Raw genomic sequence first — 57,671 nt, forward strand, 5'->3', positions numbered from 1 at the left:
AGCCGGAAGTCGCCCATGCTGTCGTCACCGGCTTGCTCATCGGCGTCGAGCAGTGCCAGGTGCTCTGGCTGGAACCACTTGTTGAGCAGAAGGCGCAACGGCACCAGCATCGCGATGAACAAGGGGAACAAAATCCCCGCCGGGCTGCTCTTGAGGATCCACAACACCACCAGACAGAGAACCTGGACCAGGGTGAAGAGGTGGATGACCTTCCAAGGAACATGACGGACATAGTGGGTATTGGGATACAGGTTGCGGTCCGTCAACCACAGTTTCAACCGCTCATAGAAATCCGTCCCGTTGAGGGTGGCGAAACCCATGAACAGGAACAGGCCGAAAAGTACCTCGGTCGGAATTTGCTTGATCAGCGGCAACATGAAAAGCGAGGCCGCAATCAGAATATGGATGGCGAGCGGGGAGACTCGGTTTTCTCGGACCGCCACGATGCGCTCGGCGCCGGAATCATCGTCCTGTCGCTTGGTGTCCGCCAAACTCTTGACGTGGTTGAGGGAATGGACGGTGGCCGCGACAATCCAGGGCAAACCAAACACCGAACACACCGCGGTGATGACGCCGACGACAGCCAAGTCCAAGTGATAGCCGCCCCCTTTTCGGAGGGCATGAGAAGGGCTGTTGACCAGACGAGTCGTGATGTTCTGGTCGAGGAACAGCAGAACGGTGACCAAGATAGCCGGTCCCAGGCAGGCGAAAATCAGCCAGACGGGCACCGAGAACATGTCGATGAGCCAGGACCTGCCGGTGGTGGTCCCGAGGTGGTCGGGAATGGTCACGTCCGCCACCTTCACCTCCGGCAACGCCAAGGCGAACGTTGTCATCAACGCTATGGCGATGGTGGGCCCGAAGTCCGCGACGAATTCGCGGAACCTGCGCTGGACATACCTGGTTTGCAGGAAAGACTTGAAGGTGCGGGCCAACAGGAATGTTCCCAAGGCGAGCACCAAAGTCATCAGGGCGGTCGCATCGTTGCGCGGTGAGGCGGTGAATGGCGACACCACGGAACGCGCTGCTTCGACGATAAAGATGATGGCGATGAGGACGGCGAAGATCTCGTCGACGAAGCGGGTGAAGAACTTCATGAGCGCGCTGGCATCGGTCACCACGAGGACCAGAATGAGAACGCCCGACCAGACTCCTACCCATGCGTAGATTGGCAAAAAGGGAAGGTCGAAACGCTGGCACATCGTGTACAGCAGGCCGGTGAAAATCACGATGGGGCCGGTGCCGCCCAAAATGGTCAGAGGTTGTGCGGACAATAGCGCGAACAGGATTCCGCCGATCGCGGTTGCCACAATCATTTCCACGATGCCGATCTCACCGTGGGTCATGACGCTGGTGAGGCCGCCGAAGGCAATAGCATTTGCAAGGCAGGCGAAAAAGAGAAAACTCACCGACGCTACGACTTTCGAATGAAGCCCGTCCTTGAAGTCGCTGCCATAGAAAGGCAGCTTTCGCTGTACATCCGCCCAAAATCCTCCGCCCAATCGGCGGGTATAGGTCAGGAGGTCCATTTCGTGCGCTTGTGGGGCGCCCGACGCGCCGTTCCGATTGCCTGACACGGATTCACCCTTCCAGTCGAAAACACTCGACCCGTTCCGAGCCGAGTTGCCGACCAGACTTTCCGGCGCACCTATTGCCAACATGCAGTGCCGAGCTGGCAGAAAGCAACCCCAAACGGGGTGCTCAGCGGTGCTCATCGGATACTCATAGGCCACGCGGACCTCCCGAGTGGGCGAATCGCACGGCCTATCGTAAAGACCCATGGACCTCAGACGGCGCATACCCCTGCTGCGGTGGTCGGTGTGGCGAATGGCCACCGGGGCCCGCAACATCACCAGAACCGGACAGATCGGTGACGGGCGCGAAGCGGCGGTCGTCGACTACGTCCTGAAGAACGCGCGGGCCGGGGACGTCGACGACGTGCTGGCCACCATCGACAAGTTCGCCTATCAGAAGTCGATGTTGATCAACGTCGGAGACGAGAAAGGAGCCATCCTGGACGCCGCGGTGCGGCGGGCCGATCCGGCGGTGGCGTTGGAACTGGGCACCTACGTCGGCTACGGCGCACTACGCATTGCTCGCGCCGCGCCGAACGCCGAGGTGTACTCCGTGGAGCTTGCCGACGCGAACGCCGCCAATGCTCGCCGAATCTGGGCTCACGCCGGCGTGGCTGACCGCGTCACCTGTCTGGTCGGCACCATCTCTGACGGTGGCCGCACCCTGGATGCATTGGCCACTGACCACGAATTCAGTTCTGGTGCACTGGATTTCCTGTTCCTCGATCACGACAAAGACGCATACCTGGCCGACCTGAACAGCATCCTGGACCGTGGCTGGCTACACCGCGGGTCGATCGTTGTCGCCGACAACGTCCGGGTGCCAGGCGCGCCGAAGTATCGCGCGTATATGCGCGAACACGAGGGCAAGTCGTGGCGGACGGTCGAGCACAAAACCCATCTGGAATACCAGTCGCTGGTCTCGGACCTGGTGCTGGAATCCGAATACCTGGGTTAGGTTGCGCGAGCAGACGCAGAGTCGCACGTTTCGGCACGAAATAGTGCGATTCTGCGTCTGCTCGCGGTAGTTAGGTGGCGCGCGGGTGGGCTCCGGCCCACACTTCGCGCAACGCATGCACGGTCACCAGGGTGTAGATCTGCGTCGTTGTCACCGAGGCGTGGCCCAACAGTTCCTGCACCACGCGCACGTCGGCCCCACCCTCGAGCAGGTGCGTGGCAAAAGAATGCCGCAGCAGGTGTGGTGACACACCGGAGGTGATGCCGGCCCGCTCGGCGGCATCCTGCAGAACCTGCCAGGCGCTTTGGCGCGACAATCGGCCCCCGCGCGCGTTGAGGAAGATGGCCGGTGTGCCGCGACCGCGTCGGGCCAAATCCGGTCGGCCGCGCACCAGATAGGCATCCAGGGCCTGCACGGCGGGCCGCCCGATCGGGACCAGGCGTTGCTTGCCGCCCTTGCCGCGCAACAACACCGAGCGAGCATGGGTGTCGATGTCATCGACGTCGAGACCGACAGCTTCGGAGATCCGCGAACCCGTCGAGTACAACAACTCGAGCAGCGCCCGATTCCGCAGCGTCAGGGGGCCGTCGGACGCATCCTCGCCGCCTGCGGCTTCCAGCAGTGCCAACACCTGGTCGATGGTCAAACTCTTGGGCAATCGACGGCTCGGCGTCGGCGGACGCACCGCCCGTGCCACGTCCAGCTCGGTCAGCCCTTCGGCCGCGGCGAATCGGTGCAGCCCGCGTACCGCGATCAAAGCCCGCGCCGCCGACACCGCGGACAGCGCCGCTGCGCCGGACTCGGGGTCACCACGTCGCAGCGCCACCAAGAACTCGCTGACATCAGCTTCGCCTACCTTGGCCAAATCGTGAATCCCACGCTCCGCCAAGTGTTTCGAGTAACGGCGCAGGTCGCGGCGGTAGGAACTCAAAGTGTTTGCCGCAACGCCCCGCTCGATCGCCAGGTGGTCGAGATAACCCTGCAACTGCGCATCGAGTGTCAGGGCCGCAGTCACGACCCGGCCTTGCGCTTGGCGAATGCCGTCGGTCTGTCGACCCACGCAGTGTCGAACGAACGCGGCGACGCGATCCCGGCGGTAACCGCGTGTGCCGCCAGAATCCCGGCGATAGCAATGGAATTGACGATGTCTCCGCTCAACGCCCCGGCGACCGCCTCGTCCAGCGGAAACCATCGCATCGTCATATCGGCTTCTTCATCGTGCGCCTCGGGGCGACCAATGTCGGTAAGTCCGGTGGCCAGGTAAACCCGCACCGATTCGTCGCTGTAGCCCGGCGCGGTATTGACGTCCAGCAGCACCTCCCAGGTGCTTGCCTGCAGTCCGACCTCTTCCTCGAGTTCACGCACCGCTGTCAAGTGTGGTGCTTCGCCCGGGGCGTCGAGCAGTCCGGCAGGCAGTTCCCATATCCGGCGGCCATAGGTGTGCCGATACTGGTAGACCAAAGCGACTTCGTTGTCGTCGTTCATCGCCACTACTGCGACCGCGCCGTAGTGCTCGAGGACTTCGCGCCTTGCGACGTTGCCGCCCGGCATCCGCACCCCGTCCCGGCGCAGCGCGAAAATTGCGCCCTGGTAGAGGGTTTCAGACGAGACCGTCTCGAAATCGTGTTCAGCCACGGATGACGGGTTCAGGTAGCGACTGCCCGATCACTGAACCATTGCCATTGGGCGCGTGCTCGTCTGGAAACTCGGGCATCTCGACAGGCAACAGTTCACCGGCCTTGTAGTCGATGGCCGCCCTGACGAACGCGACGAACAGCGGATGCGGCCGGGTGGGGCGGCTCTTCAACTCGGGGTGAGCCTGGGTGCCGACGACGAACGGGTGCTGGTCGGCCGGGTACTCGACGAATTCGACGAGGTGCCCGTCGGGCGATGTGCCGGAGAAGCGCAGACCGCTCTCGGCGATCTTGTCCCGGTAGGCGTTGTTTACCTCGTAGCGGTGGCGGTGCCGTTCGGACACCTGGGTCGCTTGATATGCCTGGGCCACAATGGAATCCGACTCCAGTACGGCCGGGTATGCACCTAGCCGCATGGTGCCGCCCAGATCGGCCTCGCCGGCCACGATGTGCTCCTGATCGGCCATGGTGGAGATGACCGGATCCGGTGTGTCGGGCTCGAACTCCGCTGAGTTCGCCTCGGTGAGACCCACCGAACGAGCGGCTTCGATCACAATGCACTGCAAGCCGAGGCACAAGCCCAGCACCGGTAACCCACGCACCCGCGCGTGCCGAATGGCGCCGATCTTGCCTTCGATGCCGCGGATCCCGAAGCCACCGGGAATCAGCACCCCATGCACGTCGGCCAGGGCGGCCGCCGCGCCGCTGGGCGTCTCGCAGTCATCGGAAGCGACCCAATGGATTTCGACCTTGGCGCGATGCTTGAAGCCGCCGGCGCGCAGCGCCTCGCTGACCGACAGGTAGGCATCGGAAAGCTCGACATACTTGCCCACCAAGGCTATGCGCACGGTGTCGTGCGGCTCGTGCACCCGGCGCAGCAGGTCGTTCCATTGCGTCCAATCGACGTCGCGGAACGGCAGATTGAGCCGGCGCACCACGAACGCGTCGAGTTCCTCGCGATGCAGCACCTTGGGGATGTCGTAGATGGAGGGCGCGTCCGGTGTGGAGATGACGCCGTCGATGTCGACGTCACACATGAGCGCGATCTTGTTCTTCAGCGCTTCGGGGACGTCGCGGTCACAGCGCAGGATCAGCGCGTCCGGGCTGATACCGATGCTGCGCAACGCGGCGACCGAGTGCTGGGTCGGCTTGGTCTTGAGCTCTCCCGACGGCGCCAGGTACGGCACCAGCGACACATGCAAGAAGAAGACGTCCTCGCGGCCAAGGTAATGACGCACCTGGCGGGCGGCCTCCAAGAACGGTTGCGACTCGATGTCGCCGACAGTGCCGCCGATCTCGGTGATGACGACGTCGGGGCGGTGGCCGTCGGCGTCCGGCTCGGCCATCGCCAGAATGCGGCGCTTGATCTCGTCGGTGATGTGCGGAATCACCTGAACGGTGTCGCCGAGGTATTCGCCGCGGCGCTCCTTGGCGATCACCGTCGAATACACCTGTCCGGTAGTCACATTCGCCGATCCGGACAGATCGCGGTCGAGAAAGCGTTCGTAGTGGCCGACGTCGAGGTCGGTCTCGGCGCCGTCCTCAGTGACAAAGACCTCACCGTGCTGGAACGGGTTCATGGTGCCGGGATCGACATTGAGGTAAGGGTCGAGCTTTTGCATCGTGACATGCAATCCGCGGGCGGTCAGCAACTGTCCGAGGCTGCTGGCAGTTAAGCCCTTGCCGAGCGAAGAGGCGACACCACCGCTGACGAAGAGGTGCTTGGTGGCGGTGTGCGGATGCTTACGCAACTGGGCGACCTCCGTGAAGACGGGCAGGGCATGTGATTCTTTTCGCAGCTGGGCCTGCCGACCCACGGAAACCCACCCTAACATCCACGGCGCCCCGCCGCGCCGAACACGCCCTACTGAGGAACGGTCACTGATGTCGCGCCATGTCCGGTGCCGTAATGACCGGGATGGCCGCCGCCAACCAGGTCGTGCAGGGCCAGGGTCGCCGTGATCCGGCCCGGCTCGGCGTCGACGTCGTCAACGGTGCTGATCGCGGCGGCCATGGCTGCATCGGCGCGGGCCACGGCAACGGCGGCGCTACCGCCCGCCGACCCGTCCCGACCGGCCAAAACCGTTCCCGAACCGTGCGGCGCCAGGGCAGCGGCAAACCGTGCGACAGTGACTCCCTGATTCCCGGCGTCGGCGGGCAGTCCGCCGCCGGTCACCACGATGGCGGTGTTCGCCGGCGCGAGATGGGTGTTGGGCTGATAGGTGATGAAGCCGGTCTCCCGCAGGGCCGCCAGCACGGTGTCGCGTGCGGCGTCGTCCACCGGCGCCTGTTGGGGGTTGCTGTTGATCAGCAGGGTCAGTCCGAGCAAGTCGCCGGCCTGCGAACCCTGGTCGACCAACTTGGTGCTCAATTGCGAACCCGCGGGCAGGACTGAGGAGTTAACCACCGAGCGCAACTTCTCCCCCGAGTTGGCCTCCACGAATTCATGCGTCAGCGACACGGTTCCGGTGACCGAGCCGCCGGCCTGCCCCACGATCTTGGACACCGCCGCGACGTCGTCGTCTTTGGCGTCAGGCGTTCGGAACAGGACCACCGTCTTGCCGGCCAACGCGTCGTGCACGATGCGCCCGAGCACCTGGGCGTCGAAAGTATGTGCCGCGCTTAGCTTCTCGTTCAGCTGATTGCGTTGGTCATTGAGCGTGCTCACCTGGCTGGCCAGGTCACGCTTCTCGTTACGCAAACTCGACAGCACGGTGTCGGAGAAGAAGCCGGAACCCAGCACCACTCCGATGGCCAGCGCCAGGAAGACGGCGGCCAGCGAGATCGCATGTTGGCGTAACGAGATCATGAGGGCACGTCCTTATTTACGACACCAAGTTCTGGATCCAAAGGGTGAATTGGTTCCAGTAGTCGACGACCCAATGCAGCACCACGCCGTCGGTGCGCGATACCCAGAGCACGACGATGATGGCGATCAACATGGTCAGCGCCAACAGCGCGATGGCACCACCGGAGATGTGGTTGCGGTACAGCGTGGCGACGGCCTTCGCATCCACGAGTTTCTCCCCGACCCGCAACCTGGTCAGGAAGGTCGACGGATTGCTCTGCGACCGCGTCCGGTCGAAGAACGTCTCGATATTGGCGGTGTGGCCGGCGGTGACCAGCAGGGCGGCGCCATGATGGTCGGCTAGCAGCAGTGCGAGATCGGTAGCGGATCCCGCGGCGGGGAACGTCATCGCCCCGACGCCGAGGTCCTGTATCCGTTCCAGACCGGCAGCGTGGCCGTCGGCGTCGGCGGGCAGTACGACCTGGGCACCGCACTTGAGAACTTCGGCACTGATCTGGTCGGGGTCGCCGACGATGAGCTGCGGGCGGTAGCCAGCCTTGCGCAGTACATCGGCGCCCTGCCCGACACCGACAAGCACCGGTTGGTACTCCTTGATGAACGGCTTGAGGGACTTCAGGTCCTCGGCTGCGCTGAGCTCTTCGGAGACGATGACGACGTGGCGGCGGCGCATGTCGACGTCGATGTCGGGGATGCCGATGCCGTCGATCAGCAATGGGCTTTCACTGCGAATGAACTCAATTGTGTTGCCGGCGAAGGCTTCCAGATGAGCGGCCAGCCCGCTCTTGGCCTCGCGCATCAGGTCGGCGATGTCGTGGTCGGTGCGTTCGGTGCCGCGGATCAGCCGGCGATCGCCGGAGTACACGCCGCCTTCGTAGAGGCGGATCTTGGAGCCGTCCTTGACCTTCTTGAAGATCTCCGGCCCGGTTTCGTCGATCAGCGTCACGCCGTTGTTGACCAGTACCTCGGGGCCGAGGTTGGGGTAGCGCCCCGAGACGGACGGGGAGGCGTTGACGACGGCGGCGATGTCAGCTTCCACCAGCGCGTCGGCGGTGATGCGGTCCAAGTCCAAGATGTCGAGGACCACGATGTCGCCTGGACACACCCGGCGCAGCAGCCGGTCGATATTGCGGTCCACTCGAGCGGTGCCGATCAGACCGGGACGGACGGTGTTGCGAGATAGAAGCGCTGACATCTTCATGGGAGCCGATTCTGTCGGCGAAGAACGCTCGCGGCGGGGAGGCGCGCCGTAACATCTGCCCCAGAAGTTTAAAAGCGTCACAATTGTCACATTTGTATCGCCGGTCGGTTTCGGGGGTTTTAGGGCTGCACCCTGGAGCCCCGGCTGGGTGCGCGAAGGTGCACAGATGTACGGCCGTCGCGGCGTGTTCCCGTGCAGCAGTGCACGCTCGCGCAGAGCGCACAAGGCCAGAAGCAGAGCTAGGCGAGGTCTTGCTGGGCGGCGTCGAGAAGTTCGCGGGCATGGGCGCGGCCGCTGTCGGACTCCCCCAACCCGGCCAGCATCCGGGCCAGTTCGGCCACGCGGTCCTCGCTGTCCAGCCGGCGCACGCCGCTGGCTCCCTTGGGTCCCTGGCTATGCACAACCAGATGCACGTCGGCGTATGCCGCGACTTGGGGCAGATGCGTGACGACGATGACCTGGTGGGTGCGGGCCAGGCGGGCCAGCCGGCGGCCGATCTGCACCGCCGCCCAACCGCCCACCCCCGCGTCGACCTCGTCGAACACCATCGTGGTGCCGGCGGCAGACGCCGCCAACACGACCTCCAGCGCCAGCATCACCCGGGACAACTCCCCGCCCGACGCACTCTTGGCCAGCGGCAGCACCGACATACCGCGGTGGGCGGCGAAACCGAAGTCAACGGAGTCGATGCCGTCCGCACCCGCCCGAGCCGGCTCACCGCTGGGCAGGATCAGCGCCGCCGGGTCGTGGGGGTCGGCCGAATCGGTGCTGACGCCTATGGTGAAATCGGCGTCCGACATCGCCAGACCGGACAGCTCCGCGGTGACCTCTTTGGCCAGCTTCTTGGCTGCTTTGCGTCTGATCTTGCTGAGATCGATTGCCGCCTGGCCTAATTCGCGACCAAGGTCATCGACCCGACGCTCGAGTGCGGCAAGCCCCTCTTCGGAGACGTCGAGTTGAGCAAGCCGGTCGCGGGATTCCTGGGCCCATTGGAGTACGCCGTCGATGTCCGCGGCGTACTTGCGCGTCAGGGTCCGCAGTTGGGCCTGGCGGGCAAGTTTGGTGTCCAGCGCGCTGGCGTCGGTGGGCAGTCCGTCGAGATAGTCGCCTAGTTCTCCGACCGCGTCGACGACGACCGTGAGCGCACCGGCGATCTGGTCAGCCAGCGCCCGAAGCCTCGCGTCGGTTGCCGATTCCAACGCACCGCGGGCCTGCCCCATCGCTTCAGCGGCGCCGAGCCCGTCGTCGGAAGAACTGGACAACATCTCGCGGGCAGTCGCGGCGGCCTCCCGCAGCGTGTCCAGCTCGGAGAGCCGAACGATGTCGGCGACCAACTCGTCGTCTTCTGCGGGTTGCGGGTCGACGGCCTCGATCTCGTTGAGCGCGAACTTCAGCCGGTCAGCTTCTTGAGCAAGCTCACGGGTCCTGTTGCGGCGGTCGATCAGGTCACGCCGGGCCGAAAGCCATGCGTCACGCAGCTTTCGGTAGCGCTCCAACGCTGGGCCGGTGGCGGCGAAACGGTCCAGCGCGCCGCGCTGCTCATCAGGCCGCATCAACCGCAGCTGGTCGTTTTGCCCGTGCAGCGCCAACAACTGAGTGGTGAAGCCGCTCAACGACTTTGCCGGCACACTGCGGCCGCCCAAATAGGCCCGCGACGGCCCGTCGCGGTTGACGCTGCGCAAGGCGATCACGCTGCCGTCCTCGTCCCGCTCGGCACCGCAGGCGCTCAGCATCTCGTCGAGTTCGGCGGTGACCGCGTCGTCGACATCGGTTGTGCTGAAACGACCTTCGACGACGGCGCGCTCGGACCCGGACCGGACACGTGTCGCATCGGCGCGGGCGCCACCCAATAGGTGCAGCCCGGTGACGACCATGGTCTTGCCGGTGCCGGTCTCGCCGGTCAGCACCGTCAGCCCGCGATCGAACTCCGCGGTCGCAACGCTGATTGCCCCCAGCGATTCGATTCGGATCTCAGTCAGCATTAACGTCCGCGCCAACCCGCTACCGGCAGGCGGAACTTGGTCACCAGGCGGTCGGTGAACGGCGCACTGTCCAACCTGGCCCATTTGACCGGCGTGGCAGAACGAGTCACCTCGAGTCGACTGCCGGCCGGCACCAGCATGTCGCGACGCCCGTCGCAGAACACCAGGGCGTCGTGCCCTCCGGCCTCGATCTCGATCGCGATGACGGCGTCGGGACTGGTGACCATCGGCCGTCCGAACAAGGCGTGAGCGTTGTTGGGTACCACCAGGATTGCCTCCAGGTCGGGCCACAAAACCGGTCCGCCCGCGGAGAAGGCGTATGCGGTGGAGCCGGTGGGAGTGGACACCAGCACCCCGTCGCAGCCGAACGTCGACACCGGCCGGCCGTCGATCTCTACGACCACTCCCAGAACACCGAGCCTCGGGCCTTTCTCCAGACTTGCTTCGTTGAGCGCCCACCCCTGGTCGATGATCTCCCCGCCTTGACGCACCACGACATCGAGAGTCAACCGATCCTCGACGCGGTAGTCCTGGGCGACAACGTGTTCCAGTACCACATCGATGGCCTCGGCCTCGGCTTCGGCCAGGAATCCGATCCGGCCAAGGTTGACTCCCAGTACCGGAATGCTGGCGTTGCGCGCCAATTCGGCGGCGCGCAGGAAGGTACCGTCGCCGCCCAGCACCAACACCAGTTCGCAGCCGTCGGCGGCCATCGGATCAGCGTCGACAACCTCAATGTCCACACCCACGGCCCGCACGTCATGAGGGCCCAGCCGCATCGAGCCCTTGTCAACCGATTCCGCCGAGAGGGCACAGAGCGCAATCCCCTTGTCGCCCAGCACTTTTTCCACCCGCCTTGCGGTTTCGGCGGCCCGGTCTCGCGCGCCGTGGACCACCAGCAGGACGGTACGTTCTGTAGTCACTGCGGACCCTCCTGAACAGCGTGTTGCACCGCGTTGACAAGTTCGTCGCCGAGCAACGCGCGGTCGGTCTGGGCGCGCAGCCAGAGGAAGTATTCGACGTTGCCCGAGGGACCCGGCAGCGGGCTGGCCGTGACGCCGATGGTGTGCCAGCCCAGCGTCCCGGCACGCCGGGAAACGGCGAGCACCGAATTCATGCGCAGCACAGGATCCTGCACCACACCCCCGGGCCCGACGGCGCCCTTGCCCACCTCAAACTGCGGCTTCACCATGGGAACGATATCGGCGTCGGGACAAGCGCAGGCAACCAGCGCGGGCAACACCGTCGCCAACGAGATGAATGACAGGTCGGCCACCACCAGATTGACGGGACCGCCGACGGCCTCCGGCGACAGGTCGCGCACGTTGGTCCGCTCCACAACCGTCACGCGCGCGTCGCTGCGCAGCGACCACGCGAGCTGACCGTAGCCGACATCGGCGGCGACGACTTCGGTGGCGCCACGATCCAGTAGTACCTCGGTAAACCCGCCGGTCGAGGCACCGGCATCGAGGCAGCGGCGGCCCTCGACCGTGATCTGGAAGGCGTCCAACGCTCCGATGAGTTTGTGCGCCCCGCGAGAGACCCAGCTGCGTTCGCCGTCATCGGCGACAGTGATCGCCGCGGTGATGGCGACCGCGGTGGCTGGCTTTGCCGCGGGCAACCCGTCGATCCGCACCTTGCCGGCGCCGATCAGCTCGGCGGCCTGCTGCCGCGAACGCGCCAGGCCTCGCCGCACCAGCTCGGCGTCAACGCGGGCACGCCGCGGCATGCGCGCACTCAGCCCTTCTCCGCCGACTCCAGCGCCTGCAACAGCACGTCGTGCGCCTCCGAAAGGCGCCGGGCAATGTCCTCCAACTCGTCCAGCGACGGGCCGACGGTGGCGTCTGTCGTGTCAGGCAACTGGGCCAGCAGCGATTCGATTTCCGCGCGTATCTGATCAGGATCGATAGTCATTGCGCTCCTACGCTAGTAGGGACCAGCGCTCCAGCGCGTCCCGGGCCTGATCGTCACCGGCTTCGATGTTCACCGAGCCCGACGCATCCCAGACGGCGCTCGCCACCGCACGCACGATCGAAAGATCGTCGCCCTGTTCGTCACCGTTCACGGTGACCGTTGCCGTCTCGTCCCCGACGTCGACGCGCCAGCCCGGCTGCGGTCCCACCTTCAACACCTCACCATCCTGATGCAGCGACCGAAGGTCCTGACCAAGGTAAGTGGGCCGCTGGGCGGGTTCGGCGTATACCGCGTCGCGAGCGGAATTCACGCCAGTGAGCACCATCAGGCTGGGCAACTCCGCGGCGTTGGCGCCTTCGATGTCGGTGTCCAGGCGGTCACCGACCACCAGCGGTGCTCGAAAGTCGCCGCGTTCCACCGCATCCTTCATCAACTGTGGTCCCGGTTTACCCGCCACCTGGGGTTCGGATCCGGTGGCGGCACGCAATGCGGCGACCAGAGATCCGTTGCCGGGCAACAACCCTCGCTCGGTGGGCAGCGTGAAGTCGACGTTGGCCGCTACCCACAGCGCACCGGCCCGGATGGCCAGCGTGGCCTCGGCGAGTTCGGGCCAACCGACGGTCTTGGACAGCCCTTGGACGACGGCATCCGGCCCGTCGTCGAAGCAATGGACCGGTTTCAAACCGGCGGCGGTGATCTCGTCGGCCAGTGCGTCGGTGCCGACGATCAGCACTTTCGAACCGGGCTGCAGTTGCGCGGCGAGCAGGTGGGCGGCGCTTTGCGCGCTCGTGACGACATCGTCGCTGCCGGCGGTAAAACCGAGCTCCCGCAGATGTGCGGCGACGTCGTCGGCGCTACGCGAGGCGTTGTTGGTGACAAACAGTTTGCGGTAGTCGATTCCGTCTAACGACTCGACCGCCCCCTCGGTCGGACTGTGACCACGAAAGACCGTGCCATCCAAGTCGAGCAATAGACAGTCGTATTGTTGCGCAACGCTTTTCGTGTCAGCCAAGTTCGCCGACCCGGTCCTCGGCGTCGGTGACACCGTCCACATCGGCGGCCGCAGACCGCAAAAACCATTGCAGGGCTTCGTCGGTGCGTCCGAGCGTCAAAAGTGTGTCGGCGTAGGCGTAGAACAGCCGCGCGGCCGTTGAACCCGTGCGGGTGGGATCCAGTTGAGGGGTGGCCAACACCGTCAGCGCCTGCTCGAGTTGCCCGAGGTCGGCGCGCGCGCCGGCGGCCACGATGCGCAACTCGTCGGCGTCGTCGCCACTGAGCTCGGCCGCCTCCGGGCCGCGGGCCAGGTCGATGGCCCGCTGCGGACGACCGAGGCCACGCTCGCAATCGGCGATCAGCGCCAACAACGCGGATTTACTGCCCATCCGGCGCGCGGCACGGAATTCGGCCAGCGCCTGAGCCCAATCGCCGCAGCGATAGGCGGCGATTCCGACAGCCTCGCGAACCGCGGCGATCCGACTGGCCCGAGCCCGGGCCGCGCGTGCGTGATTCAGCGCGGCTTGCGGATCTTCGTCGAGTAGGCCGCCGGCGGCGACCAGATGACGGGCCACGGCGTCGGCAGTTGCCCGGTCCAAAGTGCTCAGGTCGCGCCGGACATCGGGCGCGAGTTGTTTGGCGTCGATGTCGGCGGGAATCACCGGCCCCGCGACGTTGTCATTGGCCGGTACGGCCTGGGGTTGGGCAGGTCGCGCCCGTCCCGGCCCGGATCTCCGCGGCGCGCCGTTGGACGCTGGTCGCGGGCGCCGCCTGTCTTCAACCACTCGCTAGAGGTTACGGGTAGCGCCGGTGCGCCCACAATTTGCCGGTCGGCGACCGGCACCCCGTGCAGCGCCACTACCAGCGCATTCCATCACAATTCATATATTGGGCAACGCCTGCGTAACAGCCTGAGCCATGCCCTTTGTCAGTGTGCTGCCGGAAATGGTGGCCACAGCCGCCGGTGAACTGATCGACATCGGCTCCAGGATTGACTCCGCCAATCTGGCCGCGGCGGTGCCGACCACCACGCTGCTAGCGGCGGGTACTGATGAGGTATCGACAGCCATCGCAGCGCTGTTCAGCAACCACGCACACGCGTATCAGGCCATCAGCGCGCAGGTCGCCGACTTCGACTACCAATTCACTAGAGCCCTGTCCGGTGGCGCGGCGGCATACGCGACTGCTGAGACCACCAACGCTTTGGACCAGCTGTTGTCCATAATCAACGCGCCCTCGGTCGCGCTGACTGGGCGCGGCCTGATCGGCAACGGGACCGATGCAACCACTGCAGGCGGTAACGGCGGTAACGCGGGATGGCTGTTCGGCAACGGAGGCAGCGGCGCGGCAGGCGGTGCCGGAAAGGTCGGCGGCAACGGTGGATCGGCCGGCCTGATTGGCATCGGCGGTACCGGCGGCACGGGTGGCGCCGGCGCGACCGGAGGCGCCGGCGGAGTTGGCGGATTGCTCTTCGGTGCTGGCGGCACCGGAGGCGCGGGCGGTCAGGCCACCAGTACCAGTGCCGGCGGGTTCGGCGGCACCGGCGGGGCGGCTGGGCTCTTCGGATGGGGCGGCACCGGCGGACTCGGCGGCGATGCCGGCAGCTATACCGGCAACGGTGGCATCGGCGGCACGGGCGGCTTGGGTGGAGCGCTATTCGGGGCCGGCGGAAATGGAGGTGCCGGCGGCGCCGGTTCGAGCACCAGCTACGGCGGCGCGGGCGGCGACGGAGGAGCGGCCGGTGCCTTCGGCAACGGCGGAACGGGTGGGCTCGGCGGCACCGGCATGGTCGGCGGCCACGGCGGCAACGGCGGCCAAATGGGCGGTAACGGTGGCGACGGCGGCCAAGGCGGAATCGGCCGATTCGCCACTGTGCCAGGATTTTCCAACATTGATCCCGGGCAAGGCGGCACCGGCGGCGATTCCTACCTCTTCGGCAACGGCGGCAACGGCGGCCAAGGCGGTACCGGCTGGCATGGATCCGACGCCGTCAACCCCAGCCACGCCATCAACACCGCGGTCGCCAAGGCCGGGGCATCGAACGGGACGCCGACCAACCCGGCGAACAACTCCTTTGCACCAATCACGGGCGGAGATGGCACAGCCGGATCTACCGGCGCAGCGGGCCAGGACGGCGGAACCGGTGGGTCAGGCGGGTCCGTGTTCTCTCAGCACACCAGCAACGCCACCGGCGGACGGGGAGGCGACGGCGGCAAAGCCGGGGTCGGCGGCGCAAACGGTGGCAATGGGGGCGCGGGCGGCGACGGCGGCGCCACTGCTGACACCTACGCAGATTTCATCACCGGTGGTCGTGGGGGCGACGGCGGCGATGGCAGTGCATCCGGCGGCGCCGGCGGTACCGGGGGCACCGGCGGCACGGCCAAGGCTCCGACTACCCACACCATAGGAGGTGACGGGGGTGCAGGCGGTAACGGTGCCGCCAGCACCGCCAAGGCCGGTGACGGCGGCATCGGAGGTCTCGGCGGTAACGGTGGTCACGCTGGTCAGATATTCGGAAACGGCGGAGCCGGCGGCCAAGGCGGGACCGGCGGGACGGGCGGGACCGGCGCAACAGGCGGTGCCGGTGGCTTCGGCGGCGCGGGCGGCGCGGGGATCGGCCAACAGCATGATCCCGTCGCCAACGGCGGTGTCGGTGGCGACGGCGGCGACGGCGGAACCGGCAGTGTCGGCGGCAATGGCGGTACGGGCGGTGCCGGTGGAAACGGGGGCGCCGGTGCCAAGTTCATCGGCAACGGCGGAGCAGGCGGAAACGCCGGAAACGGCGGAATCGGGGGTACCGGAGGCACCGGCGGCGCGGGCGGACATGGCGGCGCTGGCGGTCTCGGCGATGCCGGCGTGGTCGGGTATCCCGGCGACGGAAGCATGCACGACCAGGGCGGCATCGGTGGCGCGGGCGGAACAGGTGGAACCGGCGGCAAAGGCGGAACGGGTGGCAATGGGGGCGCCGCAGGGGTTCAGGGTGGTGCCGGTGCACCCGGCGGCCTGATCGGGCTTGCGGGTCAAGTCGGATCCGTGGGGGTCGCCGGCGGCGGTGGAGCGGGCGGCGACGGCGGAGCCGTCGGCACGGGCGGCGTCGGCGGTGACGGCGGTTACTTCATCCCCGGCGGCACAGGCCCGTTCAGCGGCACCGGACACGACGGCGCCAATGGCGCCAACGGCACCACTCTTGGCCGCGGCGCGTCTGGCCAGTCCGGATAGCGACATCGCATGCGTTGCAGCCGAACGTCTTTAGAGCCTTCCATCACGGACTAGGAGTGTGCCGATGTCGTTCCTAACGGTTAGCGCTGAACTCGTGTCAAGTGCCGCCGCCGATCTGGCTGGTATTGGTTCGTCGATTGATGTCGCGAATTTTGCTGCCGCGGTGCCGACGACGGCGTTGGCAGCGGCTGCTGGGGATGAGGTGTCGGCTGCGATCGCGGAGTTGTTCGGTGCTCATGCCCAGCACTATCAGGACATTGGTGCGCAGGTAGCCCGGCTGCAGCGGGAGTTCGTGGCCTCGCTGCAGACCGCGGGGGGCGTTTATGCTGCGGCCGAGGCTGCCGCGGCCAGCCCGCTGCAGCCAGTTCTAGATGCCATCAACGCCCCGGTGATCTCCCTGACTGGACGCGCGCTGATCGCTGATGGCGCCAACGCCACCACCCCCGGCGGCAACGGCGGGGATGCCGGCTGGCTGTGGGGCAACGGCGGCAACGGCGCCGCCGGCGCGGCCGGTCAATCCGGCGGCAACGGTGGAGCCGGCGGCTGGCTAGGCGGCAACGGCGGCAACGGCGGGGCCGGGGGCAACGGAACCCGCAGCGACGTCATCGGCGGGCGCGGCGGGGCCGGCGGCATGGGCGGTGCCGGGGGCAGCGGCGGATTCTGGGGCAACGGCGGGCTCGGCGGCGACGGCGGCACCGGCGGACCGACCACCCAACTCAACGGCCATGCCGGAGCCGGCGGCAACGCCGGTGCCGGCGGCAACGCCGGATACTTCGGCACCGGCGGCAACGGCGGACACGGCGGAGCCGGCGGCAGCGGCATCACCGGCGGGGTCGGCGGCAACGGCGGGGCCGGCGGCACCGGGGGAAGCTGGTACGGCAACGGCGGCACCGGCGGGGCCGGCGGCGACGGCGGCGGCGGATTCACCGCCGGCAACAGCGGCACCGGCGGCAACGGCGGATCCGCAGGCCTGCTCGGGGCCGGCGGCAACGGCGGCAACGGCGGCACCGCCTCATCTAGCCTGAGCCAAAACAACACCGCAGGCGCCGGCGGCAACGGCGGCAACGGCGGCCAGCTCTACGGCGACGGCGGCAACGGCGGCAACGGCGGAACAGCCGCACTCTTTGCCGGCCACGGCGGCCACGGCGGCACCGGCGGCAACGCCGGCACCATCGGCAACGGCGGCAACGGCGGCTACGGCGGCACCGGCGCCACCGGCGGCAACGGCGGCAACGCCGGCCAACTCTTCGGCAACGGCGGCAACGGCGGCCAAGGCGGCACCGGCGCCCCCGCCATCAACGACTTCATCAGCTTCCCCGAAATCACCCCCGGCCAAGGCGGCAACGGCGGCAACTCCTACCTCATCGGCAACGGCGGCAACGGCGGCCAAGGCGGCACCGGCTACACCGGCGCCGACGGCATCAACCCCACGGTCATCACATCGGCCACCAACGGAAATGCCGGACCGTCCTACGGCACCCCGAGCAATCCCACCTATCAATCTCCCTACACAGGTGGTAACGGCTCTGGCGGCCAATTGGGCTCCGCGACAGTAAATGGCGGCAACGGCGGCGCGGGCGGAAGCGTGTATTCCGGGCAGAACGGGCCAACCGGCGGCAACGGCGGCAACGGCGGCAATGGAGCAAACGGCGGCGTCGGCGGCGCTGGCGGGAACGCAAACACCGACCCCAATGGGTCAACTTTCGGCGCGATCGCACACGCCGGTAAGGGCGGCAACGGTGGCGATGCCCTCGCCGCCGGCGGGCAGGGCGGCGATGGAGGCAACGGCGGCTCAGCCACCTCCAACAACGGAGGGTTGGCTTACGCAGGTGCCGGCGGCAAGGGCGGTATGGGCGGCGTAGGAGCCGCGGGCGGTAACGGCGGCACCGGCGGGACCGGCGGCAACGGCGGCAACGCCGGACAGCTGTTCGGCAACGGCGGCGGCGGCGGTGCCGGCGGAACCGGTGGTGCGGGCGGCCTCGGGGCGGTGGGCGGTGTTGGCGGAGACGGCGGGGGCGGCGGTACGGCCCAAGGCGGCTTTTACTCGCAGGGATATCCCGAAAACGGCAGCTCTATCTCGGGAGGTAACGGCGGCGCGGGCGGGATCGGCGGTCATGGCGGCAACGCCGGGAACGGCGGCGCCGGCGGCAATGGCGGAAATGGCGCGCAGTTCTTCGGGAGCGGCGGCAATGGCGGCAATGCGGGCGCGGGCGGCATCGGTGGATTAGGCGGCTTCGGGGGCGCCGGCGGTTCCGGCGGGCAAGGCGGTGGGGCCGCAATCGGCAGTACCGGTGGCGCGGCGGGTACCGGCGGCCAGGGCGGCGACGGGGGTGACGGTGGCCACGGCGGACTCAGCGGCGGAGCGGGCGGCCAGGGCGGGATGTTTGGAAGCGCCGGCAACCGCGGGTCTGCCGGCCAGGGCGGCTCGGGCGGCAGCGGCGGTGAAGGCGGTGGCCCAGGCAGCCAAGGAGCCGCCGGCTCCGGCGTCGGCGGTACGCGTGGGGCCGAAGGCAGTTATGGCATCGCCGGTGATTTTGGTGAGGCCGGATGACGCCTGACCGGACCAAGTCGCGACGAGTCTTCGACGAAAAAGTTGTTGCGGCACAGGTTTTTCAGAGCATTTGGCGGCCAGATCGGCTTGCCGTCGAAACATAGATCATCCGGTTGGCCCAACCGATCGGGTGCGGGATAGGAGTGCGCCGATGTCGTTCTTAACTGTGACTTCGGAACTGGTCTCGGCGGCGGCACATGACCTGGCCGACATCGGGTCGTTGATCACGGCTGCTAACGCGGCAGCTGTGTTGCCGACGTCGGGTCTGGCTGTTGCTGCTGGGGATGAAGTCTCGGCTGCGATTGCGGAGTTGTTCGGGAGCCATGCTCGCGAGTATCAGGCGATCAGCGCGCGGATTGCGGGACTGCAAGAGCAGTTCGTCGCGACCTTGAATGGTGCGGGCGCTGTTTATGCTGCGGCCGAGGCTGCCGCGGCCAGCCCGCTGCAGCCAGTTCTAGATGCCATCAACGCCCCGGTGATCTCCCTGACTGGACGCGCGCTGATCGCTGATGGCGCCAACGCCACCACCCCCGGCGGCAACGGCGGGGATGCCGGCTGGCTGTGGGGCAACGGCGGCAACGGCGCCGCCGGCGCGGCCGGTCAATCCGGCGGCAACGGTGGAGCCGGCGGCTGGCTAGGCGGCAACGGCGGCAACGGCGGGGCCGGGGGCAACGGAACCCGCAGCGACGTCATCGGCGGGCGCGGCGGGGCCGGCGGCATGGGCGGTGCCGGGGGCAGCGGCGGATTCTGGGGCAACGGCGGGCTCGGCGGCGACGGCGGCACCGGCGGACCGACCACCCAACTCAACGGCCATGCCGGAGCCGGCGGCAACGCCGGTGCCGGCGGCAACGCCGGATACTTCGGCACCGGCGGCAACGGCGGACACGGCGGAGCCGGCGGCAGCGGCATCACCGGCGGGGTCGGCGGCAACGGCGGGGCCGGCGGCACCGGGGGAAGCTGGTACGGCAACGGCGGCACCGGCGGGGCCGGCGGCGACGGCGGCGGCGGATTCACCGCCGGCAACAGCGGCACCGGCGGCAACGGCGGATCCGCAGGCCTGCTCGGGGCCGGCGGCAACGGCGGCAACGGCGGCACCGCCTCATCTAGCCTGAGCCAAAACAACACCGCAGGCGCCGGCGGCAACGGCGGCAACGGCGGCCAGCTCTACGGCGACGGCGGCAACGGCGGCAACGGCGGAACAGCCGCACTCTTTGCCGGCCACGGCGGCCACGGCGGCACCGGCGGCAACGCCGGCACCATCGGCAACGGCGGCAACGGCGGCTACGGCGGCACCGGCGCCACCGGCGGCAACGGCGGCAACGCCGGCCAACTCTTCGGCAACGGCGGCAACGGCGGCCAAGGCGGCACCGGCGCCCCCGCCATCAACGACTTCATCAGCTTCCCCGAAATCACCCCCGGCCAAGGCGGCAACGGCGGCAACTCCTACCTCATCGGCAACGGCGGCAACGGCGGCCAAGGCGGCACCGGCTACACCGGCGCCGACGTACCCAAGCTCGACAACCTCTCAACGGCCACCTCAGGCACAGCAGGCAGCGGCGCACCAGGTGGTACTGGCAACGCCACGATGAACGGCGGCGCCGGCGGTTCGGGGGCCAATGTCACCACCAACAACGGAAGCGGCCAGGCCGGCGGTAACGGCGGCAATGGGGCCAACGGGGGTAACGGCGGAGATGGTGGCACGGCTAGCGGCGCACCCAATATCGCCCAGAACCAGGTTGTGCAGGGCGGCAACGGCGGCCGAGGCGGTGACGCTCTCGGCAATGGCGGCAACGGCGGCAACGGCGGCAACGGCGGCGCGGCGACTGACACTGGCGATATCGGCAACGCGGCCGGAGGCCTCGGCGGCGTGGGCGGCAACGGCGCCGATGGCACTGGATCCGGTGGCAACGGCGGCAACGGCGGACTGGGTGGCAACGGCGGCAACGCCGGACAGCTGTTCGGCAACGGCGGCCGAGGCGGAAATGGTGGAACCGGTGGGGCCGGCGGGGCCGCCATCTCCGGGGGCAATGGCGGTAGCGGCGGCAACGGAGGAACCGCTTCCAGCGACTGGTACTCCCAAGGTTGGCCAAAGCGCGGAACCGTTGTCTCCGGAGGCGCTGGCGGCGACGGCGGGGACGCTGCTGGAATCGGCGGAAATGGCGGCAATGGGGGCGGCGGCGGCAACGGCGGCAACGGCGCGACATTCTTCGGATTCGGCGGCGATGGAGGATCCGCCGGCACGGGCGGTGCCGGCGGCGCAGGTGGGAGCGGCGGCAACGGCGGCAACGGCGGTCACGGCGGCAACGCCGTCGGCGATCCCGCTGCGACGCCGTTCATCTACGGCGGCGACGGCGGCGCCGGTGGCGACGGCGGCAATGGCAGCGACGGCGGCAAGGCCGGCCAAGGTGGCGTGAGTGGCGGCGCGGGCGGGCACGGCGGCATGTTGGGCGGCAATGGTGCTTTCGGTTCCGCGGGTGCCGCTGGTACAGCCGGTGCGGCAGGCAAAGCAGGCGCAGCAGGAGCCGGGGGCGCCGCGGGAACGGTCAACGGAAACCTCGATCCCAATGCCCACGCGGGCAGCCAGGGCACCCAGGGAACCAGCGGAAAAGCCGGCTAGCGGCTATGCCTGAAGCCGGTGCGGCAGCATCGGCGCGATCAAAGCCGGGCAGTAAGTCCCGATCGCGACAATGGTGAAGGCGGCCGCTCGCTCACGCGAAAACCCGTTCAGCTCAGCTATTTCCGTGACGATGGACTCAAACGAACCGCCCGGTTGCAGCGCCTTGGGACATATGGTGCGGCCCATCGCGATCGCCGTAGCCGGCTCGCTATAGGGAACACCCGCGTTGTTCAACGCATTCAGGAATGCGTTGCCCATCATGTCGGCGTGGATCGGTGCCGCCACCGAGGCCGCAACACCGAAAACGCCTGCGGCCAAAGTCAGAACCCTGAGGGCGATCGCGGCTGCGGTCATCGTGACAACAGTGCTGAAGAAGTGTCACATTCGCAACACGGTGAGATAAAGGTTTGCGCACTAACGCGTTTTGGAACAGTCTTGCGCGGGTGACAGGTATTAGCGCGCCGCGCTAGATCTTCTCTATGCCGGCGACGTTGCGCTTGCCGCGGCGCAGCACCAACCAATGCCCGTGCAGGAAATCAGTTGGCTGCGGCGACCATTCGTCGCTGTCGACACGAACGTTGTTGACCGACACACCGCCTTCGCCGATGGTCCGCCGTGCGGCTTTCCGACTTTCGGACAGCCCACTGGCTACCAGTAGGTCGACAATCCCGGCTGGCTCCCCTGGTTTCAGTTTGGCGGCGCCGGTCTCACGCAACGCCGCGGACAGTGTCGCATCGTCCAAGCTGTCCAGCTCGCCACGGCCGAACAGGGCACGGCTCGCGTGCTCCACGGCTGCGGTGGCCGCCTCCCCGTGTACCAACACGGTGAGTTCGGTGGCCAGCCGGCGTTGCGCGGCACGCTGTTGCGGGCGCTCCGCGGTGGCCTGCTCGAGCTCGGCGAGTTCCTCGGCTGACAGGAAGGTGAACCAACGCAGGTAGCGCATCACGTCGGCGTCCGCGGTGTTGACGAAGTACTGATACCAGGCGTACGGACTGGTCATCTGCGGATCCAGCCACAGACTGCCACCACCGGTGGACTTGCCGAACTTTGTCCCGTCCGCCGACGTGACCAGCGGCACCGTCAGAGCGTGCACCGCGGCACCGAGTTTCTGCCGCACCAGGCGCACCCCGGCGATGATGTTGCCCCACTGATCCGACCCGCCGATCTGTAGCGAACAGCCGTGCCGGCGGTGCAGTTCGACGTAATCGTTTGCCTGCAAAAGCATGTAGCTGAACTCCGTGTAGGAGATGCCCTCCCCCTCCAGACGGCGACGGACGGTGTCGCGATCCAGCATCACGTTGACCGAGAAGTGCTTTCCGATGTCGCGCAGGAATTCGATGGCCGACAGCGCTCCGGTCCACGCCAGATTGTTTTCGACGATCGCGCCCGTCGGCGAGTCGTCGAAATCCACGAAGCGTTCCAGCTGGCCTCTGATCCGCTCGGCCCATTCGGCGACGATGCCCGCGTCGTGCAGGCTGCGCTCGCCAACCTCGCGGGGATCGCCGATCATGCCGGTTGCCCCGCCAGCCAGCACGATGGGCCGGTGCCCGGCACGCTGGAACCGGCGCAGCGCCAGCAGCGGCACCAGGTGCCCGGCGTGCAGACTCGCAGCGGTGGGGTCGAACCCGGCGTAGACGGTCAACGGCCCGCGCTGCGCCTCGGCCGCCAGCGCGTCGAGGTCGGTGGACTGAGCGATCAGGCCACGCCAACTCAGCTCGTCGAGAATCCCGGTGCCCATGTGTGAATCCTTTCAGGACGGCACTTCGGCGGTGCGCGCCGGATACGTCTAGTCGCTGGTGCCGGGCGCCGGCGCGCGCGGGCTCCGCCGGTACGCCGACACTTCCGGTCGTCCGGCGAGCCACAGCCGCCACGGCCGGTCGGCGGCCTGGCTCACGCCGACCCGTGGCCCCGCGGTCGCTGTCAGCGGAGCGTGTAGTTGCAGCGTCACCGGACTTTCCGGGTCGAACACGTCAATCCCGTTGTCGTCCATGCTGATTCCCAACGCCGAGCACAGATTGCCCGGGCCTCGGGCCAGAGCGGTAGCTCGGACCGCCGCGCCGCGCCGCGAACGCGCCGCGTCCACACCGTCCTCGATGGCGCATGCCCGTAGCAGTACCGCGGCCGCGGTGCCGTCGGGTCCGCAGGCGACGTTCGCGCAGACGTGAATCCCGTGGCTGCGGTAGGTGTACAGCCGTCCGGGCGGTCCGAACATCACCGCGTTGCGGGCTCGGCGCCCCCGGTAGGAATGGGCCGCGGCATCCGGCCAGGGCCCGTCGGGCACTCCCCCGTAAGCCTCGACTTCGACGACCGTCGCTGTGACGCCCCTTGCTCTGATGGTGGCACCGAGCAGTCGACGGGCGGCCGCGACCGGGTCGACCAGCAGTTCTGCGGCCTGTTCGGAAGCGCTCATCGGATCGATTGTGCCTGCCCTCTTGACAAGCGTTCCCTTCGGGGCGGATATTCATCACATGATGACTTCATCACGCGATGAATTAAAGTCGTACGTCACAGAGCCTGCGGTCAGCATCGAGCATCTGCGAGTGATCCGCGGCAAACGCCCTGCGCTGCATGACTTCTCTGTGCAGATCGCACGCGGCAGTATCACCGGGTTGCTCGGGCCGTCCGGCTGCGGCAAAAGCACGCTGATCCGTTGCATCGTGGGAACCCAGATCGTGGCGGGCGGAACTGTCACCGTGCTCGGGCAGCCGGCCGGTTCAGCCGCACTGCGTCGCCGGGTTGGCTATGTGCCCCAGGATCCGACGATTTACCGGGACCTGCGAGTCGTCGACAACGTGCGTTACCTGGCCGCACTGTACGGGTTCGACGCACACGCCGCCGACGAGGCCATCGAACGGGTGGGATTGTCCGATCACCGAACTGTGTACTGCGAGAACCTATCCGGTGGTCAACGCACCCGGGTGTCGCTGGCCTGCGCGCTGGTCTGCCGACCCGATCTGCTGGTGTTGGACGAACCCACCGTCGGCCTGGATCCGGTTCTGCGCGTTGACCTTTGGGAACAATTCAGTGAACTGGCCGATAGCGGCACCACCCTGCTGGTATCCAGCCACGTGATGGACGAGGCCGACCACTGCGCGGACCTGCTGCTGATGCGCGAAGGCCTGCTGGTCGCACACACCACCCCGGCTCAACTACGAGAGGACACGTCATGCACGTCACTGGAGGAAGCGTTTCTGTGCATCATCCGCCGCAGCACCGAGCCGCAAGCCGAGCGCAAAGCCGGATAAGCCTCAAGCCCTACGCGGCCAGCACAACACGCATCCTGCGCCAATTGGCCGCCGACCACCGCAGCATCGCAATGATCTTGGTGGTACCGGTGCTGGTGATCACGTTGATGTACTACATGTTTCAGAACGCCCCACACCGCCCGGGCATGCCGACGCCGTTCAACAACACCTGTCTGATCCTGCTCGGCCTGTTCCCGCTGTTTGTGATGTTCATCATCACGTCGATTACGATGCAGCGCGAGCGCGCTTCGGGGACGCTCGAGCGCATCCTGACCACACCTTTACGCCGACTCGACTTACTGATGGCCTATGGAACTGCATTCTCGATTGCCGCTGCGGCACAAGCCATTGTGGCGTGCGGTGTCTCGTTCTGGCTGCTGGGTTTCACCACCGCCGGAAGTCCGATGTGGGTGTTCGTGATCGCGATCGCCAATGCGATTCTGGGAGTCGGACTGGGCTTGCTGTTCAGCGCCTTCGCCCGCACCGAGTTTCAGGCCGTGCAGTTCATCCCCCTGGTGATGGTGCCGCAACTACTGCTGGCCGGCGTGATCGTGCCCAGGTCCGCCATGCCGAACTGGCTGGAGTGGCTCAGCAACACGATGCCGGCCAGCTACGCCCTGGAGGCGCTGCAGCAAGTAGGTGCACATCCCGGGTTGACGGCCACCGCGGTGCGTGACATCGCCGTGGTGCTGGGATTCGCCGTCGCATCCCTTGCCCTGGCCGCAGCAACACTGCGTCGACGGACGCCTTGATGGCGGAGGCGGCAAAACGGAAACGTCCTGGCCGGCCCGTCGGGAATTCCGACTCCCGGGAGCGCATCCTGACGAACGCGCGGGAACTGTTCGCGCTCAACGGCATTGACCGAACATCGATACGCGCCGTGGCGAGAGCGGCCGGGGTGGATGCCGCGTTGGTACACCACTACTTCGGTACCAAGGAGCAACTGTTCGCCGCTGCGATCCACCTGCCAATCGACCCCATGCAAGTAATCGCGCCGATGCGCGAGGCGCCGGTGGAGGAACTCGGGCTGAAACTGCCGTCGCTGTTGTTGCCACTGTGGGATTCCGAACTGGGCACGGGATTGATCGCGACGCTACGTTCGCTGATTTCGGGCGACGAAGTGGGTCTGGCACGGACCTTTCTTCAGGACATCATCGGTGGCGAAATCGGTACGCGCGTGGACAATCCGCCGGGTACCGGCAAAATCCGCACGCAATTCGTGGCTTCGCAACTGATGGGTGTCGTGATGGCGCGCTACATCCTCAAGCTCGAGCCGTTCGCGTCACTGCCGACCGAGCAGATCGCCCAAACCATTGCGCCGAATCTGCAGCGCTACCTCACCGGGGATCTGCCGGACGGTCTTGGGCGGTAAGCCGGGCGTGCTCTTCGTCGTCGACGTCGCGCGCCTCGTCGACCAACAGGACCGGAATTCCGTCGTCGACGCGATACGCCCGCCGCAGGCGCGGGTTGTAGAGTTCCCGGCCCTCGCCGACGAGTAGCAGTGGGCCTCGGTCATCCGGGCAGACCAAAATGTCGAGCAGGGCATCGTCAATCATTGTTCAGGATCCGACTTCGCGTTCTTGCCGCTGAGTTCGGTGCGTGCCGTCGGGGTCAGTTTGCGGAACTCATTGCTTTCGGTGTCGAAATACCATGCCTGGCGGCCAGATTTGGGAATTCCAGCTGCCCGCAATGCGCTCACGGTGGGACGGAAAGTGGCGCTGAGCGTCATCTTCGGTACCACGTGCACGATGTCGGGACCCAACCCCACCGGCATGCATGCCACGGCTTCGGTGAGGTCGGCCGCGGTGATGGTCGCACCGGGCCGCAGCGTCACCGCGGCGACCGCCAGCTGCCGATCCCCGACCGAGACGCCGTAGGCCACCGCAAGATCCACCGCGCTGATACAGCCGAACGCATCGACGATGAGCTCTGCGAACACCATGCCGCGCGGCGTGTGCACCACCGCTCCGCGCCGACCGGCCAGCCAGAAGTCGCCGTCCTCGTCGCGATAGAACAGGTACTCGGTGGAGATCCAGGTATCGGCGGGAGCAAAGACCCCGCGTTTGATCGATGCGGTCGGGTCGATAGGCCCGCGCGACTGCGCGAGCAATACCCCAATCTGGTTGGGCTCGGCGACCTGAACAAAGCCGTCGTCGTTCTCCAGGATCAGGTCCTGTTCGGCGTCATAGGCACCGAGTTCCACCCGCCCGGCACCGGGCAACGGGCGGCCCTTGCTGCCGACCTTGGCGCCGGACACGTTGGCCAGCACCGCCTGCCCGTCGGTGGTGGCGAAGAACTCGACGACGTGGGCCGGCGCGAACGCGTCGGCAACACGCTCCCAAAGACCGGTCGGCATACCCGAACCGATGAACAGCCGCACGGGGTGATTGCCGTGCAGCGCGAAATCCGGGTCGTCGACCACGTCGCGCAACATGGCCCAGGTGTAGGACACAACGGTAACGCCGTACTGGCGTACCTCGGCGACGAAGCGATCCGGCTTGAGGCCGCGTGACAGCGCGATGCGGGTGCCGCCGACTACCGCACCGCCCAAGCTGACCAGCAGCGCCGACTCGTGATGCAGCGGCGTGAGGCAGTACACCGTGTCTTTGCGGTCCAGCGCGGCCGTCGACGCGGTCCCGAATGCCGATAGCGCCCAGCGGAAGTTGGTGATCTGCTTGGCAACCAGTTCACCGCCGGCTGAGCTGAACGCGATGAACGCCAAGTCCCGGGCGAACCCCGGGTTGGGCCGGTACCAAGCCGGCAGCTGTACCGCGTCCGGGTCGATCTGCTCCATGTCCACGACTTGCTCGTAAGCGTCATCAGGCAGATGCAGATCGCGCGACTCGCCACCACCAAGCACCAGGATCTGCGCCGGCAACTGCCGGGCAGCCTCGAGGTTGGTGGGGTCGGTCAGGATTTCGCTGACCCCGCCGAGCCGGACCTGCGCGGCCAGATCGACATCCTGCTTGAGCAACACGGCTATCCCACCCAGTCGGGACAGTGCGGCGATGGCGACCAGTGCGCTCGGGCGGATCTCCATCAGGATGCCCACCCGGTCGCCCTGGCGTACCCCGACCTCGATCAGGCCGCGCACCACGTTGTTGATGCGGCGGTTGACGGCTTCGTAGGTGTGCACCCGCCCGTCGAAGAGCAGGAACTCACCTTGCGGGGCGTCGCGTGCCTGCTCATCGATGATGCGGCCCAACGAGATTCGGGTGTGGTCGTTGAGCTGTCCCAACCGCGCCAGCCGCGGTAGCGTGCGGACGGTCTCGACGGCCAGCGTGCGCATGGACCGATTGGCGGCGACGACGGCGTCGGCGGCACCACGGGCCATCGCCAGCGCCGCCTCGGAGACTTCGCCCAGGCCGTGCACGACCCGCGTGCTGAACGCCACCCCGCTGTCGGTGTGCTCCACCGGTTGCTCCACCATCAAGTTGATAGCGGCCGGTTTGTCTGCGCCGCTGGAAATCCAGCGCACCCACTGGGCGACGGTGGGCCAACTCTGCTGGGCCGCACGGGAACCCACCACCAGACCGAAATGGCCTGTGCGGATCAAACATTCGTAGACTTCGGCGTTGGGCGCCGCCCGCCGAATGCCGCGCACGGATGCGGGCTGGCCGATGTCGTCGACCTCACCGACGAATGCCAGCACCGGACAGGTGATGTCGGTGAGCGTCACCATCTGGCCGTTGATCGCGAAACCGCCCGTCATCATGCGGTTGTGGGCGATGAACTGCTTGAGCAGCTCGGAAATGGCCGGCCCGGACCAAGCGATCCACCCTTCGCGCTCGAGGAACCTGCGCTGTTGTTCGCGCGGCAGCAAGGCTTCACGGTCGTGCAGCTGGCGCAGGAAGTCGATGCGGGCCTGGGCGGTCTTGATCGGGTCCATCATCTGAAAACCGGTGCGCGCCATCCAACTTGGGATGTTCAGCCGGTTGAATACGTGATCGGCCATGAAATTCGCGGCACCGGGGGCCAAGTTCGCCGGAATGCCCATCGGCAGCGCGGCAAGGGTGTCGACCGGGGAACCGAAGGCCACGATGCTGGCGATGTTCTTGGACCGCCGATACGCCCCCACCTGATAGCACCACATGCCGCCCTGCGAATACCCGACCAGGTGCACGTCTTGGCCGGCGGCGTCCTTGACCGTGTCGATGGCTTGGTCGAGCGCAACGATGTGGTCTGCCAGAGTGCGCTGCATTCCGCCTTCGACCTTGTCAGGCGAGCCGAAGTCGACGACCCAGGGGTCCAGCCCGCTGGCGTGCAGAATGCCGACCGCGCCGTCTTCCCGGGTGACGTCCCACATGTCGGCCGACATCATCATCGGGTGCACCATCAGCACCGGCGGGCCGACCTGTGGCTGTCCGGGCCGGTTGTCGGGTGGGAAGTAACGCCGGAGCTTGTACATCGGGACGCTCTCGACGGTTTGAGACGGCGACGGGACGCTGCCCGTTTCCAAGCCCCCTAGGCGCAGGACTTCCAAACCGTTCTGAGCTGTGGCCACCAGCCGCTCGATCGGTCGGGTGACCATCGACAAATTGAGATCCACCACTGCTACTCAATCCTCCCTGATGTGGTCCTTGACCAGCGTGGACATCATGGCACATCGACCCAAGCCGTTGGTCTAGGTCGGCCGCTCAGTCGTCGATGTGCATGGGCGGGTCGGCGAAGGCCGGATCGCCAGGGCGCTGGTCAGGACCCATGAGATCGCAGCGCTTGTCGGGCACCAGGTGGGAACTCGCACCGCTGGGCACCCAACTCATGAATCCCACACACCGTTCCCAAGTGCCATCGGGCTGGACGGGTCCATCGCACTTGTTGATGATCCCGGGTCCGCCGTACTGACAGCCCGCGTTGGCAGGCGGTGCCGCGACGATCAGTCCGCCGGCCGTCAGCACGGCAGCAAGTCCACCGACGATGCAGTGCTTCATATCCGCCTCCCGTCAACACCGCCGCTGGTGCGTACCAAATGACGCTACCGCTTAAGTGAGCGGATTTCGCTACCTTCTCCGCAATGCCGCGCACGCCCTGGCGGTTGCTCTCGAAAAGCCAAGGCAGTGTTAGGGTTTCACCGAACGTCAGCGACCGTCGCTCGCCGAATCCCCCTCCGGGTCACGATCCCAGGTGCCTGGCATCAACGGCATTCGCGGACGAGCACCGAACTCGTCGCCGCTCAGCGTCGTCAAACCCGCGGCCCGAGCGCGCTGCCGCGGTACGGTACCGGCGAAACCCAGCGAATCGGCGCCTTGGTCCGAAGCTTGGCTGGCATCGGGTTCCAGATCCATGTACTCGTAACCACGGCCGAGTTGGTGGACCTTGGCTCGCCGTCGTCGCGGTGTGGTCGCCGGTTCCTGAGGCGTCGCGGCAGGTGCGGGTTCCTCGGCTCCCTCGGGTTCCGGCGCCTTCTTCCGGGCGCTGGCCAGCGCCGCCTTCTTGGCTACCGAACCCAGGTCACCGACCAGGTAACCGAAGTTCTCCATGCCCGTGCCCATGCCCAGTCCCACTCCGGTACCGGTCAGGGTCGGCGGCGCTGCAGTGGGCGGCGGTGTACCGGGCGCGGGAGCTGACACCGTCACCTCAGCAGGGGCCGGCGCCGGGGACGACGTCGACGTCGGAATGCTGGGGGCCAACGCCGCCAGCGGTGGTGTGACCGGCGGTGCGACGGGCGGTGCCGGCGGCAGCGCAGCCAGCGCCACCAGGCCCTTGACGCCGATCGGCGCCAGCACGGTGCCGGCCGCCAACGGCAACAACGGCGCGGTGAGCAACGGGGTCAGCACCGTGATCAGCACGATCGTTTGCTCGAGCAGCGTCTTGAGCAGCGCGATGGTATCGGTGACGACCGTGCCGATGATCTCGACGGTGACGAACAAGATCGTGAATCCGATGGTCGCGGGGTTGCCCGAAGCAAACGCCGCCGTCAGGTCCAGTGCGACGAATCCGAGCATCTGCGACAACAGGGCCACATACGTACCGATGTCCATCGGATAACCGAGGGCAAACGCGATATTGAACGGGCTGAAATAGGTCAGCGGATTTCCCAGGATCACCAGGTAGGGATCGAACCCGGAGAACATCGCCTGGAAATAGGGAAGCTCCGACAACCCGTCGATCAAAGGCTGGATGTAGTTGTCGTAGAAGTCGATGTACCCGGACTCCTGGAGCCACTTGAAGAAATCGTTCTGCTGGTCGTTCGGCACCCCGAACAACCCATTGATGAAGTCGCCCAAAGCGTCTGCTGCCGTGAGGATTTGAGGCGGAACCACCTGGGGCTCCGCCGGTGCAACCGCAGAGGTGGCCACGCCCTGATAGGTAGTCATCACCGTGGCCGCCTGAATCCACATCCGGAGATAGTCGGCCTCGTTGAGGGCTATCGGGATCGTGTTGATGCCGAAGAAATTTGTCGCCACCAACGCCGCATGTGTGGCGTGATTGGCGGCCAGTTCGGCCAGCGTGGGCATTGCCGCCAGAGCGACCGACCAGGCGGCGGCCGCGGTTTCCTGGCGGACCGCCATGGCGGCACTATGGGCGCTGGTCTCCAGCAGCCACGCCAGATACGGGGCGTGTGCCGCCACATAAGACTCGGCAGTCGGACCCGCCCAGGCACCGGCCTGGGCGGCCGCCAACACCGCTGCGAGGTCGGCTGCCGTCTGGGCGTATTCGGTGCTCAGCGAACTCCATGCTGCCGCGGCTGCCAAGAGCGGGCCATCCCCGGGGCCGCTGCTCAGCAGGGTCGAGTGAACTTCTGGCGGGATCGCCATCCAAACCGGCGCGGTCATAAACCACGAGCCTTGACGGAGATGAAAACTCTTGCTGGGCTGGCTAAGACGAGTAACCGGAAACGGCGGAACATCGGATTACGTTCGCTCTCTCGGGGTACACCGCCCCGGGTCGCAGGACGCGATGACGTGAGTGTCCTGGCTCTCGGATCACCGCTCGCCTCGCCTTCCAGCTAAACGCCGTGGCTTATGAGGGTCGCTCCCCGATTACAGTGGCGGGACCGCGCCGGTTTCGCACCGGCTTCCTGCATCGTCATTGCCTTACTCGTGCATTGTCGCACCACGAGCGGTGCAAGTGGTAGCGAACAGCCCTTTCGGTAGCCTCAGTGCGGTGGCACACCTGCTCGGAGCCGAGGCCGTACACCTGGCATACCCGAACCAGGTGATCTTCGAGTCGGTCACGCTCGGGGTCAACGACGGCGCACGCATCGGAATCGTCGGACGGAACGGGGACGGCAAGTCCAGCCTGCTGGGTTTGCTGACCGGGCAGCTCAAGCCCGATTCGGGGCGAGTCACCCAGCGCAGCGGCTTGCGGGTAAGCGCGCTGAGTCAGGCCGACACCTTGGACCCCGGTCATACGGTCGGGTGGTCACTGGTGGGCGATCAACCCGAACACCAATGGGCCGGGGACGCCCGCGTACGCGACGTGGTCGACGGGCTGGTATCCGATATCGCCTGGAACGCAATGGTTTCCACCCTAAGTGGCGGGCAGCGGCGCCGAGTTCAATTGGCCCAGTTGCTGATTGGCGAATGGGATGTGATCGCTCTAGACGAGCCCACCAATCACCTCGACATCGAGGGGATCACTTGGCTGGCCGCGCACCTGGCGCAGCGCTGGGCGCGCAACAGCGGGGGGTTGCTGTTGGTCACCCACGACCGCTGGTTTCTCGACGAAGTCGCAACCACTACGTGGGAAGTTCACGACGGGATCGTCGAGCCGTTCGAAGGCGGATACGCCGCGTATGTGCTGCAGCGGGTTGAGCGAGACCGGCAAGCCGCCGCCAGCGAGGCCAAACGCCAGAACCTGATGCGCAAGGAGTTGGCCTGGTTGCGCCGCGGAGCACCGGCGCGGACGTCCAAACCCAAGTTCCGCATCGAGGCCGCCAACCAGTTGATCGCCGACGTACCGCCCCTGCGCAACACCGTGGAATTGGCCAAACTGGCCACCGCCAGGCTGGGCAAGGACGTCATCGACCTGCTCGATGTGTCGGTCTCGTTTGACGGTCGCCAAGTGCTGCGCGACGTCGAATGGCGGATAGCGCCGGGCGAACGCACCGGGATCGTCGGAGCCAATGGCGCGGGGAAATCCACCCTGCTCGGGTTGCTGGCCGGCACCGTCGCACCCGACACGGGTCGCGTCAAACGTGGCAAGACCGTTCGGCTCGCGGTGCTGGATCAGCAAGGCGATGAATTGAACTCACTTGCCGCCGAGCGGATCGCCGACGTACTCGGCAGGCTGCAACACGGGTACGAGGTCGAGGGCCGCGAGGTAACCCCGACCCAGCTGCTGGAGCGGTTGGGCTTTGCCCGCGGACAGCTCTCCGCGCGGGTTGGGGAACTGTCCGGCGGCCAGCGCAGGCGCCTGCAACTGATGCTCACCCTGCTGTCCGAGCCCAATGTGTTGTTGCTCGACGAGCCCACCAACGACGTGGACACCGACATGCTGACGGCCACCGAGGATCTGCTTGACTCCTGGGCGGGCACCTTGATCGTCGTCTCCCACGACCGTTACCTGCTCGAGCGCGTCACCGACCAGCAGTACGCGATCGTGGACGGCCGGTTGCGCCACCTGCCCGGCGGCATCGACGAGTACCTGCGCCTAGCCCGTGGTCCGGTGGCCAAGCCGGTCGAACCCGCCCCGGCCGCCCAGGCGATGTCAGGAGCGCAGCGCCGTGCCGCCGAAAAGGAGTTGACCTCCATCGACCGCCAACTGGCCCGCCTCGCCGAGCGAATTGCGGCCAAGCACACCGAACTGGCCGAGCACGATCAATCCGACCACGTCGGTATCACCCGACTCACTAGCGAATTGCGTGCTCTTGAGGGCGATGTCGCGACAACGGAGTCCCGCTGGCTGGAATTGTCCGAGGTACTGGAATGAACCTGGTGTCGTACCCGCCCGGCGAAGCGCTGCTGGCAGCGTATCGGCGTCGAGGCCCGGTGATCAACGCGGGGATCGGGCGGCACGGCTTCGTGTATCTGCTTGGGGCTGAAGCGAATAAGTTCGTGTTCGCCAATGCCGACGCATTCAGCTGGCGGGAGACATTTGAGAATCTGGCGCCCGTCGACGGGCCGACGGCCCTCATCGTCAGCGACGGGGCGGACCACCGCCGTCGGCGCAGCGTGGTGGCACCGGGCTTGCGGCATCGGCAGATTCAGGAGTACGTGCCGACCATGGTGTGCGCTGTCGACGCCATGATCGATCGGTGGCGCCCCGGGCAGCGGTTGGACATCTATCAGGAATTTCGTTCGGCGGTGCGGCGCAGCACGGCCGAAAGCCTGTTCGGCTCACGGATGGCCGCGCATTCTGACTTTCTCGGCGAGCAGTTGCAGCCACTGCTCGACCTGACCCATCGACCGCCACAGGTGATGCGGTTGCAGCGGCGGCTCAACTCCCCCGGTTGGCGGCGTGCGATGGCCGCGCGCGCCCGGATCGACGAGCTGATGGATTCAGAGATCGCCGACGCCCGTGCCCGACCCCGTCCGGACGACCACATGCTGACAGTGTTGCTCAACGGCCGGTCGAACGAGGGACAGGTGCTGCGCGACAACGAGATTCGCGATCAGATCGTCTCGATGATCACCGCCGGGTTCGAAACCACCAGCGCCGCGTTGGCCTGGGCGGTCTATACGCTGCTGGCACTGCCCGGCGCGTGGGATACCGCCGCTGCTGAGGTGCGTCGGGTGCTGGACGGAGGGGCGCCGACCGCAGCAGACGTCGCTGAGCTCACCTACCTCAACGGCGTTGTCCACGAAACACTTCGGCTGTACCCGCCGGGAGTGATCTCCGCGCGCCGGGTGATGCGTGATCTGCGGTTCGGCCGGCACCGGATCCGTGCCGGCCGAATGATCATTTTCAGCGCCTACGTGACCCATCGGATTGCCGAAATATGGCCCGCGCCAACCAAATTTCGTCCGGACCGGTGGGATCCGACGGCATCGGGCTACCGCAAACCGGCGCCGCACGAGTTCATCCCGTTCAGCGGTGGGTTGCACCGCTGCATCGGCGCGGTGATGGCCACCACCGAGATGGCGGTGATGCTGGCTCGGCTGGTTGCCAGGACCGAACTTCGGCTGTCCGCACAACGTATCCGGGCGGCCAACTTCGCCGCGCTAAGTCCCCGGCCCGGCCTGACGGTAGAAGTCAGCCGTACGAGCTGACGCCTAGTGCCAGCGCAGCAACACCAACTCGGCGCAGAAGCCGGGGCCCATGGCGAGCATCAGCCCGGGACTGCCACTGGGTGGGCGCTTTTCGATGGTGTCGCGCAGGATGTGCAGGACAGACGAGGACGACAGATTGCCGATCTCGCCCAGCGAACGCCAGGTCAGCTCGAGTGCCTCCGGTGGCAGTTCGAGGCTGTCGGTGATCGCGTTGATGACCTTGGGGCCGCCCGGATGGCTAACCCAGGCCCCGATGTCGTCCTTGCTGAGCGCGTGCGAGGCAAGGAACCCGTCGACATCGGCGGGCAGGTGTTCCTCGATCAAGTCGGTCAGGTCAGGAGACAGCCGCAACTGCAGACCGTGCGAACCGACATCCCAGCCCATGATGTGCAGCGAGTCGGGGTATAGCCGGCTGCGGGAATCGAGGATGGTAGGACCGCTGACGTTCAACTGTTCGGCGCGGCGGTCGCCGACCGCCACGACAGCAGCTGCGCCGTCGCCGAACAGCGCCGTCCCGACCAGCCCGGACACCGTCGGCTTGACCGCCGGGTAGGTGAGCGAGCAGAGCTCGACGGAAATGAGAACCGCGACATCGTCGGGTGCGCCGCGCAGGTAGTCGTGCAGCCGGGCGACGCCGGCCGCCCCGGCCACGCAGCCCAAGCCGAACAACGGCATCCGACGCACGTCGGGACGCAGTCCGAGCCGTCCGGCGATGCGAGCATCCAGCGACGGAACCGCGACACCGGTCACCGTCGTGGTGACGATCAAGTCGATGTCCTGGGGCTGCAGCCCGGCTTCCTCGAGTGCGCCCATCAGCGCTTCGATACCGAGATCCACCGCCTTGTCGATGAAGATCTCATTGGCGTCGCCGAAGTCGGTGAGCGATGGGTACTGCTCCAAGGGCAGGGCAAAGTGCCGGCCGTTCACTTTCGCGGACTTATGCAGGCGCCGAACGATGTTTTCGTGCTCTTTGAGCCCCGGAAACTCGACGAACATGTCGGTGATCTCACTCTGGGTGTACCGGTGCGGTGGCAATGCACCAAAGACACCTGCGACGACGCTCATACCTGCCTCATTCGGTTACTTGTCGGTTAGCCCACCCCGTTAGATTTCCCGAAAGGAGTTTAGTTGGCCGTCGGCAGCCGCGCAAAGAAATCGCTATTCAACACCTGCCTATTTATGAGTTCAATTAGTCCCCGGACCATTCTCATCGTCCCGGCTAAGGGTCATCGCGATTAGCGCGTCCGTGCTGAGGGAGTCGATGACATCCTCGCTGAGAGAGGGCTCTGATGTCGGCTTTTCAGACTGGCCGGCTAGCAGCAGCAGTTTCTCGAGCAATCCGGTTCGTCTTAGCTCACTAATTGGAATGGTGTGTAGCAGCGACCAAATCCTGTCGTCATCGGATTCTTTTTGCGGACCGCGCGTCAGTTGTTGGGCGAGATAATCGGCCAGCGCCGCCGGAGTCGGATAGTCAAAAATCAAAGTGCGTGAAAGTGACAGTCCAGCCAATCCGCGGTCGGCTTTCAGGCGGTTACGCAGTTCCACCCCTGTCATCGAGTTGAAGCCGAGATCGCCGAACGCGCGTTCGGCGTCGATGTCTTGACGGCCGGCGTGCCCGAGGACGATTGCGGCATGGAAACACACCAGCTCGACCAATCGGCGATGCTGCTGCTCGGGGTCCAGGTCCTGCAGTCGCGCGACGTTGAGCGCCTCGTCCGGCCCCGGTCCCGACGAGTCAGCACTGGCACCCAGCCAAAACCGTTGCCGGACAAAGGCGTACGTCGGCAGCTCCACCTTGCGGACGTTCACGCCGTCGAAGGTGGCGGCCCAGTCGATGGAGGTCCCCTCGATGAACAACCGTCCCGCCGCGGCCAGCAAAGCGTCAGGTTCGGGCCGATTCTCCGCCAATGTCGCGATCGAAGACTCCTGGTCGGCGACCAATCCCGCACCGGGACCCACTTCGACAAACGTTGCGGCCCCGAGATTCCGGACGGTCTGCACGCTGTCGGCAAAGCGCACCGTCTTGCGCGCATGCTCGACCCAATAGTGAGCCGATCCGTAACCCGCCCCGGCTAGTTGCCCAGTGACATTGGACAGCAGTCGAATTCGCGGCTCGAAGAAGTTGAGGCCGGAAAGGGCATCCGCGAAATCGGCGAGCATGGGTTCCATCGACGCCGAGTGAAACGCATGCGACACCGCCAGCCGGTGCACACGACGGCCACCACCAGCAAGCCCGTCGACCGCCGCGCCTACCGCGGCCGCCGAGCCGGACAACACCACCGCATCCGGGGCGTTCACCGCCGCGAGGCCTACCTCGTCGCTCAGCAACGGCGTCACCTCGGCCTCACTGGCGGCCACCGCGACCATCACCCCGCCGGGCGGCAACTCGGCCATCAACCTGCCGCGAGCGACCACCAGCTGCGCCGCCTGTTGCAGCGACAGCACACCCGCCACCTGGGCCGCGGCGATCTCGCCGACGGAATGACCCAGCACCACATCGGGTACCACGCCCCACGATCGCAGCAGCGCGACCAGGGCCAGCTCGACGGCGAACAGGGCCGGCTGAGCGAATTCGGTACTTTGCAGCAACGCGGCGTCAGTGCCCCAGATAACCTGTGGCAAAGGCAATCTCAGATGCGGGGCCAGAACTTCCACAACCTCGTCAAAGGCGCGGGCGAACGCCGCGAAGCGCCCGTACAGTTGACTGCCCATGCCCAGGTACTGCGCACCCTGGCCCGGGAACACGAACACCTTGAGGCCCGGCGGGTGGGCGCGGCCGACCAGCGCAGCGGACTCGCCGGCCGCCAGCCCTGCTAGCCCGTCGACTAGCCGTGCTCGGTCGGCCCCTATGAGCACCGCACGATGCTCGAATACCGACCGCGTCGTCGCCAAAGACCAACCCACATCGGCAATTTCGAGTTCATCGACGTTTTCCGCCAGCCGTCGCGCCTGCCGCGCCAACGCTGCGGCCGACCGAGCGGTCAACACCCACGGCACGGACACGGTTTCGGACGGTTCGGTGCCATCGTCATCGCAAGTGGACGTCACGGGGGCCTGCTCCACGATCACATGCGCATTTGTTCCGCCCATCCCGAAGGAGGACACCGCCGCCCGGCGAAACTTGGCATCCCACGGTGTCAGCGTGGTGTTGACGAGCAGGCCGAGCGCGTCGAGATCGACTGCGCCGCGCTCGAAGTTCAGGCTGGCCGGGATCCACGCGTGTTCGACGGCCAGGACGGTCTTGATCAGCCCGGCGACCCCCGCAGCCGCGCCCGTGTGACCGATGTTGGTCTTGACGGATCCGATGGCGACCGGACGGTCTTTGCGCTCCCCGAAGATCTCACCGAGCGCGCTGGCCTCCAACGGGTCCCCGACTTCGGTACCGGTGCCATGCGCCTCGATGTAGTCAACCTGGTCACGATCCACGCCGGCGTCGGACATCGCGCGCCGAACGACGTCGGCCTGCGAACTGACCGAGGGCACCGTCAGACCGGCCGCGGTGTGCCCGGCATTGCCGACGGCTCCGCCGGAAATCACTGCGTGGATGCGGTTTTCGTCACGCAACGCGGCCTGCAGTGGCTTCAGCAAGACCAGTCCAGCACCTTCGCTGCGCACATAGCCATCGGCCCGTTCGTCGAAAGCATAGGTGCGACCCGAGGGTGATACGGCGCCGAATTCGGTTTCCAGCAGCGCGGTTTCGTGGGCGAGGTTGAGATGGATGCCGCCGGCGATCGCCATCGTCGACGTGCCGTTGCGCAGGCTTTCACAGGCGAGGTGCACCGCCACCAACGAGGAGGATTGCCCGCAGTCGATCACCAGGCTCGGTCCGTGGATTCCGTAGACATACGAGATCCGATTGGCGATCATCCCGCGGCTCAGGCCGGCGAATGCGTGCTGGTCGAGGTCATGGGTGGCGTCCCGCACCGTCAACAGCGTGTAGTCGTCGTTCATCGCCCCGAGGTAGACGGCAACCTCCTCGCCGCGCACCGTTTCCGGCACGATGAACGCGTTTTCGAACAGCTCCCAGGTCAACTCCAAACCCAGCCGTTGGCGCGGATCCATTGCCGCGGCCTCGCGGGGCGACAGGCGGAAGAAGTCGGCGTCGAAGTCCCCTACCTTCGCGAGGGGGTCGGTGACTTCGCGACCGTCACGCAGCAACTGCCAGAACTCGGCCGGGTTGTTGGCGGCCGGGAACCTGCACGCAAGCCCGATTACTGCGATGTCGGTCGGTTGCAACGCGCCCTTCTTCCACTTGCCACGCTGACTCGCATGGTAGGGGGCCGCTGTGTGCTGGCCGCCTCGGCTGTCGGCGGCCGCGCGCCCAGCTGCCACATTCAGAGGCCGACTTCGTCGTCGAGGATGGCGAACAGCTCGCTGTCGCGAGCAGTGCTGATGTCGTCGCCGCCCACCGCGGACTCAGCCGCCGGTGCGGCAGTCAGGTCGGCGATCATGGCGTGCAGACGGCTGGTGACGTGGGTTCTCTCCTCGGAGGTCCAGTCGGATCGGTGAACGAGAGTGTCCAATTCGCGGCTGATGTCGTTGAACCTGGTCAGCAGATCGGGTTTTGGTGCGGGTTCTTGATCGACTAATTGGCCCGCCAGATATTCGGCCAACGCTGCCGGCGTCGGGTAGTCGAAAATCAATGTGGGCGACAGGGTCAACCCGGTAGCGGTTTTGAGGCGGTTGCGTAGTTCCACCGCGGTCAACGAGTCGAATCCAAGTTCCTGAAAAGCCTTTTGGTCGTCGATGTCGACGGTGCTGGAATGCCCCAGCACGGCAGCGGCGTTGGCCGATACCAATTCGGTGAGTTCGCGCTGCCGTTGTTCGGGCGACAAGCCGTGTAGCCGCTCGAGGACTCCGCTCGCCGCGGCCGCGGTATCAACGGAGTCGATGACGCGACGCGTGGGGCGGGTCACCAAATCACGCCACAGCGGCGGCAGTTCAGCCTCCGCGGTCAGCGCCGAGGTATTCAGCTGGGCGGCGACCGCTACCGGAAGATCGGCGAGCAGTGCGGAGTCGAGCAATTGCAGTGCGTGGGTGGTGGGCAGCGGCGACAAACCACCTTGTCTCATCCGAGCCAGATCTCGGTCGCCGAGATGGCGAGTCATCGCGCTGGCCTGCTCCCACAGACCCCAAGCGATCGAAATACCGGATAAGCCTTGTGCGCGACGGTAACTGGCCAGGCCGTCCAGGAAAGCGTTGGCTGCGGCGTAGTTCCCCTGCCCTGGGCTGCCGACGATGCCGGCCAACGATGAAAAGACGACGAACACAGGTAGATTCATGGCGCGGGTCAGTTCGTGCAGGTTCCAGGCGCCGTCCACCTTCACCCGCAGCACCGTGTCCAACCGGTCGGGAGTCAGGGAAGTGATCATCGCGTCGTCGATCACCCCGGCGGCGTGAATGACGCCCTTGAGCGGAAACTTTTCGGGTATCCGCTGCAGCATTGCGGATACGTCGGCGCGGTCCGCGACGTCGCATTCGGCGAGGGTCACGTGTGTTCCGGCCCGTTCGAGAGTGTCGACCAGTTCAGTCGCGCCCTCAGCCCGCGCGCCGGATCGACTAACCAGCACCAGATGCGCAACGCCGTACTGGTCCGCCAGATGCCGGGCCACCGACGCGCCGGCCATCCCGGTACCACCGGTGATCACCACGGTGCCACCGGTGAGCGGCGACTGGGCCCCCGCAGGGCCATTCGGGATCGTCAGCACCACCTTGCCGACATGACGAGCCTGGCTGACGAAGCGATACGCCTGCCGCGCACGACGTACGTCGAACACCGTGACCGGCAACGGCTGCACCGCACCGGATTCCAGCAGTTCCAAGATCTCCGCATACATCTGCGCCATGAGATCCGGGCTGGCCTGGAAAAGGTCGAACGCGTGATAAGCGATGCCCCGGTACTGTTCGGCGACGGCATCGGCGTCGCGTATATCGGTCTTGCCCATCTCCATGAAGCGCCCGCCCACCGCCAGCAACCGCAGCGAGGCATCAACAAACTCGCCCGCCAACGAGTTGAGCACCATGTCCGCACCGTCACCGGCGGTCGCGGCCCGAAACTTCACCTCGAAGTCCAAGGTGCGCGAATCACCGATATGGGCGTCGTCTAATCCCATGGCGCGCAACGTATCCCATTTTCCTCGGCTGGCGGTTGCGAAAACTTCGCAACCCCAGTGGCGGGCCAACTGCACCGCGGCCATGCCCACCCCACCGGCGCCAGCATGGATCAACACCCGCTCGCCTGCTTTGAGGCCACCCAACACCGACATGCCATACAGCGCGGTCAAGAACACCACTGGCACGCTGGCGGCCTTGTCCAACGACCACCCGGCCGGCACAACCGTCACAATGCGCTCGTCCACCACGGCTTCGGAGGCCGCCGCACCCAACTGTCCCATCACCGCGTCGCCCACCGACAACCGGCTCACTCCGGGGCCCACCTCCACGACCACCCCGGCACCTTCGATGCCCAGGTCGCCGCTGCCGGGATACATACCCAGAGCCAACATCACGTCGCGGAAGTTCACCCCGACCGCGCCCACCGCAACCCGTATCTGACCGGGCCCCAATTCGCCGGGCTCGCAACGACGAACGGCCAACTCCTCCAACGTGCCCCCGCTGCCGGCGCTTAACCGCCAGGCGCCATCGGGCAGGTCCAGCACCGATGCTGCCGTCCGCACCAACCGAGCGCCGTACATCACCCCGGAGCGCACCAACAGTTGCGGCTCGCCACAGGCCACGACTTCTTCCAGAGGTATCGAACCGTCCGAATCGACCAGCACCAACCGCCCGGGGTGTTCCGCCTGCGCCGAACGCACCAGACCCCATACCGCCGCGCCTGCCAAGTCCGACACACCTTCGTTCGGCAGCCCGACCGCGCCGCGCGTCACGACGGCGAGCATGCCGTCAGATTCCAAGTGGTCCTGCAGCACCTGGAGCGCCTGGTGGGTGGCACTCGTCACCGACTCGGTGTCTGGCGACCAGCATGCGGCGCGGCCAGCAACCCCGTTGCGTTCCAACGCCCGCCACACCACTTCCAGCAGACCATCGCCGGAACCGTGCTTCGACGTCACCGCCGCCGCAAGGGCCTGCTCGGAAACCGCGCGTACCAACAACTCTCGCACCGATAACACCGGCGATCCCGCGGAATTGGCGAGTTCGACCGACACCGAGCCGGCTCCGGTCGGGGCGATCCGGACCCGAAGCCTTGAGGCTCCCGCGGCATGCAGTTTCACTCCTTGCCAAGAGAACGGCAGCGCCAGCTGCTCCCCGCCCTCGGCGAATCCCCAAGCGTGCAACGCCGCGTCCAACAACGCGGGATGAATTCCGAAGTGCCGCACGCTGACACCCTCGGGTGCAACTACCTCGGCGAATACCTCGCGTCCGCGTCGCCACGCGGCCCGCACCCCGCGAAACGCGCGGCCGTAGCCGTAGCCGCGCCCGGCCATCTGCTCATAAGCGTCGGACACAGCTAGCGGTGCGGCGCCGATCGGCGGCCATGCCGACAGGTCCGCTCCACCTCGAATTCCACCGGGCCCCAATATGCCTTCGGCGTGCAAAGCCCACGAGTCATTGTCCTTCGCCAATTGGGTAACGGCGGAATAGACCCAGACGCCGTGGCGTCCCGCGTCATCGGCGGCCCCGACCACTACTTGGATGCGCACATCACCTGTCGCCGGCAACGCCAACGGCGCCAGCAATGTCAACTCCTCGACGACCGGTACGCCAGCCTCTTCGCCCGCCCGCAACACCAGTTCCACGAAGCCCGCCCCGGGAAACAGCAGCACCCCGCTGACGACATGATCGGCCAACCAGCCTTGAGCTCCGAGCGATAGCGATCCCGTCAGTACCACGCCACCGACGTCAGGACGCTCCACCACCACGCCCAGCAACGGATGGCCGCTTCCGGCCAGCCCGACGGTAGCCAGCTGGGCCGGCCCGACGCCCAAATCTGCCAGCCAAAAGTGTTGGCGAGCAAAGCCGTACGTCGGCAACCGCACCGGACGTACGTCGCGCCCAGCGAAGACCTCCCGCCACTGCACGCCGACCCCGGCGGTGAACAGCCGTCCGAGCGAGTTGAACAGCGAATCGATCTCGGGACGATCCTTGGCCATCAGCGCCACCGACGTGGCGTCGCCGGCAAGGCACTGCTCGACCAGCCCGGTCAATCCGCCAGTGGGGCCGACCTCGAGGAACGCCCTGGCCCCCAACGACTCCGCCAACTGCACGCTGTCAGCGAACCGCACGGGTTTACGCACGTGTTCGGCCCAGTACTGGACCGAGCCGTAGCCGGTGTCCGCCAGCGCACCGGTGACGTTGGAAATCAACTTGATTCGTGGTTCGGACACCGCGAGACCGCCCAGCTGCGCCGCGAATTCGCTGACCATGGGCTCCATCAACGGCGAGTGAAACGCATGCGACACGGCCAGGCGGTGCACCCGCCGACCGAGCGCCGCCAACTTCTGCACCGGAGCGTCCACCGCGGCCTGCTCACCAGAAATCACCACCGACTCAGGGGCGTTCACCGCGGCGATGCTGGCACCGGCACCGAGTTGCGGCGCTACCTCGTCCTCACCGGCCGATACCGCGACCATGACTCCGCCTGCCGGCAACGCGCCCATCAGATGACCACGCAAAGCGACCAATCGTGCCGCGTCCCGCAGGGATAACACTCCGGCGACGTAGGCAGCGGCGATCTCGCCCACCGAATGGCCCAAGACCACGTCGGGGATCACACCCCAGGACTGCAACAGTGCGGCCAACGCCACCTCGACGGCGAACAACGCCGGCTGCGCAAACTGCGTGTTCTCCAACAGCACCGCGTCCGATCCCCAGATCAGCTCGCGCAGCGGAAGTCTAAGGTGCTCATCCAAGACCGCTACGAACTCGTCAAACGCGTTGGCGTAGGCGGGGAAACGCTCATACAGCGCGCGACCCATACCCAGGTACTGCGCCCCCTGCCCGGGAAACACGAACACCGTTTTGACCGCTGCGTGCGCCCGGCCCACCGCAACCTCGGTCGTAGACTCTCCGGCGGCGACGTGGGACAACCCGTCCAGAAGTTGCGTGCGCCCGGCGCCCACCACCACCGCGCGATGCTCGAACAACGACCGGGTGCTGACCAACGACCAGGCCACATCGAGGGGGCGCGCGTCCTGTTCGGAGCGCAGATAGGTCGTCAGGCGCCGCGCCTGATTCGCCAGGGCGGTGGCCGAGCGGGCCGAAAGAACCAATGGCACAACGCTGTTGTCCATGCTGTTGTCGACGGGTGCTTGCGGGTTCTCGACTGGTGGGCCCTGCTCCAAGATGACGTGGGCGTTGGTTCCGCTGATGCCGAATGACGACACCCCGGCACGGCGGGGTCGGTCGGATACCGGCCACGGACGCGACTCGGTCAACAACGACACCGCCCCCGCTGACCAATCCACGTGCGGCGTAGGCATATCCACGTTCAGCGTCTTGGGCATGGCCCCGTGCTGCATGGCCAGCACCATCTTGATCACGCCCGCAACGCCCGCCGCGGCCGAGGAATGACCGAGGTTGGACTTTATCGACCCCAACCAAAGCGGCTCGTCGCGGTCCTGTCCGTAAGTGGCCAGGATCGCCTGCGCTTCAATGGGATCGCCCAGCATCGTGCCCGTCCCGTGGCCTTCGACGACATCGACATCGGCCACGCCAAGCCGCGCGTTGGCCAGCGCCGCGCGGATCACCCGCTGCTGCGATGGCCCATTGGGTGCGGTCAGTCCGTTGGATGCGCCGTCCTGGTTGACCGCCGAGCCACGCACCACCGCCAACACCGAATGGCCCAGTCGCTGTGCATCGGCCAACCGCTCCACCACGAGTACCCCGGCACCTTCGGACCATGACGTGCCGTCCGCGGCAGCCGCATAGGCCTTGCAGCGGCCGTCGGCGGCCAGCGCCCGCTGCCGGCTGAACTCGACGAATCCGCCGGGCGTGGCCATTACCGTGACCCCACCGACGAGCGCCAGATCGCACTCCCCCGAACGCAACGACTGCACCGCCAGATGCAGCGCCACCAACGAGGACGAACACGCCGTATCGACCGACACCGCCGGGCCTTCCAGGCCCAGTACGTAAGCCACTCGCCCGGAGGCGACACTGAGCGTCGAACCGGTGAGTCCGTAGCCCTCCAGTTCACCCTTGACTTCGCCGCCGTAGCCGGCGTGAATCACCCCGGTGAACACACCGGTTGCGCTACCACGCAACGTGGTCGGGTCGATTCCGGTGCGCTCCAACGCTTCCCAGGACACTTCCAGCAAGACCCGCTGTTGCGGGTCCATCGCGAGAGCTTCGTTGGGTCCGATGCCGAAGAAGGCGGCGTCGAAATCGCCGGCGTCAGTGAGGAAGCTACCGCGGCGCGTGTAGGTTTTTCCCGTCGCGTCGGGGTCCGGGTCATACATGCCGTCGATGTCCCAGCCGCGGTCCGTGGGGAAGTCCGCGACGCCGTCTCGCCCCTCGATCAGAAGTTGCCACAACGCTTCCGGCGAGTCGGCACCCCCGGGATACCGGCAGCCCATCCCCACCACCGCCACCGGCTCGGACAGCTTGTCCTCGAGCTCCGAGAGTCGCCGTCGGGTGCGGCGTAGTTCCGCGGTGAGACGTTTGAGGTAGTCGACCTGTTTGGAGGTGCCCTCCACCGATGGTCCTTGGTCCATGTTCTCAGGAGTCCAGTTCGTTTTCGAGGATGGCGAACAGCTGGCTTTCAGTCGCTGTAGCCAGGTCGTCATCGGGAGCCAGTTCGGCCATGATGGCGTACAGCCGCGTGGATAGTTGAGTGCGGTCTTCAACAGTCCAATCACGTTGCCGAATTTGAGTTTCCAACTCGTGCACGACGTTGTTGATGCGGGCCAACGGGTCGAGCTGCTCAGTGGTGGCGGCCAACCGTACGTCGAGGTGTTCCGCCAACGCATTGGGACTCGGATAGTCGAAGATCAGCGTGGGCGAGAGAGCCAATCCGGTCGCTGTTTTGAGCCGGTTGCGCAGTTCGACAGCGGTCAGCGAATCGAACCCCAGTTCCTGGAATGCGCGCTGGGCGCTGATGTCCGCGGTGCTGGAACGACCGAGCACTGCTGCGGCGTTGCTGCACACCACGTCGACCAGTTCCCGGTGCCGTTGTTCGGCATCGAGTCCTTGTAGACGCGCGGCCAGACCCGTGGTCGTCGAAATGGCGGTCGCGTTGTCGTCGACCACACGTCGAGTGGGTCGGCGGACCAAGTCGCTCAGCAACGGTGCGACGTCTTCGCTGAGCGTGGCGGGATCAAGGCGAGTGGCCACCACTGTGCCATTGTCGGCCAGGAGTGCGTCATCGAACAGCGCGAGTGCCTGCTCGGTGGACAGCGTGGTCAAACCGATCCGGCTCATGCGGGCCTTGTCGCGGTCCCCCAGGTGTCGCGTCATTGCGCTGGCCTGTTTCCAAAGTCCCCAAGCCACCGATGTCGCCGGCAACCCGTGCGCCCGGCGGTGGGTGGCCAACGCGTCCAAGAAGCTGTTCGCCGCAGCGTAATTGCCCTGCCCGGGGGTGCCCAGGACGCCGGCCATCGAGGAAAACATCACGAAGGCAGACAAATTCAGATCGCGGGTCAACTCGTGTAGGTGCCATGCACCGTCCACCTTGGCGCGCAGCACCGCATCTAACCGGTCGGGGGTCAATGCCGCGATCAACCCGTCGTCAAGCACACCAGCGGCATGGACTACGACTTTCAGCGGGAACTGCTGGGGTATCTGGCCCAACAAGTCCGAAAGCGCTTCGCGATCGGTAACGTCAACGGCGGCAACGCAAACCTGCGCCCCGGCCTCGCGCAACTCGGTGGCCAACTGTGAAATGCCGTCGGCTCGAGTCCCGGACCGACTGGCCAGGATCACGTTCGCGATCCCATGCCGGTGTACCAGATGACGTGCCACCGCGGCGCCGGCCATCCCGGTCCCGCCGGTGATCAGCGCGGTACCGCCAGCCAGCGCACGCAGCGTCAATACGACCTTCCCGGTATGGCGTGCCTGACTGACGTAGCGGTACGCCTGGCGGGCCTGCCGCACGTCAAATGTCCTGACCGGCAACGGAACCAACGTACCGGCCTGGAACAGTTCCGTCAGCTCCCCGAGCATCTGCGCGATCAGGCCCGGTCCCGCTTCGATCAAATCGAATGCCCGATAATCGATTCCGTGGCCGGCGAGCGCTTGCGGATCGCGCACGTCTGTCTTGCCCATCTCGATGAACCGGCCGCCCGGGCCAAGCAGCCGCAGCGAAGCGTCGACGAAATCGCCTGCCAGCGAGTTGAGTATCAGATCAACACCACCGGTGGCCGCTCGGAACTGTTCCTCGAAGTCCAGCGTCCGCGAATCGCCGATGTGCTGTTCGTCGAATCCCATTGCGCGCAACGTGTCCCACTTGGCGCGGCTGGCGGTAACGAATACCTCCAGGCCCCAATGCCGGGCGAGTTGCACCGCGGCCATGCCCACCCCACCGGTGGCGGCGTGCACCAGAACCCGCTCGCCGGCTTGCGCTCGACCCAGCACCGACAGTCCGTAGAGTGCGGTCAGGAACACCACCGCAATACTGGCTGCCAGCTCCATCGACCAGCCGTCCGGAACCGAGGTCACCAACCGTCGGTCCACGACGCCTTCGGGCCCGACGCAGCCGGCGGGCACACCGAGCAGGCCGAAAACCTTTTCGCCGACGGCCACATCGGCAACACCCGGCCCTACCTCGACGACAACTCCGGCGCCTTCCACGCCCAGTTCCCCGCCGCCGGGATACATGCCCAACGCCACCAACACATCCCGGAAGTTGACTCCCACCGCGGCCACCGCCACCCGCAGCTGTCCTTCGGTGAGTTGCACCGGTTCGCACGCCGTCGCTTGGACATCGTCGAGTGCGCCGCCGCCAGGGACCAAGCGCCATCCTGGCGAACCCGGGGGCAGCCGGAGTGCCGCGTCGGTCGCGCGCAGTCGCGCTTTGTAGACGGTGCCCTGCCTTACCACCAATTGCGTTTCACCACAACCGATTAGCTCGCTGACCTCCCGCGATCCGTCCGAATCCAGGAGCAGCACCCGGCCAGGTTGCTCCGCCTGGGCCGAGCGCACCAACCCCCACACGGCCGCGCCGGCCAGGTCCGACACATCCTCGCCATCGAGCGCCACCGCACCGTGCGTCAGTACGACTAGCATCCCGTCGTCGTCCCGGGCCGACCAGGCTTGCAATGCTGCCAGCGCGGAGTGGGTCGCCGAATACACCGAACGCACGGTGCCGGTGTCCGCAGCAGCCAACTCCCACACCGTCACCGGCTTCTCATCTCGTCCCGTCGACGCGACCGGAGACCACTGCACCTCGAACAAGCCACCGTCAGTACCCGCGGCAGCGGGCAACACGACCGGCCGAAATGCCAAGTTGCGCACGCTCAGGACGGGCAGGCCGGCCGAATCAGCCAACTCCAGCGCCACCGAATCGTCTCCCACCCGAGACATCCGGACCCGCAGCTGGGTGGCGCCGGCAGCGTGCAGTGACACTCCCTGCCAGGCGAACGGCAACACCGTCTCGGTGTGGGCGGTAACGACTCCCACGGTGTGCAGCGCCGCATCCAGCAACGCTGGGTGGATGCCGAACCCGGTGGCGGTCAGGTCCGCATCCTCGGCCAGGGCCACTTCGGCGAAAATCTCGTCGCCCGACTGCCACATCGCCCGCAAGCCGTGAAACGCCGGACCGTACTGATAGCCCTGAGCAGCCAGTTGCTCGTAGGCGCCGGTCACATCGATCGGTGTTGCGCCTGCGGGCGGCCAGACCGACAGATCGGCCTGAGCGTGCAGCGATCCGGCAGCCAGGACGCCCTCGGCATGCAGCGTCCACTCCGATTGCGGGCCAAAGGAATAGACCGACATGCCGCGACGCCCGGCGTTGTCTGCCGCGCCGACCACCACCTGCACCGGCACCGGAGCACTGCCGGACAACGGCAACGGCACCGACAGCGTCAACTCCTCAACTACGGGGCATCCGACCTCATCACCCGCGCGAATCGCCAGCTCGACAAATCCGGCGCCGGGGAAAAGCACAGTGCCTCGCACCGCGTGGTCAGCCAACCACGGCTGGGCCGATACGGACAATTGACCCGTCAGCACAACCCCGCCAGAGTCGGGTCGTGCCACCACCGCGCCCAGCAGTTCGTGTCCGGCGCCAACCAACCCGTCTCGGCGTGCGTCGCGCGCAACCGATTCGGCCAACCAGAACCGCCGCCGCACAAAGCCATAGGTGGGCAACGCCACTCGCCGGGCGCCCTCGAAGAGCTCCCGCCAATCCACCGCGACACCCGAGACATGCGCTTGCGCCACGGACAGCACAAACCGCTGCCAACCGCCGTCGTCGCGCCCCAGAGAGGGCAGGACAAGCGGTTGTTCAGTGCGCACCGTCAGCGTCTCTTCGATACCTGTGACAAGCACTGGGTGCGGGCTGCATTCGATGAACACCTGAGAGCCAGCCGCGGCTGCCGCACGAACGGCTCGCTCGAATTGGACTGTCTGCCGGATGCTTTGGAACCAGTAATCAGCATCCAAGTCCGCGGTGTCGATGGCTTGGCCGGTCACCGTGGAATAGAACACCACCGAGGACGAAGCCGGGCGCAGGTGCGCCAGCGCCTCGGACAGCTCGGCGCGGATGACGTCGACGTGGGCGGAGTGGGACGCGTAGTCGACGTCGATCCGCCGGGCCCGAACCTCGCCACCGTCGCACTGCCGCACCAGTTCGTCGACGGCCGCCACCTCCCCGGAGACGACTACCGACGAAACACCGTTGATGGCAGCGATATTCAGTCGATCACCCCACGGCTCTAATAGCCGCTGCCCCTCGGCCGGATCGACTGCCAGCGATGCCATTCCGCCCACTCCGGATAGCCGCACCAACAACTGACTACGCAGCGCTACCACCCGCGCGGCGTCCTCTAGCGACAACGCTCCCGCCACATAGGCGGCCGCGATCTCGCCCTGCGAGTGCCCGATCACCGCGTCGGGCGTGACGCCCACCGAACGCCACAGTTCGGCCAGCGAGACCATGATCGCCCACAGTGCTGGTTGCACCACGTCGACCCGGTCAAGGCCAGGGGCACCCGGTGCTGAACGTATGACGTCGGTCAACGACCAGTCGACGTGCTCGCGCAGCGCCTTCTCGCACCGATGCAGTTGATCGGCGAACACCGCTGAGCTGTCGAGTAATTCAGCACCCATGCCGACCCACTGCGAGCCTTGGCCGGGGAACACGAAGACGGTGTTGCCCACCGGACGGGCTTGCCCGGTAACCACCGCGCCGGTTGGTTCTCCAGCAGCAAAGCGGGCAAGTCCGTCAATGAAGTGCGCGCGATCCGAGCCGACCACAACGGCCCGGTGCTCGAACAGCGAGCGAGTGCTGACCAGTGAATGGCCCACGTCGGCCGGGCACAGATCCTCATCGGCACTCACATGCGCTGACAATCGACGCGCCTGGTTGGCCAGTGCGTCAATGGAGCGCGCCGACAACACCCATGGCACGATCCGGTCTTCGGGCGCGGGCGGAGGGTTCTCCGGGCTCGAGGCCTGTTCCAGAATCACGTGCGCGTTGGTCCCGCTGATGCCGAACGACGACACCGCTGCCCGACGCGGCCTGTCAAGTGTTGGCCAGGACCGCTGTTCGGTGAGCAGCGACACCGCGCCCGCAGACCAATCTACGTGTGGCGTAGGCACATTCACGTGCAACGTCTTCGGCATGATCCCGTGCTGCATTGCCAACGTCATCTTCATGACACCGGCTACCCCCGCCGCGGCGGACGTGTGGCCCATGTTCGACTTGATCGACCCCAACCAAAGCGGCTCGGAACGGTTCTGACCGTAGGTGGCCAAGATCGCTTGCGCCTCAATGGGATCCCCGAGCGTGGTGCCCGTGCCGTGCCCCTCGACGACGTCCACATCTGCCGCCGTGAGGCGCGCACCGGCCAGTGCCGCACGAATCACCCGTTGCTGCGACGGGCCATTAGGCGTGGCCAGCCCGTTGGATGCACCGTCCTGATTGACCGCCGTAGCCCGTACCACCGCCAGCACCGGATGTCCTAGGCGCTGAGCGTCCACCAGTCGCTCGGCCACCAGAACGCCGGCTCCCTCAGAGAACGCGGTCCCGTCGGCGGCGCCAGCGTAAGCCTTGCAGCGACCGTCAGCCGACAATGCCCGCTGCCGGCTGAATTCGATGAACATCGCCGGAGTCGCCATCACTGTCACGCCGCCAACCAGCGCCAGATCGCACTCGCCCGAACGCAACGACTGCACCGCCAGGTGCAACGCCACCAACGACGACGAACACGCCGTATCGACCGACACCGCCGGGCCCTCCAGACCCAGCACGTAAGCCACCCGACCCGAAGCCACACTCAGCGTCGAACCGCGCAGCCCGTACCGCTCCAACTCCCCCGGCACCCGGCCCTGGCCACCGTAGGAACCGTGGAACGCCCCGGCGAACACACCGGTTGCTGAGCCTCTCAGCGTGATCGGGTCAATTCCGGCCCGCTCCAACGCTTCCCACGACACCTCCAGCAGCAACCGCTGCTGGGGATCCATTGCCAACACCTCACTGGGCGCGATCCCGAAGAACTCGGCGTCGAATCCGGCCACGTTGTCCAAGAACCCACCGGATTTGGTGTAGGACTTGCCGACCGCATCGGGGTCCGGATCAAACAGGCCTTCGAGGCTCCAGCCACGGTCCGCGGGGAACTCGGCGATGACGTCGCGTCCGTCGGCCACCATCTGCCACAAAGCCTCGGGCGAGTCCACCCCGCCGGGATAGCGGCAGCCCATGCCCACCAACGCAATTGGTTCGGTGGCCCGGCTCAGATAGTCGCGGTTCTCGCGCTTGAGCCGCTCGTTCTCCTTGAGCGATCTACGCAGCGCCGCGATGAGCTCTTCTTGATTGCTGGTCATACGGTGCGACCGAAATCAGTGCCAGCGCAGAAGCACCAGTTCGGAGCAGAAGCCGGGACCCATCGCAATCATCAAGCCGGGACTTCCACTGGGTGGCGGTTTGGCGATCGTGTCACGCAGCACGTGCAGGACCGATGCCGAAGACAGGTTGCCGATCTCGCCCAACGAGCGCCAGGTGAGCTCTAGCGCCTCTGGCTGCAGTTTCAGCGTCTCAGTGATCGCGTTGATGATCTTGGGCCCGCCGGGATGGGTCACCCATGCGCCCACATCGGTAGTGGTCAGCGAATGCTCAGCCAAAAATCCGGTGACGTCGGCGCCCACGTACTCCTCGACCACGGCCGCTAGATCCTTGGACAAGACCAGTTCAAATCCGGCCGACCCGACGTCGTAGCCCATGGTGCGTAGAGAGTCGGGGTACAGGTGGCTTCGCGAATCGACGATGCTCGGACCGCACGCCCCAATCTCTTCGGCGCGGCGATCTCCGACCGCGATCACCGCAGCGGCACCGTCAGCAAATAGGGCACTACCCACCAGCCCGGCCAGCGACGGCTTGTAGCCGGGAAAGGTGAGGGAACACAACTCCACCGAAACCAGCGCAGCGATGCCGTCGCGGGCGCCCTTGAGGTAGTCGTGCAACCGCGCCACCCCGGCCGCCCCGGCCACACAACCGAGCCCGAACAATGGCACCCGTCGCACGTCGGCGCGCAGTCCGAGCCGTCCGGCGATCCGGGCGTCCAGCGATGGCACGGCCAGGCCGGTGACGGTGGTGGTGATCAGCACGTCGAGATCCTCGGGTCGCAACCCGGCTTCGTCCAAGGCGCCCATCAGGGCTTCCACACCGAGGTCCACGGCCTTTTCCAGGAATATGCCGTTCGCTTCGCCGAAGTCGTTCAACCGCGGGTAATTCTCCAACGGCAGTACGAGGTGGCGGCTGTTTACTTTGGCGCTGGCGTGCAGCTGCCGGACGATGTCTTCGTAACCCGCGAAATCGGGGATGCCGACGAAGGTGTCGGTGAGTTCTTCCTGCGAATAGCGATAAGGCGGCAAGGCGCCGAAGACACCTGCGATGACGCTCATTGGTCCCACCCCTTGGATACGAACATCGATGCCATACCGTTCAACCCGATCGCTTAGACCTGGGAGTTTAGTCGGCCTAACACAGACCGGCAAAGGAGCCGCTCAGCGCTGCAACGCTTGTCGCAGCCGTCCGGCAACTTCGCCGACGGCACTCAACTGCTCGGCAACCCGACCCGGCGCGGTGCCGCCGCGGGCGTCACGCGAGGACACCGAACCCTCGATGGTCAGCACGTCTCGAACGCTCGGGGTGAGCTCGGGGCTGATGGCGGCCAGCTCGTCGTCGGTCAGCTCTTCCAGCCCGACACCGCGCTGCTCGGCCGCACGCACGGCGCCACCGGCCGCCTCATGCGCGGAACGAAACGGAACCCCTTGACGCACCAGCCATTCGGCGATGTCGGTGGCTAGCGTGTAACCAGCCGGTGCCAGCTGCGCCATCCGTTCCACGTGGAAAGTCAGGCTGCCCACCAGGCCTGCCATTGCTGGCAGCAGCAACTCCAACTGAGCCACCGAGTCGAACACCGGTTCCTTGTCTTCCTGCAGGTCACGGTTATAAGCCAGGGGTTGGGCCTTCAGCGTCGCCAACAGACCGGCCAGGTTGCCGATCAGCCGCCCGGATTTGCCCCGGGCCAGTTCGGCGATGTCTGGATTCTTCTTCTGCGGCATGATCGAGCTGCCCGTGGACCACGAGTCGTGCAAAGTCACGTAGCCGAATTCCGTCGAGCTCCAGATGATGATGTCCTCGGCCAGCCGGGACAGGTCGACGCCGATCATGGCCAACACGAACGCCGCCTCACCAGCGAAGTCACGGGCTGCGGTGGCGTCGACCGAATTGTCGGCGGCGGCCGAAAAGCCTAGGTCCGCGGCTATTGCGTCGGGATCCAGGCCCAGCGACGATCCGGCCAGCGCACCCGAACCGTAGGGGGATATTGCGGCGCGTTTGTCGAAGTCGACGATCCGGTCGACATCGCGCAGCAACGGTTGCGCGTGGGCGAGCAGATGGTGTGCCAGCAAAATCGGCTGAGCGGACTGCAGATGGGTCTTACCGGGCATGACGGCCGTCGGGTGCGCGGCGGCTTGCGCGGACAGTGCCGCGACAACGTCGAGCGCGCCTTCGGCCACGCGGCGCACGGCGTCGCGCAGCCACATTCGGAACAGCGTGGCCACCTGGTCGTTGCGGGACCGGCCGGCCCGCAGACGTCCGCCAAGATCCGGCCCGACCCGGCCGATCAGGCCGCGTTCCATCGCCGCGTGTACGTCCTCGTCAGTGACCAGCGGGCCGAAGCTGCCGTCAGCGAGGTCTGCGGCAAGGCTGTCCAGTCCGGCCAGCAACCCGTCGCGCTGCTCTTCGGTGAGCAGGCCCGCCCGGTAGAGCACCACGGTGTGCGCCCGGGATGCGGTGATGTCGTAGGGGGCCAGCACCCAATCGAAGTGGGTGGACTTGCTCAGCGCGGCCAGTGCGTCGGACGGGCCGCCGGCGAACCGGCCGCCCCACAGCGACCCCTCGTTGGTACTCACTCGGTCACCTTCGCCCCGCGAGCAGACACAGAATCGCACTCAAATGGGCTATATCGTGCGATTCTGTGTCTGCTCGCCGAAGGAGCGTCACCGCAGATCCCGGCGGGCCGACAACTTCGACGACAACCCGTGCACGTAGACGAAGCCCTTGGCCATCGACTGGTCGAAAGTGTCGCCCTCGTCGTAGGTGGCCAGGTTGAAGTCATACAGCGACTCGGCGCTGCGGCGGCCGTTGACCGCGATGTGCCCGCCATGCAGCACCAGCCGCACCTCGCCGGTGACGTGCTCCTGGGTCTTGGCGACGAAGCTTTCCAACGCGATCTTCAGCGGCGAGTACCAGAGCCCGTCGTACACCAGCTCGGCCCAACGCTGGTCGGTGTGGCGCTTAAATCGACCCAGCTCGCGTTCCAGCGTGACGTGTTCGAGTTCGGCGTGGGCGGTGATCAGCACCATCGCGCCGGGCGCCTCATAGATTTCGCGGCTCTTGATGCCGACCAGACGGTCCTCGACGACGTCCAGACGCCCCACTCCTTGTGCACCGGCCCGGCGGTTGAGTTCCTCGATGGCCTGCAGCACCGTTACCCGCCTGCCGTCGATGGAGGCCGGGACACCCTGCTCGAAGCCGATGATGACCTCGTCGGGGGTGTTCCAATTGACCGTCGGGTCCTCGGTGTAGTCGTAGACGTCCTTGGTGGGTGCATTCCACAGGTGCTCGAGGAACCCAGTCTCGACCGCGCGGCCCCACACGTTCTGATCGATCGAGAACGGCGAGCGTTTGGTGACGTTGATCGGGATGTCGTTTTCTTCGGCGAACGCGATCGCCTTCTCCCGCGTCCACGCGTAGTCGCGGACCGGCGCCAGCACCTCGAGATCCGGTGCCAGCGAAGCAAATCCGACTTCGAAGCGGACCTGATCGTTGCCCTTGCCGGTGCAGCCGTGTGCGACGATGCCGCCTCCGTGCTCACGTGCGGCTGCCACCAGATGCTTGACGATCAGCGGCCGGCTGATGGCCGACACCAGCGGGTAACGGTCCATGTACAGAGCGTTGTTGAGGATGGTGGGCAGACAGTAGCCTTCGGCGAACTCGTCGCGAGCATCCACGACGACGGCTTCGACGGCACCGCAGTCCAAGGCCCGTTGGCGCACCACTTCCATGTCCTCGCCGCCCTGACCGAGATCGATCGCCACCGCAACGACCTCGCGGCCGGTCTCCTTGCCTATCCAGCTGATGGCCACCGAGGTGTCCAGACCGCCGGAATACGCGAGGATGACGCGCTCTGACATGAACAGTTCTCCTTATGACTCGGCCCCGGCGCTCGGCCAGGTCTGCAGCAGTGTATTTGAGGTCTACTTAAGTTCTTCGAGAGCAGAGGCCAACTCGACGCCGGTCATCGGCTCGCGCGCCACCACGAACACAGTGTCGTCGCCGGCGATGGTGCCGACGACGTACGGTAACGCCGCCCGGTCGATCGCGCTGGCCAAGTAGTGCGCGCCACCGGGCGGGGTGCGCAGCACCGCGAGGTTCGCGCTGGCGTCGGTGGAAACCAGCAGCTCACCGAGCAAGCGGGACAGACGACCCGTGCCACCGGCAACGCCACGCACGGGGCTGCCGTCCTCGGGCACGACATAGACGCCCACGCCGCCGTCGGCGCCACGCAATTTGACCGCGCCGAGTTCCTCGAGATCACGCGAGAGGGTTGCCTGGGTGACCTCGATGCCCTCGGCCGCCAACCGAGCCGCCAAGTCGCTCTGACTGCGCACCTCCGCGGTGGACAGGATTGCGACGATGCGCGCCTGCCGACCGGCCCGGTTCGCGCTGACCTCCGGGGCCGCCTTGGCAGTCATCGTGATCGCTCCAGCAGCCACACCAACAGCGCCTTTTGGGCGTGCAGCCGGTTTTCCGCCTCGTCCCACACCGCACTGGCCGGGCCGTCCATCACTTCGTCGGTGATCTCGTCGCCGCGGTGTGCAGGAAGGCAATGCAGAACGAGCGCGTCAGGTTTGGCCTTTGTCAGCAGTCGCTGGTTGATCTGAAACGGCCGGAACGGCTCGATGCGATCCAGCCCGTCGTTCTCCTGGCCCATGGATGTCCAGGTATCGGTGACCAGGACGTCGGCGTCGGCGGCCGCTGCATCGGCGTCCGCGATTACCGTTACCGTCCCGCCGGTCTGCTTGGCGCGCTGCCCGGCCGCAGCCACAATCCCGGGATCGGGCACGAACGCTGTCGGGGCGGCGACGGTGACGTGCATGCCTGCCGTGACCCCGCCCAGCATGAGGGAGTGGGCCATATTGTTGGCGCCGTCCCCCAGATAGGTCATCTTCAGACCGTCGAGGGCACCTTTACGTTCGGCGACGGTCTGCAGATCTGCCAGCACCTGGCATGGGTGAAACTCATCGGACAGCGCGTTGATCACGGGAACCGTTGCGGCAGAGGCCATGGCGGTCAGCCGATCCTGCCCGAACGTGCGCCACACAATGGCATCGACGAAACGCGACAGCACGCGCGCGGTGTCCTCCAAGGTCTCGTCACGACCGAGCTGGGTGCTGCGTCCGTCGACGACAACGGCGTGCCCACCCAGCTGGGCGACACCCAACTCGAAGGAAAACCTTGTGCGGGTGGAGTTCTTGTCGAAAATGACCGCGACCCCGCACGGGCCGTCCAGGGGGCGACGGCTGAACGGGTCCTCTTTCAGTTCAGCGGCCAATTCCAGGACTTCGGCTTGCTCCTGCGGGGTGAGGTCGTCATCGCGCAGAAAGTGCCTAACCATCTTGTGCTCCCGCGGTGTCGAGGATGCCCGGCAAGGCGGCCACGAAGCCCTCCAGCTGGGACTCGGTGACGATCAGTGGCGGCGCCAGGCGAATGACGTTGGGCGCAGCCGCATTTACCAGATAGCCGGCCTCGCGCGCGGCGGCTTCGGCGGCCTTGGCGGACGGCGCGGTCAACACAATGCCTTGCAGCAACCCCCGTCCCCGCACCTGATCGATCAGCGGCTGGTTCAACGCTTCGATTCCGTGCTTGAGCGCCTTGCCTTTGACTTCGGCATTCCGCACCAGGTCCTCGTCGGCCAAAACCTCGAGCACCGCCAAAGCCGCAGCGGTGCAGACGGGGTTGCCTCCGAAAGTGCTGCCGTGCAGGCCGGGGGTCAGCAAGCCCGCGGCGGATCCGACCGCGATGCATGCGCCAATCGGCAGCCCACCGCCAAGACCCTTGGCCAGGGTCACCACGTCCGGGGTGATGCCGTCGTGTTGATGGGCGTAAAACGTTCCAGTACGGCCCATTCCGGTCTGTA

38 protein-coding genes and 1 riboswitch (2 of these 39 running past the window's edge) are annotated in these 57,671 nt (G+C 66.4%); of the genes, 9 read left to right on the forward strand and 29 right to left on the reverse strand.

What is annotated here, in order from left to right:
* Positions 1 to 1,715, reverse strand: partial view of a sodium bicarbonate transporter family protein gene (locus A5634_RS00895; RefSeq protein WP_253861442.1) — the 5' portion only. It extends 4 nt beyond the left edge of the window; 1,715 of the gene's 1,719 nt are visible here — the first part of the coding sequence; the start codon lies at positions 1,713 to 1,715; its stop codon lies off the left edge, out of view.
* 64 nt (positions 1,716 to 1,779) lie between these two features.
* On the opposite strand from A5634_RS00895, the gene A5634_RS00900 reads away from it, so the two are divergent.
* Positions 1,780 to 2,532 carry an O-methyltransferase gene (locus tag A5634_RS00900; protein ID WP_065142187.1) on the forward strand — a complete coding sequence of 251 codons (753 nt, stop codon included), beginning with the start codon at positions 1,780 to 1,782 and terminating at the stop codon, positions 2,530 to 2,532.
* 70 nt (positions 2,533 to 2,602) lie between these two features.
* On the opposite strand, the gene xerD is transcribed toward A5634_RS00900, so the two are convergent.
* The 11 genes from xerD to A5634_RS00950 all read right to left on the reverse strand — a co-directional run bounded on the left by xerD (position 2,603) and on the right by A5634_RS00950 (position 13,847).
* Positions 2,603 to 3,535 carry a site-specific tyrosine recombinase XerD gene (xerD, locus tag A5634_RS00905; protein WP_155769281.1) on the reverse strand — a complete coding sequence of 311 codons (933 nt, stop codon included), beginning with the start codon at positions 3,533 to 3,535 and terminating at the stop codon, positions 2,603 to 2,605.
* Between the two features lie 8 nt (positions 3,536 to 3,543).
* Entirely contained in the window at positions 3,544 to 4,167 is a 624-nt protein-coding gene (locus A5634_RS00910; protein ID WP_065142188.1) for an NUDIX domain-containing protein, read from the reverse strand.
* On the reverse strand, positions 4,160 to 5,917 hold the full coding sequence (locus tag A5634_RS00915; protein ID WP_065142248.1) for a CTP synthase: 1,758 nt from the start codon (positions 5,915 to 5,917) through the stop codon (positions 4,160 to 4,162). The genes A5634_RS00910 and A5634_RS00915 overlap by 8 nt, the downstream gene beginning before the upstream one ends.
* 113 nt (positions 5,918 to 6,030) lie before the next feature.
* Complete coding sequence (locus tag A5634_RS00920; RefSeq protein WP_065142189.1) at positions 6,031 to 6,975, reverse strand: copper transporter; 945 nt, start codon at positions 6,973 to 6,975, stop codon at positions 6,031 to 6,033.
* Positions 6,976 to 6,991: 16 nt separating this feature from the next.
* Entirely contained in the window at positions 6,992 to 8,173 is a 1,182-nt protein-coding gene (gene steA, locus A5634_RS00925; protein ID WP_065142190.1) for a putative cytokinetic ring protein SteA, read from the reverse strand.
* A 239-nt stretch (positions 8,174 to 8,412) separates the two neighbouring features.
* Positions 8,413 to 10,155, reverse strand: coding sequence for a DNA repair protein RecN (gene recN, locus A5634_RS00930; protein WP_065142191.1), 1,743 nt, complete (start codon positions 10,153 to 10,155; stop codon positions 8,413 to 8,415).
* Positions 10,155 to 11,078, reverse strand: coding sequence for an NAD kinase (locus A5634_RS00935; RefSeq protein WP_065142192.1), 924 nt, complete (start codon positions 11,076 to 11,078; stop codon positions 10,155 to 10,157). Before A5634_RS00935 ends, recN begins: the two co-directional genes overlap by 1 nt.
* Entirely contained in the window at positions 11,075 to 11,884 is an 810-nt protein-coding gene (locus tag A5634_RS00940) for a TlyA family RNA methyltransferase (protein WP_065142193.1), read from the reverse strand. Before A5634_RS00940 ends, A5634_RS00935 begins: the two co-directional genes overlap by 4 nt.
* 8 nt (positions 11,885 to 11,892) lie before the next feature.
* On the reverse strand, positions 11,893 to 12,069 hold the full coding sequence (locus A5634_RS27870) for a hypothetical protein (RefSeq protein ID WP_155769277.1): 177 nt from the start codon (positions 12,067 to 12,069) through the stop codon (positions 11,893 to 11,895).
* Between the two features lie 7 nt (positions 12,070 to 12,076).
* Complete coding sequence (locus A5634_RS00945; RefSeq protein WP_065142194.1) at positions 12,077 to 13,123, reverse strand: HAD-IIA family hydrolase; 1,047 nt, start codon at positions 13,121 to 13,123, stop codon at positions 12,077 to 12,079.
* Positions 13,074 to 13,847 carry a tetratricopeptide repeat protein gene (locus A5634_RS00950; protein WP_253861443.1) on the reverse strand — a complete coding sequence of 258 codons (774 nt, stop codon included), beginning with the start codon at positions 13,845 to 13,847 and terminating at the stop codon, positions 13,074 to 13,076. Before A5634_RS00950 ends, A5634_RS00945 begins: the two co-directional genes overlap by 50 nt.
* A 133-nt stretch (positions 13,848 to 13,980) precedes the next feature.
* On the opposite strand from A5634_RS00950, the gene A5634_RS29785 reads away from it, so the two are divergent.
* From A5634_RS29785 to A5634_RS29790, 3 genes are all read left to right on the forward strand, one after another.
* Positions 13,981 to 16,281, forward strand: a complete 2,301-nt coding sequence (locus tag A5634_RS29785) for a PE family protein (protein ID WP_065142195.1) — start codon at positions 13,981 to 13,983, stop codon at positions 16,279 to 16,281.
* Positions 16,282 to 16,345: 64 nt separating this feature from the next.
* Positions 16,346 to 18,832, forward strand: coding sequence for a PE family protein (locus A5634_RS27885; RefSeq protein ID WP_065142196.1), 2,487 nt, complete (start codon positions 16,346 to 16,348; stop codon positions 18,830 to 18,832).
* Positions 18,833 to 18,983: 151 nt separating this feature from the next.
* Positions 18,984 to 21,449, forward strand: a complete 2,466-nt coding sequence (locus A5634_RS29790; RefSeq protein ID WP_065142197.1) for a PE family protein — start codon at positions 18,984 to 18,986, stop codon at positions 21,447 to 21,449.
* A gap of 3 nt (positions 21,450 to 21,452) precedes the next feature.
* Here the strand turns inward: A5634_RS29790 and A5634_RS00970 are convergent, their stop codons facing one another.
* From A5634_RS00970 to A5634_RS00980, 3 genes are all read right to left on the reverse strand, one after another.
* Positions 21,453 to 21,803, reverse strand: a complete 351-nt coding sequence (locus A5634_RS00970; protein ID WP_065142198.1) for a DUF732 domain-containing protein — start codon at positions 21,801 to 21,803, stop codon at positions 21,453 to 21,455.
* A 112-nt stretch (positions 21,804 to 21,915) separates the two neighbouring features.
* Complete coding sequence (tyrS, locus tag A5634_RS00975; RefSeq protein ID WP_065142199.1) at positions 21,916 to 23,187, reverse strand: tyrosine--tRNA ligase; 1,272 nt, start codon at positions 23,185 to 23,187, stop codon at positions 21,916 to 21,918.
* Positions 23,188 to 23,235: 48 nt separating this feature from the next.
* Positions 23,236 to 23,859: a DNA-3-methyladenine glycosylase gene (locus A5634_RS00980; RefSeq protein WP_065142200.1), complete on the reverse strand. Its 624-nt coding sequence runs from the start codon at positions 23,857 to 23,859 to the stop codon at positions 23,236 to 23,238.
* A 58-nt stretch (positions 23,860 to 23,917) separates the two neighbouring features.
* Here A5634_RS00980 and A5634_RS00985 point away from each other — a divergent pair, with 58 nt between their 5' ends.
* Genes A5634_RS00985 through A5634_RS00995 form a run of 3 tightly spaced genes read left to right on the forward strand, consistent with a single transcriptional unit; the run spans position 23,918 to position 26,066 of the window.
* Positions 23,918 to 24,694: an ABC transporter ATP-binding protein gene (locus A5634_RS00985; RefSeq protein WP_065142201.1), complete on the forward strand. Its 777-nt coding sequence runs from the start codon at positions 23,918 to 23,920 to the stop codon at positions 24,692 to 24,694.
* Complete coding sequence (locus A5634_RS00990; RefSeq protein WP_081290116.1) at positions 24,616 to 25,446, forward strand: ABC transporter permease; 831 nt, start codon at positions 24,616 to 24,618, stop codon at positions 25,444 to 25,446. Before A5634_RS00985 ends, A5634_RS00990 begins: the two co-directional genes overlap by 79 nt.
* Complete coding sequence (locus A5634_RS00995; protein ID WP_065142203.1) at positions 25,446 to 26,066, forward strand: TetR family transcriptional regulator; 621 nt, start codon at positions 25,446 to 25,448, stop codon at positions 26,064 to 26,066. Before A5634_RS00990 ends, A5634_RS00995 begins: the two co-directional genes overlap by 1 nt.
* Here the strand turns inward: A5634_RS00995 and A5634_RS01000 are convergent.
* From A5634_RS01000 to A5634_RS01015, 4 genes are all read right to left on the reverse strand, one after another.
* Positions 26,032 to 26,250 carry a Trm112 family protein gene (locus A5634_RS01000; RefSeq protein ID WP_065142204.1) on the reverse strand — a complete coding sequence of 73 codons (219 nt, stop codon included), beginning with the start codon at positions 26,248 to 26,250 and terminating at the stop codon, positions 26,032 to 26,034. The two genes, A5634_RS00995 and A5634_RS01000, sit on opposite strands and share 35 nt — an antisense overlap.
* Positions 26,247 to 29,246 (reverse strand): acyl-CoA synthetase, encoded by a 3,000-nt coding sequence (locus tag A5634_RS01005; RefSeq protein ID WP_155769278.1) that lies wholly within the window; start codon positions 29,244 to 29,246, stop codon positions 26,247 to 26,249. Before A5634_RS01005 ends, A5634_RS01000 begins: the two co-directional genes overlap by 4 nt.
* Before the next feature lie 85 nt (positions 29,247 to 29,331).
* The gene (locus A5634_RS01010) at positions 29,332 to 29,625 is read right to left on the reverse strand and encodes a CDGP domain-containing protein (RefSeq protein WP_065142205.1); all 294 of its coding nucleotides are present in this window, start codon (positions 29,623 to 29,625) and stop codon (positions 29,332 to 29,334) included.
* A gap of 147 nt (positions 29,626 to 29,772) precedes the next feature.
* Positions 29,773 to 31,470, reverse strand: a complete 1,698-nt coding sequence (locus A5634_RS01015; protein ID WP_065142206.1) for a PPE family protein — start codon at positions 31,468 to 31,470, stop codon at positions 29,773 to 29,775.
* Between the two features lie 111 nt (positions 31,471 to 31,581).
* Positions 31,582 to 31,760: riboswitch (cobalamin riboswitch) on the reverse strand.
* Positions 31,761 to 31,801: 41 nt separating this feature from the next.
* Between A5634_RS01015 and A5634_RS01020 the strand changes: the two genes are divergently transcribed.
* Positions 31,802 to 33,568, forward strand: coding sequence for an ABC-F family ATP-binding cassette domain-containing protein (locus tag A5634_RS01020; RefSeq protein ID WP_065142207.1), 1,767 nt, complete (start codon positions 31,802 to 31,804; stop codon positions 33,566 to 33,568).
* 5 nt (positions 33,569 to 33,573) lie between these two features.
* Positions 33,574 to 34,848, forward strand: a complete 1,275-nt coding sequence (locus A5634_RS01025; protein ID WP_155769283.1) for a cytochrome P450 — start codon at positions 33,574 to 33,576, stop codon at positions 34,846 to 34,848.
* 3 nt (positions 34,849 to 34,851) lie between these two features.
* On the opposite strand, the gene A5634_RS01030 is transcribed toward A5634_RS01025, so the two are convergent.
* The 10 genes from A5634_RS01030 to A5634_RS01075 all read right to left on the reverse strand — a co-directional run.
* Positions 34,852 to 35,913: a type III polyketide synthase gene (locus A5634_RS01030; protein WP_065142209.1), complete on the reverse strand. Its 1,062-nt coding sequence runs from the start codon at positions 35,911 to 35,913 to the stop codon at positions 34,852 to 34,854.
* 120 nt (positions 35,914 to 36,033) lie between these two features.
* A complete protein-coding gene (locus A5634_RS01035) occupies positions 36,034 to 39,084 on the reverse strand; it encodes a type I polyketide synthase (protein WP_065142251.1) in 3,051 nt (1,016 codons plus the stop codon).
* A 98-nt stretch (positions 39,085 to 39,182) separates the two neighbouring features.
* The gene (locus A5634_RS01040; RefSeq protein WP_065142210.1) at positions 39,183 to 45,521 is read right to left on the reverse strand and encodes a type I polyketide synthase; all 6,339 of its coding nucleotides are present in this window, start codon (positions 45,519 to 45,521) and stop codon (positions 39,183 to 39,185) included.
* Between the two features lie 4 nt (positions 45,522 to 45,525).
* The gene (locus tag A5634_RS01045) at positions 45,526 to 51,789 is read right to left on the reverse strand and encodes a type I polyketide synthase (protein ID WP_065142211.1); all 6,264 of its coding nucleotides are present in this window, start codon (positions 51,787 to 51,789) and stop codon (positions 45,526 to 45,528) included.
* A gap of 15 nt (positions 51,790 to 51,804) precedes the next feature.
* Positions 51,805 to 52,866, reverse strand: a complete 1,062-nt coding sequence (locus A5634_RS01050) for a type III polyketide synthase (RefSeq protein WP_065142212.1) — start codon at positions 52,864 to 52,866, stop codon at positions 51,805 to 51,807.
* 102 nt (positions 52,867 to 52,968) lie between these two features.
* Positions 52,969 to 54,381, reverse strand: coding sequence for an argininosuccinate lyase (gene argH, locus A5634_RS01055; RefSeq protein ID WP_065142213.1), 1,413 nt, complete (start codon positions 54,379 to 54,381; stop codon positions 52,969 to 52,971).
* Positions 54,382 to 54,468: 87 nt separating this feature from the next.
* Complete coding sequence (locus tag A5634_RS01060) at positions 54,469 to 55,665, reverse strand: argininosuccinate synthase (RefSeq protein WP_065142214.1); 1,197 nt, start codon at positions 55,663 to 55,665, stop codon at positions 54,469 to 54,471.
* Positions 55,666 to 55,728: 63 nt separating this feature from the next.
* A complete protein-coding gene (locus tag A5634_RS01065) occupies positions 55,729 to 56,226 on the reverse strand; it encodes an arginine repressor (RefSeq protein WP_065142215.1) in 498 nt (165 codons plus the stop codon).
* The gene (gene argF, locus A5634_RS01070) at positions 56,223 to 57,149 is read right to left on the reverse strand and encodes an ornithine carbamoyltransferase (RefSeq protein ID WP_065142216.1); all 927 of its coding nucleotides are present in this window, start codon (positions 57,147 to 57,149) and stop codon (positions 56,223 to 56,225) included. The genes A5634_RS01065 and argF overlap by 4 nt, the downstream gene beginning before the upstream one ends.
* Positions 57,142 to 57,671 carry the 3' end of an acetylornithine transaminase gene (locus tag A5634_RS01075; protein ID WP_065142217.1) on the reverse strand. The gene runs 664 nt beyond the window's last position, so only the last 530 of its 1,194 coding nucleotides appear in the window; its start codon lies beyond the right edge, outside the window; the stop codon is at positions 57,142 to 57,144. The genes argF and A5634_RS01075 overlap by 8 nt, the downstream gene beginning before the upstream one ends.

Origin of the sequence: Mycobacterium asiaticum (genome assembly GCF_001673365.1) — a bacterium.
Lineage (GTDB): Bacteria > Actinomycetota > Actinomycetes > Mycobacteriales > Mycobacteriaceae > Mycobacterium > Mycobacterium asiaticum_A.

Bases quoted from the DNA above. Each gene is read 5' to 3' on its own strand.
- A5634_RS00900 (WP_065142187.1), top strand. From the start codon at position 1,780: ATGGACCTCAGACGGCGCATACCCCTGCTGCGGTGGTCGGTGTGGCGA.
- A5634_RS00920 (WP_065142189.1), bottom strand. From the start codon at position 6,975: ATGATCTCGTTACGCCAACATGCGATCTCGCTGGCCGCCGTCTTCCTG.
- steA (WP_065142190.1), bottom strand. From the start codon at position 8,173: ATGAAGATGTCAGCGCTTCTATCTCGCAACACCGTCCGTCCCGGTCTG.
- recN (WP_065142191.1), bottom strand. From the start codon at position 10,155: ATGCTGACTGAGATCCGAATCGAATCGCTGGGGGCAATCAGCGTTGCG.
- A5634_RS00940 (WP_065142193.1), bottom strand. From the start codon at position 11,884: ATGCCGCGGCGTGCCCGCGTTGACGCCGAGCTGGTGCGGCGAGGCCTG.
- A5634_RS27870 (WP_155769277.1), bottom strand. From the start codon at position 12,069: ATGACTATCGATCCTGATCAGATACGCGCGGAAATCGAATCGCTGCTG.
- A5634_RS00945 (WP_065142194.1), bottom strand. From the start codon at position 13,123: ATGTGGACGGTGTCACCGACGCCGAGGACCGGGTCGGCGAACTTGGCT.
- A5634_RS29785 (WP_065142195.1), top strand. From the start codon at position 13,981: ATGCCCTTTGTCAGTGTGCTGCCGGAAATGGTGGCCACAGCCGCCGGT.
- A5634_RS27885 (WP_065142196.1), top strand. From the start codon at position 16,346: ATGTCGTTCCTAACGGTTAGCGCTGAACTCGTGTCAAGTGCCGCCGCC.
- A5634_RS29790 (WP_065142197.1), top strand. From the start codon at position 18,984: ATGTCGTTCTTAACTGTGACTTCGGAACTGGTCTCGGCGGCGGCACAT.
- A5634_RS00970 (WP_065142198.1), bottom strand. From the start codon at position 21,803: ATGACCGCAGCCGCGATCGCCCTCAGGGTTCTGACTTTGGCCGCAGGC.
- tyrS (WP_065142199.1), bottom strand. From the start codon at position 23,187: ATGGGCACCGGGATTCTCGACGAGCTGAGTTGGCGTGGCCTGATCGCT.
- A5634_RS00980 (WP_065142200.1), bottom strand. From the start codon at position 23,859: ATGAGCGCTTCCGAACAGGCCGCAGAACTGCTGGTCGACCCGGTCGCG.
- A5634_RS00985 (WP_065142201.1), top strand. From the start codon at position 23,918: ATGATGACTTCATCACGCGATGAATTAAAGTCGTACGTCACAGAGCCT.
- A5634_RS00990 (WP_081290116.1), top strand. From the start codon at position 24,616: ATGCACGTCACTGGAGGAAGCGTTTCTGTGCATCATCCGCCGCAGCAC.
- A5634_RS00995 (WP_065142203.1), top strand. From the start codon at position 25,446: ATGGCGGAGGCGGCAAAACGGAAACGTCCTGGCCGGCCCGTCGGGAAT.
- A5634_RS01000 (WP_065142204.1), bottom strand. From the start codon at position 26,250: ATGATTGACGATGCCCTGCTCGACATTTTGGTCTGCCCGGATGACCGA.
- A5634_RS01010 (WP_065142205.1), bottom strand. From the start codon at position 29,625: ATGAAGCACTGCATCGTCGGTGGACTTGCTGCCGTGCTGACGGCCGGC.
- A5634_RS01015 (WP_065142206.1), bottom strand. From the start codon at position 31,470: ATGACCGCGCCGGTTTGGATGGCGATCCCGCCAGAAGTTCACTCGACC.
- A5634_RS01030 (WP_065142209.1), bottom strand. From the start codon at position 35,913: ATGAGCGTCGTCGCAGGTGTCTTTGGTGCATTGCCACCGCACCGGTAC.
- A5634_RS01040 (WP_065142210.1), bottom strand. From the start codon at position 45,521: ATGGACCAAGGACCATCGGTGGAGGGCACCTCCAAACAGGTCGACTAC.
- A5634_RS01045 (WP_065142211.1), bottom strand. From the start codon at position 51,789: ATGACCAGCAATCAAGAAGAGCTCATCGCGGCGCTGCGTAGATCGCTC.
- A5634_RS01050 (WP_065142212.1), bottom strand. From the start codon at position 52,866: ATGAGCGTCATCGCAGGTGTCTTCGGCGCCTTGCCGCCTTATCGCTAT.
- A5634_RS01060 (WP_065142214.1), bottom strand. From the start codon at position 55,665: ATGTCAGAGCGCGTCATCCTCGCGTATTCCGGCGGTCTGGACACCTCG.
- A5634_RS01065 (WP_065142215.1), bottom strand. From the start codon at position 56,226: ATGACTGCCAAGGCGGCCCCGGAGGTCAGCGCGAACCGGGCCGGTCGG.
- argF (WP_065142216.1), bottom strand. From the start codon at position 57,149: ATGGTTAGGCACTTTCTGCGCGATGACGACCTCACCCCGCAGGAGCAA.